General features: G+C 47.9%; 66 protein-coding genes and 2 pseudogenes (1 of these 68 cut by a window edge). 32 read left to right on the top strand and 36 right to left on the bottom strand.

All coding sequences use genetic code 11. The features are described from left to right. The 12 genes and pseudogenes from ACJHX3_RS02335 to essD all read right to left on the bottom strand — a co-directional run. A partial coding sequence (locus ACJHX3_RS02335; protein WP_410236113.1) for a phage terminase large subunit family protein occupies positions 1–1,463 on the bottom strand: 1,463 nt, incomplete at its 3' end. Positions 1,464–1,471: 8 nt separating this feature from the next. Continuing rightward, positions 1,472–1,999, bottom strand: a complete 528-nt coding sequence (locus ACJHX3_RS02330; RefSeq protein WP_001389340.1) for a DUF1441 family protein — start codon at positions 1,997–1,999, stop codon at positions 1,472–1,474. A 562-nt stretch (positions 2,000–2,561) separates the two neighbouring features. After that, on the bottom strand, positions 2,562–2,768 hold the full coding sequence (locus ACJHX3_RS02325) for a hypothetical protein (RefSeq protein ID WP_000548593.1): 207 nt from the start codon (positions 2,766–2,768) through the stop codon (positions 2,562–2,564). Positions 2,769–3,063: 295 nt separating this feature from the next. Beyond that, positions 3,064–3,237: a GnsA/GnsB family addiction module toxin gene (locus tag ACJHX3_RS02320; protein WP_001019207.1), complete on the bottom strand. Its 174-nt coding sequence runs from the start codon at positions 3,235–3,237 to the stop codon at positions 3,064–3,066. A gap of 172 nt (positions 3,238–3,409) precedes the next feature. Next, a complete protein-coding gene (gene ynfN, locus ACJHX3_RS02315) occupies positions 3,410–3,640 on the bottom strand; it encodes a protein YnfN (RefSeq protein WP_000720960.1) in 231 nt (76 codons plus the stop codon). A gap of 31 nt (positions 3,641–3,671) precedes the next feature. Further along, positions 3,672–3,710: pseudogene (locus ACJHX3_RS02310) on the bottom strand (hypothetical protein). A 2-nt stretch (positions 3,711–3,712) separates the two neighbouring features. Next, positions 3,713–3,901, bottom strand: a complete 189-nt coding sequence (locus ACJHX3_RS02305; protein ID WP_071526745.1) for a cold-shock protein — start codon at positions 3,899–3,901, stop codon at positions 3,713–3,715. A gap of 10 nt (positions 3,902–3,911) precedes the next feature. After that, positions 3,912–4,124, bottom strand: coding sequence for a cold shock protein CspI (cspI, locus tag ACJHX3_RS02300; RefSeq protein WP_000066495.1), 213 nt, complete (start codon positions 4,122–4,124; stop codon positions 3,912–3,914). Positions 4,125–4,487: 363 nt separating this feature from the next. Next, positions 4,488–4,985 (bottom strand): DUF2514 domain-containing protein, encoded by a 498-nt coding sequence (locus ACJHX3_RS02295; protein WP_001071776.1) that lies wholly within the window; start codon positions 4,983–4,985, stop codon positions 4,488–4,490. Then, positions 4,982–5,515: a lysozyme gene (locus tag ACJHX3_RS02290; RefSeq protein ID WP_089568278.1), complete on the bottom strand. Its 534-nt coding sequence runs from the start codon at positions 5,513–5,515 to the stop codon at positions 4,982–4,984. The genes ACJHX3_RS02295 and ACJHX3_RS02290 overlap by 4 nt, the downstream gene beginning before the upstream one ends. Beyond that, entirely contained in the window at positions 5,512–5,823 is a 312-nt protein-coding gene (locus ACJHX3_RS02285) for a DUF1327 domain-containing protein (RefSeq protein ID WP_000189918.1), read from the bottom strand. Before ACJHX3_RS02285 ends, ACJHX3_RS02290 begins: the two co-directional genes overlap by 4 nt. Before the next feature lie 4 nt (positions 5,824–5,827). Continuing rightward, positions 5,828–6,043, bottom strand: coding sequence for a phage lysis protein EssD (gene essD / locus ACJHX3_RS02280; RefSeq protein ID WP_000839590.1), 216 nt, complete (start codon positions 6,041–6,043; stop codon positions 5,828–5,830). 219 nt (positions 6,044–6,262) lie between these two features. Between essD and ynfU the strand changes: the two genes are divergently transcribed. After that, the gene (ynfU, locus tag ACJHX3_RS02275) at positions 6,263–6,433 is read left to right on the top strand and encodes a putative zinc-binding protein YnfU (RefSeq protein WP_001405948.1); all 171 of its coding nucleotides are present in this window, start codon (positions 6,263–6,265) and stop codon (positions 6,431–6,433) included. Between the two features lie 363 nt (positions 6,434–6,796). Here the strand turns inward: ynfU and cspB are convergent, their stop codons facing one another. Further along, entirely contained in the window at positions 6,797–7,012 is a 216-nt protein-coding gene (cspB, locus tag ACJHX3_RS02270; protein ID WP_000066484.1) for a cold shock-like protein CspB, read from the bottom strand. Between the two features lie 300 nt (positions 7,013–7,312). Between cspB and cspF the strand changes: the two genes are divergently transcribed. Together cspF and ACJHX3_RS02260 are read left to right on the top strand one after the other, a co-directional pair. Continuing rightward, positions 7,313–7,525: a cold shock-like protein CspF gene (cspF, locus tag ACJHX3_RS02265; protein WP_000087756.1), complete on the top strand. Its 213-nt coding sequence runs from the start codon at positions 7,313–7,315 to the stop codon at positions 7,523–7,525. A gap of 54 nt (positions 7,526–7,579) precedes the next feature. Continuing rightward, positions 7,580–7,669, top strand: a complete 90-nt coding sequence (locus ACJHX3_RS02260; protein WP_120795389.1) for a hypothetical protein — start codon at positions 7,580–7,582, stop codon at positions 7,667–7,669. 277 nt (positions 7,670–7,946) lie between these two features. Here the strand turns inward: ACJHX3_RS02260 and ACJHX3_RS02255 are convergent, their stop codons facing one another. The 5 genes from ACJHX3_RS02255 to hokD all read right to left on the bottom strand — a co-directional run bounded on the left by ACJHX3_RS02255 (position 7,947) and on the right by hokD (position 10,732). Continuing rightward, positions 7,947–8,699 (bottom strand): antitermination protein, encoded by a 753-nt coding sequence (locus ACJHX3_RS02255; protein WP_001047131.1) that lies wholly within the window; start codon positions 8,697–8,699, stop codon positions 7,947–7,949. A gap of 13 nt (positions 8,700–8,712) precedes the next feature. Next, positions 8,713–9,762: a DUF968 domain-containing protein gene (locus ACJHX3_RS02250; RefSeq protein WP_094321957.1), complete on the bottom strand. Its 1,050-nt coding sequence runs from the start codon at positions 9,760–9,762 to the stop codon at positions 8,713–8,715. 1 nt (position 9,763) lies between these two features. Beyond that, positions 9,764–10,042 (bottom strand): hypothetical protein, encoded by a 279-nt coding sequence (locus ACJHX3_RS02245; protein WP_001309521.1) that lies wholly within the window; start codon positions 10,040–10,042, stop codon positions 9,764–9,766. A gap of 66 nt (positions 10,043–10,108) precedes the next feature. Then, positions 10,109–10,360 (bottom strand): protein Rem, encoded by a 252-nt coding sequence (gene rem / locus ACJHX3_RS02240; protein ID WP_000980999.1) that lies wholly within the window; start codon positions 10,358–10,360, stop codon positions 10,109–10,111. Between the two features lie 216 nt (positions 10,361–10,576). Then, on the bottom strand, positions 10,577–10,732 hold the full coding sequence (hokD, locus tag ACJHX3_RS02235; RefSeq protein WP_000813254.1) for a type I toxin-antitoxin system toxin HokD: 156 nt from the start codon (positions 10,730–10,732) through the stop codon (positions 10,577–10,579). An 801-nt stretch (positions 10,733–11,533) separates the two neighbouring features. On the opposite strand from hokD, the gene ACJHX3_RS02230 reads away from it, so the two are divergent. Next, on the top strand, positions 11,534–12,868 hold the full coding sequence (locus ACJHX3_RS02230; protein WP_001774471.1) for an FRG domain-containing protein: 1,335 nt from the start codon (positions 11,534–11,536) through the stop codon (positions 12,866–12,868). Positions 12,869–13,105: 237 nt separating this feature from the next. On the opposite strand, the gene ACJHX3_RS02225 is transcribed toward ACJHX3_RS02230, so the two are convergent. Genes ACJHX3_RS02225 through dicC form a run of 4 tightly spaced genes read right to left on the bottom strand, consistent with a single transcriptional unit; the run spans position 13,106 to position 15,250 of the window. Further along, positions 13,106–13,528, bottom strand: a complete 423-nt coding sequence (locus ACJHX3_RS02225) for a DUF977 family protein (protein WP_001774502.1) — start codon at positions 13,526–13,528, stop codon at positions 13,106–13,108. Positions 13,529–13,568: 40 nt separating this feature from the next. Next, positions 13,569–14,534, bottom strand: coding sequence for a hypothetical protein (locus ACJHX3_RS02220; protein WP_000054501.1), 966 nt, complete (start codon positions 14,532–14,534; stop codon positions 13,569–13,571). Continuing rightward, entirely contained in the window at positions 14,515–15,036 is a 522-nt protein-coding gene (locus ACJHX3_RS02215; protein WP_000705346.1) for a toxin YdaT family protein, read from the bottom strand. The genes ACJHX3_RS02220 and ACJHX3_RS02215 overlap by 20 nt, the downstream gene beginning before the upstream one ends. Beyond that, complete coding sequence (dicC, locus tag ACJHX3_RS02210) at positions 15,020–15,250, bottom strand: dicB transcriptional regulator DicC (RefSeq protein WP_000920568.1); 231 nt, start codon at positions 15,248–15,250, stop codon at positions 15,020–15,022. Before dicC ends, ACJHX3_RS02215 begins: the two co-directional genes overlap by 17 nt. A gap of 83 nt (positions 15,251–15,333) precedes the next feature. Between dicC and dicA the strand changes: the two genes are divergently transcribed. The 8 genes and pseudogenes from dicA to ACJHX3_RS02170 all read left to right on the top strand — a co-directional run bounded on the left by dicA (position 15,334) and on the right by ACJHX3_RS02170 (position 21,706). Further along, positions 15,334–15,741, top strand: a complete 408-nt coding sequence (dicA, locus tag ACJHX3_RS02205) for a DNA-binding transcriptional dual regulator DicA (RefSeq protein ID WP_000448563.1) — start codon at positions 15,334–15,336, stop codon at positions 15,739–15,741. Positions 15,742–15,907: 166 nt separating this feature from the next. Then, entirely contained in the window at positions 15,908–16,063 is a 156-nt protein-coding gene (locus tag ACJHX3_RS02200; RefSeq protein WP_000379575.1) for a DUF1391 family protein, read from the top strand. A gap of 1 nt (position 16,064) precedes the next feature. After that, a pseudogene (ydfB, locus tag ACJHX3_RS02195) lies at positions 16,065–16,166 on the top strand (protein YdfB); the annotation flags it as partial. A gap of 960 nt (positions 16,167–17,126) precedes the next feature. Further along, positions 17,127–17,315, top strand: coding sequence for a cell division inhibition protein DicB (gene dicB, locus ACJHX3_RS02190; protein WP_000854559.1), 189 nt, complete (start codon positions 17,127–17,129; stop codon positions 17,313–17,315). Next, positions 17,312–17,503, top strand: a complete 192-nt coding sequence (gene ydfD / locus ACJHX3_RS02185; RefSeq protein ID WP_001296931.1) for a lysis protein YdfD — start codon at positions 17,312–17,314, stop codon at positions 17,501–17,503. The genes dicB and ydfD overlap by 4 nt, the downstream gene beginning before the upstream one ends. Positions 17,504–17,595: 92 nt before the next feature. Further along, a complete protein-coding gene (locus tag ACJHX3_RS02180; protein ID WP_001774503.1) occupies positions 17,596–20,067 on the top strand; it encodes an exonuclease in 2,472 nt (823 codons plus the stop codon). Positions 20,068–20,139: 72 nt separating this feature from the next. Continuing rightward, positions 20,140–20,391, top strand: coding sequence for an excisionase family protein (locus tag ACJHX3_RS02175; protein WP_000005552.1), 252 nt, complete (start codon positions 20,140–20,142; stop codon positions 20,389–20,391). Positions 20,392–20,425: 34 nt separating this feature from the next. Further along, entirely contained in the window at positions 20,426–21,706 is a 1,281-nt protein-coding gene (locus ACJHX3_RS02170; RefSeq protein WP_001774504.1) for a tyrosine-type recombinase/integrase, read from the top strand. A 187-nt stretch (positions 21,707–21,893) separates the two neighbouring features. On the opposite strand, the gene ACJHX3_RS02165 is transcribed toward ACJHX3_RS02170, so the two are convergent. The 3 genes from ACJHX3_RS02165 to ACJHX3_RS02155 form a co-directional block, all read right to left on the bottom strand. Beyond that, positions 21,894–22,913 carry a Zn-dependent oxidoreductase gene (locus ACJHX3_RS02165; RefSeq protein WP_000836037.1) on the bottom strand — a complete coding sequence of 340 codons (1,020 nt, stop codon included), beginning with the start codon at positions 22,911–22,913 and terminating at the stop codon, positions 21,894–21,896. 11 nt (positions 22,914–22,924) lie between these two features. Next, positions 22,925–24,139, bottom strand: a complete 1,215-nt coding sequence (rspA, locus tag ACJHX3_RS02160) for a starvation-sensing protein RspA (protein ID WP_001469153.1) — start codon at positions 24,137–24,139, stop codon at positions 22,925–22,927. 205 nt (positions 24,140–24,344) lie between these two features. Then, positions 24,345–24,671, bottom strand: coding sequence for a YnfA family protein (locus tag ACJHX3_RS02155; RefSeq protein WP_000598292.1), 327 nt, complete (start codon positions 24,669–24,671; stop codon positions 24,345–24,347). A gap of 134 nt (positions 24,672–24,805) precedes the next feature. Here ACJHX3_RS02155 and ACJHX3_RS02150 point away from each other — a divergent pair, with 134 nt between their 5' ends. Together ACJHX3_RS02150 and speG are read left to right on the top strand one after the other, a co-directional pair. After that, a complete protein-coding gene (locus ACJHX3_RS02150) occupies positions 24,806–25,147 on the top strand; it encodes a DUF1283 family protein (RefSeq protein ID WP_000705205.1) in 342 nt (113 codons plus the stop codon). A 34-nt stretch (positions 25,148–25,181) separates the two neighbouring features. Next, the gene (gene speG, locus ACJHX3_RS02145) at positions 25,182–25,742 is read left to right on the top strand and encodes a spermidine N1-acetyltransferase (RefSeq protein ID WP_001138584.1); all 561 of its coding nucleotides are present in this window, start codon (positions 25,182–25,184) and stop codon (positions 25,740–25,742) included. Between the two features lie 2 nt (positions 25,743–25,744). Here speG and ACJHX3_RS02140 read toward each other — a convergent pair whose 3' ends face one another. Next, positions 25,745–26,455 carry a YnfC family lipoprotein gene (locus ACJHX3_RS02140; RefSeq protein ID WP_001445899.1) on the bottom strand — a complete coding sequence of 237 codons (711 nt, stop codon included), beginning with the start codon at positions 26,453–26,455 and terminating at the stop codon, positions 25,745–25,747. A gap of 107 nt (positions 26,456–26,562) precedes the next feature. On the opposite strand from ACJHX3_RS02140, the gene ACJHX3_RS02135 reads away from it, so the two are divergent. The 7 genes from ACJHX3_RS02135 (at position 26,563) to clcB (ending at position 35,569) form a co-directional block, all read left to right on the top strand. Continuing rightward, on the top strand, positions 26,563–26,868 hold the full coding sequence (locus ACJHX3_RS02135; protein WP_001295396.1) for a DUF1161 domain-containing protein: 306 nt from the start codon (positions 26,563–26,565) through the stop codon (positions 26,866–26,868). A 198-nt stretch (positions 26,869–27,066) separates the two neighbouring features. Continuing rightward, complete coding sequence (ynfE, locus tag ACJHX3_RS02130; RefSeq protein WP_000041647.1) at positions 27,067–29,493, top strand: selenate/tellurate reductase subunit YnfE; 2,427 nt, start codon at positions 27,067–27,069, stop codon at positions 29,491–29,493. A 60-nt stretch (positions 29,494–29,553) separates the two neighbouring features. Then, the gene (ynfF, locus tag ACJHX3_RS02125) at positions 29,554–31,977 is read left to right on the top strand and encodes a selenate/tellurate reductase subunit YnfF (protein WP_072146673.1); all 2,424 of its coding nucleotides are present in this window, start codon (positions 29,554–29,556) and stop codon (positions 31,975–31,977) included. Between the two features lie 10 nt (positions 31,978–31,987). Next, positions 31,988–32,605, top strand: a complete 618-nt coding sequence (ynfG, locus tag ACJHX3_RS02120; RefSeq protein ID WP_000213028.1) for a DMSO reductase like molybdoenzyme iron-sulfur subunit YnfG — start codon at positions 31,988–31,990, stop codon at positions 32,603–32,605. A gap of 1 nt (position 32,606) precedes the next feature. Continuing rightward, entirely contained in the window at positions 32,607–33,461 is an 855-nt protein-coding gene (gene ynfH / locus ACJHX3_RS02115; RefSeq protein WP_000526478.1) for a selenate reductase membrane anchor subunit YnfH, read from the top strand. A 42-nt stretch (positions 33,462–33,503) separates the two neighbouring features. Then, the gene (gene dmsD / locus ACJHX3_RS02110; RefSeq protein WP_000148702.1) at positions 33,504–34,118 is read left to right on the top strand and encodes a Tat proofreading chaperone DmsD; all 615 of its coding nucleotides are present in this window, start codon (positions 33,504–33,506) and stop codon (positions 34,116–34,118) included. A gap of 158 nt (positions 34,119–34,276) precedes the next feature. Continuing rightward, positions 34,277–35,569: a voltage-gated ClC-type chloride channel ClcB gene (gene clcB / locus ACJHX3_RS02105; protein ID WP_094321774.1), complete on the top strand. Its 1,293-nt coding sequence runs from the start codon at positions 34,277–34,279 to the stop codon at positions 35,567–35,569. On the opposite strand, the gene bioD is transcribed toward clcB, so the two are convergent. The 3 genes from bioD to ACJHX3_RS02090 form a co-directional block, all read right to left on the bottom strand. Then, positions 35,522–36,217 (bottom strand): dethiobiotin synthase, encoded by a 696-nt coding sequence (gene bioD, locus ACJHX3_RS02100; RefSeq protein WP_000919231.1) that lies wholly within the window; start codon positions 36,215–36,217, stop codon positions 35,522–35,524. The two genes, clcB and bioD, sit on opposite strands and share 48 nt — an antisense overlap. Positions 36,218–36,341: 124 nt before the next feature. Continuing rightward, a complete protein-coding gene (gene mlc, locus ACJHX3_RS02095; RefSeq protein ID WP_000225276.1) occupies positions 36,342–37,562 on the bottom strand; it encodes a sugar metabolism global transcriptional regulator Mlc in 1,221 nt (406 codons plus the stop codon). Positions 37,563–37,696: 134 nt separating this feature from the next. Beyond that, positions 37,697–38,590, bottom strand: coding sequence for a LysR family transcriptional regulator (locus tag ACJHX3_RS02090; protein ID WP_024043745.1), 894 nt, complete (start codon positions 38,588–38,590; stop codon positions 37,697–37,699). A 106-nt stretch (positions 38,591–38,696) separates the two neighbouring features. On the opposite strand from ACJHX3_RS02090, the gene ACJHX3_RS02085 reads away from it, so the two are divergent. Further along, a complete protein-coding gene (locus ACJHX3_RS02085) occupies positions 38,697–39,950 on the top strand; it encodes an MFS transporter (RefSeq protein ID WP_000091839.1) in 1,254 nt (417 codons plus the stop codon). A gap of 49 nt (positions 39,951–39,999) precedes the next feature. Here the strand turns inward: ACJHX3_RS02085 and ACJHX3_RS02080 are convergent, their stop codons facing one another. Next, complete coding sequence (locus ACJHX3_RS02080) at positions 40,000–40,104, bottom strand: KPN_01571 family protein (RefSeq protein WP_001351109.1); 105 nt, start codon at positions 40,102–40,104, stop codon at positions 40,000–40,002. 270 nt (positions 40,105–40,374) lie between these two features. Here ACJHX3_RS02080 and asr point away from each other — a divergent pair, with 270 nt between their 5' ends. The 3 genes from asr (at position 40,375) to ACJHX3_RS02065 (ending at position 41,780) form a co-directional block, all read left to right on the top strand. Continuing rightward, entirely contained in the window at positions 40,375–40,683 is a 309-nt protein-coding gene (asr, locus tag ACJHX3_RS02075; RefSeq protein WP_001362115.1) for an acid resistance repetitive basic protein Asr, read from the top strand. A 92-nt stretch (positions 40,684–40,775) separates the two neighbouring features. Continuing rightward, positions 40,776–40,859 (top strand): hypothetical protein, encoded by an 84-nt coding sequence (locus ACJHX3_RS02070; RefSeq protein WP_000233090.1) that lies wholly within the window; start codon positions 40,776–40,778, stop codon positions 40,857–40,859. Positions 40,860–40,958: 99 nt separating this feature from the next. Beyond that, positions 40,959–41,780 (top strand): trypsin-like serine peptidase, encoded by an 822-nt coding sequence (locus ACJHX3_RS02065; protein WP_024043746.1) that lies wholly within the window; start codon positions 40,959–40,961, stop codon positions 41,778–41,780. Positions 41,781–41,818: 38 nt separating this feature from the next. On the opposite strand, the gene mdtI is transcribed toward ACJHX3_RS02065, so the two are convergent. Together mdtI and mdtJ are read right to left on the bottom strand one after the other, a co-directional pair. After that, positions 41,819–42,148, bottom strand: coding sequence for a multidrug/spermidine efflux SMR transporter subunit MdtI (gene mdtI / locus ACJHX3_RS02060; RefSeq protein ID WP_000046661.1), 330 nt, complete (start codon positions 42,146–42,148; stop codon positions 41,819–41,821). Continuing rightward, positions 42,135–42,500 carry a multidrug/spermidine efflux SMR transporter subunit MdtJ gene (mdtJ, locus tag ACJHX3_RS02055; protein WP_000276149.1) on the bottom strand — a complete coding sequence of 122 codons (366 nt, stop codon included), beginning with the start codon at positions 42,498–42,500 and terminating at the stop codon, positions 42,135–42,137. The genes mdtI and mdtJ overlap by 14 nt, the downstream gene beginning before the upstream one ends. Before the next feature lie 411 nt (positions 42,501–42,911). Here mdtJ and tqsA point away from each other — a divergent pair, with 411 nt between their 5' ends. Beyond that, positions 42,912–43,946, top strand: coding sequence for an AI-2 transporter TqsA (gene tqsA / locus ACJHX3_RS02050; RefSeq protein WP_001118241.1), 1,035 nt, complete (start codon positions 42,912–42,914; stop codon positions 43,944–43,946). Between the two features lie 24 nt (positions 43,947–43,970). On the opposite strand, the gene pntB is transcribed toward tqsA, so the two are convergent. Then, positions 43,971–45,359, bottom strand: a complete 1,389-nt coding sequence (pntB, locus tag ACJHX3_RS02045) for a Re/Si-specific NAD(P)(+) transhydrogenase subunit beta (RefSeq protein WP_000014036.1) — start codon at positions 45,357–45,359, stop codon at positions 43,971–43,973. A 10-nt stretch (positions 45,360–45,369) separates the two neighbouring features. After that, on the bottom strand, positions 45,370–46,902 hold the full coding sequence (gene pntA / locus ACJHX3_RS02040; protein WP_001295398.1) for a Re/Si-specific NAD(P)(+) transhydrogenase subunit alpha: 1,533 nt from the start codon (positions 46,900–46,902) through the stop codon (positions 45,370–45,372). A 523-nt stretch (positions 46,903–47,425) separates the two neighbouring features. Here pntA and ydgH point away from each other — a divergent pair. The 3 genes from ydgH to folM all read left to right on the top strand — a co-directional run bounded on the left by ydgH (position 47,426) and on the right by folM (position 50,697). Further along, on the top strand, positions 47,426–48,370 hold the full coding sequence (gene ydgH / locus ACJHX3_RS02035; protein ID WP_000769322.1) for a DUF1471 family protein YdgH: 945 nt from the start codon (positions 47,426–47,428) through the stop codon (positions 48,368–48,370). 185 nt (positions 48,371–48,555) lie between these two features. Continuing rightward, positions 48,556–49,938, top strand: coding sequence for an amino acid permease (locus ACJHX3_RS02030; protein WP_000412370.1), 1,383 nt, complete (start codon positions 48,556–48,558; stop codon positions 49,936–49,938). 36 nt (positions 49,939–49,974) lie between these two features. Beyond that, a complete protein-coding gene (gene folM / locus ACJHX3_RS02025; RefSeq protein ID WP_000513672.1) occupies positions 49,975–50,697 on the top strand; it encodes a dihydromonapterin reductase in 723 nt (240 codons plus the stop codon). Here folM and ACJHX3_RS02020 read toward each other — a convergent pair. After that, positions 50,694–51,029 carry a GlpM family protein gene (locus ACJHX3_RS02020; protein ID WP_000524861.1) on the bottom strand — a complete coding sequence of 112 codons (336 nt, stop codon included), beginning with the start codon at positions 51,027–51,029 and terminating at the stop codon, positions 50,694–50,696. The genes folM and ACJHX3_RS02020 overlap by 4 nt on opposite strands. Before the next feature lie 128 nt (positions 51,030–51,157). Here ACJHX3_RS02020 and rstA point away from each other — a divergent pair, with 128 nt between their 5' ends. From rstA to tus, 3 genes are all read left to right on the top strand, one after another. Then, on the top strand, positions 51,158–51,877 hold the full coding sequence (gene rstA / locus ACJHX3_RS02015) for a two-component system response regulator RstA (protein WP_001092504.1): 720 nt from the start codon (positions 51,158–51,160) through the stop codon (positions 51,875–51,877). A 3-nt stretch (positions 51,878–51,880) separates the two neighbouring features. Further along, a complete protein-coding gene (rstB, locus tag ACJHX3_RS02010) occupies positions 51,881–53,182 on the top strand; it encodes a two-component system sensor histidine kinase RstB (RefSeq protein ID WP_000732519.1) in 1,302 nt (433 codons plus the stop codon). 75 nt (positions 53,183–53,257) lie between these two features. Next, positions 53,258–54,187 carry a DNA replication terminus site-binding protein gene (gene tus, locus ACJHX3_RS02005; protein WP_001469165.1) on the top strand — a complete coding sequence of 310 codons (930 nt, stop codon included), beginning with the start codon at positions 53,258–53,260 and terminating at the stop codon, positions 54,185–54,187. Here tus and fumC read toward each other — a convergent pair. Beyond that, on the bottom strand, positions 54,184–54,498 hold the 3' end of the coding sequence (fumC, locus tag ACJHX3_RS02000; RefSeq protein ID WP_001099085.1) for a class II fumarate hydratase. It continues 1,089 nt past the right edge of the window; the window shows 315 of its 1,404 coding nt (coding positions 1,090–1,404); its start codon lies off the right edge, out of view — the gene reads right to left on this strand; it ends in the stop codon at positions 54,184–54,186. The two genes, tus and fumC, sit on opposite strands and share 4 nt — an antisense overlap.

Genomic DNA, 54,498 nt, shown 5'->3' with positions numbered 1-54,498 from the left:
TGTTGAGAAGGATCGGAGGCCAGCGGCCAGCTTTTATGAAAAACATCCGTCAGCAGGACATCCCAGTCTTCCGGATAGCTGGCCGGATCAATTCGCTGGCTCTCCCCGTCGTAGTCACTGCGCAATGACTGCGTGATATTGTAACGATCAATAATCCAGCGTTCGCCACGACTGCCATAGCCAGTTACCTGAACCACAAAACGTCGATGACGTCCCGCCTGCACATCCACTGTCGCCACAAGGAAATTAACGCCATCCGGCACACTGCAGGAAGGAACTGGCTCTGCCCGCTGCTCAAGCAGTTCACTTTTTCGTTGCTCCATGCTGGCACGAGGAAGATAAGGCAATCCCCAGTCGGTGTTGATAACCGCCCTGAGTGTTTCTTCGCTTCCTGTCGCTTCATACTCCTGTTCTGCAGTCAGTAATTTGTAAACCAGTTGCGCCCAGGTCTGATACGCAGCAGCTGGCCCTTCCATCCAGAAACTGGCGATACGGGAGCGGCGCGGTTCACCGGAAACGTTGCCGTTACGATCAATGACCTGACCTTCACGCAACCAGACTCCTGCACTATTGAGCTCACGCTTTTTCTCCGCAGTGATAATGCCGCTGCAGTGCGGGCAAAGTAGATACGCCGCCTCACTGGCTTTAAAGGGATCCGGTTCATTACGGTAGCCGGTCATGGCATCCATAGCTGGCTGAAAATATTCACCGCAGTGCGGACATGGCCAGTACCAGCGGCGGCGGTCACCACGATTGTAAAGGGAAAGAATACCAGTCGTCGGTGGCGCTTCATGAGGCGACTTACGTCGCCATTTGCTGTCGCAGATGTCACGTCCCGGCGAGCTCTCCACCAGAGTCATCCCGGCGGACATAAATGTGGTGGTACGTTTTGAGGCCAGGGAGAAACCATCACCCTCGCTGTCGATATTCTCCGGAAAACGGTCGTAATCGGTTAAGGCGACAAACCGGTAATCCGACGACGACATAATGTTGACCGAGGGCCAACCAATTTTAAGGAACGAGCCATCCCTGAACGTCTTATCATGGACATTATTGTCGTTACGACGTGGACTCATTCTTTTCTTTACCGCCGCACTGCTTCTGAACGTTCTGTCGAGGCGCTTTTTAGAATGCTCGCGGGCCTTATCTTCGGTCATCTGCACAACGAGCATGTCCGAAGGATCGCAAACGATGGTATAGACAATCCATCCATCGATCAGACCAATGGTCTTCCCTGTTCGCGCAGGACCAACAAAAATCACCGCATCGTATTCACGCGATGCCAGGCAGTTCATGGGCTCAATGATGTAGGGTGTCAGTTCAGGATCCCATGGCACCGAGTTACCAGCCCCCTTGGGAACACGCATGAATTTTTTAACAGCCTCCGAAATCGGCATGCGACGTGGTGGGGAAAATCCTGCCGATATGTCCCTTCCCAAATTTCGGGCTGATGAAAAACCCATTATTCCTCCTAGAGACTCTCTCCTTCCTCATCAGGAATTAATTCAGCAGCACAAGCCTCGTAGGATTTTTCCTGAAGAGTGTATCGCAGGTCATCAATGGCCTGCTGTACAACGCCGACGGCCTGAGGAGTCAGAGCGCAATCGCGTTCAAGAACATCCGGAATTGTCTCCAGAACCTGGACGACAGCCTTTCTCATGGACGAATAGACGATGACTACTTCATCAACTGGGATGAGTTTTCGCTGCTCCTTTTCCAGCTTGATCCTTTCATTTTCAGACTGGTACCAGTCCTTTCTCTCTTTCGGCTCCATACGGGATGGATCATGAACAGAGTCTGCTGCCTCATGCTTCACACTAAACAGGGCGGGCCCGACATGCTGCAGGGCGTAAACGGGGTTCCCCCTGACAGTCGCAGCCACAGGAGTGTTGGCCGCGAGGAGCCGTTTTTTTACTGTGTCCCGGTGAAGCCCAAAGGCCTCGGCGATTTTAAAAACACTCCAGTAATAAGCATCACCGATCCCGCTCACATTTGACATAAGCAACTCCATCTGGCAGGTGAAAATCAGGTTTATTTATATATTTCAATTAATTGCAAACTGGTCTAATGACAGGAAGAAAAAAATATTGTACAGGTGAAAAGGGAAATAACTTTTAATTATCAATAAATTACCAAACATGCTGCCGCCGCCATGGAAATGCAAAAACTAGCCTTTTTCCGCGACGCTCCCGCCCCGTGGCAGGGACCCCCACTGGGAGGACCCGACAGCCTGACAACCGTGACGAGCATCTGAAACAGAGCGTTACATAATGGCATGGGGATAATTCAGAAGGACATCACAGCATGCCCACACAAATTAGTGTGAGTGTCCTGTTTCTTACTACGCGCAGGACTGACGAGCATGAGGGGAAAATACGCGAACCGAAATGCCTTATCTTCAGAAATGCAGCCGGCATCCGAACTGGACGATATTGTAAATTCACCTAAATACGAGGCATTGCTGTAGTTGAATTGCAGTACTGTATTAGCCTTACAGTGACAGAATACGATATTGACTCTGTCACTTGTGAAATGGTCAGAATGGTTAGCAGTTATGGTGATCAGTCAACCACCAGGGAATAATCCTTCGTATTCTTATCGTGCTTTACTAACGCGGCCTCAATTGCCCTGAATGCTTCCAGAGATACTTGATGTTCTATACATGCAATTACAACATCCGGGTAACCCATCGAAATGGTGCTATTAAGCATAGTTTTTACACGAACCTGCTCCTGGGAGGGGGCATCAGTGTATTGATCTTTATGCATTTTGTCGCTCCATTCGTTTGCTCTTCACTTGCGGCTAAAAATATAACGTCAAATCACTCAGCATGAAAGAGTGAAAGTTTCAGCGCGTTTCCCTTACATAATCTGTCGTTTGTATTCTCTTCAGGCATACCGGAAAGACTAGGTATTGTCACACAACCAATACCATCGACAATCGAGATTTATATCTATTCGGTAATGTTTAAATATAACAAAACCCCGTAAAAACGAGGTTTATGGGTAATTTGTATTGTTGAATAGCATCTGATGAGAAATTGATGCTAATACTATAAACATGCTAGATTAAATCAATCTTGATATCATAGCTTTCAAGACCAGTCATTTTTTCCCGTGCAGTAAACTGGATACTGGTAACTTCTTTCCCGGTCTTTTTCTTAAGCTCAATGATTTTTTTTGTTATATATTCAGAAATATCTGCTTCTGTTTTTGTTTTTAACTCTTCAATGTTCATCATTTCCTCTTTTAGTCTGTTATGACTGTCCTGGTACACAGTAGTGTCAATTATATGGAGCAAACGTATAAAAGATAAGATGAAACATCGCAATAATCAACATACGACGGTCTAAATTTCACACAAACAGATAAAGATGATTATCATTTATTATCAATGCATTAGAATCAAATCAATTCAAGAGTCTCATTGCTGCTTCCAGAATTTCTTCTGAAGTTACATGTCGATCCGCTGCTACATAAATGACTTTATGATCTCCGGTCAGAGATGGAAACCCTGCAGCCATTACAGTGAGGTGTGTTGTTTCGCCATTTGGATATTCACGCATGATGGTGTTAACTCCGGTCATCACTGGCACTACCATTGCTGGTTCAGAGTTAAAAAAAACTATTATTTTTTTCATAATGTTACCGTAATATGTGAGTATCCATCGACTAGACACTAAGCAAAAAAGCTCCCGAAGGAGCCTTCATTTTCACTTTCTTAAATCTAACGACAGATGGCTAACATTTAAGTATTGTGAAATATTATCAAATGTAATCATCATTGATTTACAAAAGATACATTTTGCCCCGAAAGGATTTCTGTCAGAAACATCAAAAGATGATGTTCTATACTGAGAACCATGGCAACACGGGCATCTAAAGTGAATATGGTTTGTAATATTTTCTACCTCAAAGTGCCACTACATGAACAGCTGCAGGGCCTTTAGGTCCGTTCTCAATACCAAATTCGACTTCCTGATTCTCAGTTAACGTTTTGAAATCGTTGCTCTGAATAGCTGAGAAATGCACAAACACATCTTTGCTACCATCTTTCGGCGTGATGAAACCAAAACCTTTTTCAGGGTTAAACCATTTCACTAAACCAGTCATTTTGTTAGACATCATTATTACCTTTTGAAGAAGTTAGCCCTTGGGCAGAATGGTCCGAAAAAAAATATCAGAGAGAAAAACCAACAAGGAAATCTCAAGAGGTACAAATAATAAAATTATAACAATGACTGCTTCAGATAATTTTGTAACAAACCAGAACACCATTAACGCATGATTAACCAACCATAGCAAGGATTACTTTTGTAAAGAAAAACACACGAATGAAACAATAGCTTTATTTATTAATAAAACGTGTCATTCTGTCTAATGACCTTTTATCTTACCCTTAAGATTTCAAGGATTTTGACTCATGGAAGAGTCCTTTTTATTTAAATTTCACATTCAGCGCTAAAAATAATCCGATTTAATATTAATCTACATCTGATATTTTTTATCTCTTAAAGATTCATAAATCCGTTGACAAGTCACTCCTGCGATGTAGCGTTTGTCAGCAATTTCAGCATAAAGCTGAGCTTCTGCTGCAATATCTCCGAGCATGTTGGTGAGCATTCCTTCGGCGGCTTTGGTTGTTTTGCCTCTGACGGCAGCGGCAAGATTTGCGGTATGCTGCGCTGCGTCAAGGCGTATGGCATATTTTGTTGCTTCGGCACGCAGCTGGTTAACACTATCAGACAGATCAGCAGCCCTGGCAGAAATTTCAGCGGCTTTCTGTTGTGCATCTTTAACAGCCTCATCACGGGATATACTTCGCCCCTGTTCAATTATTCGAGCAGCAAATTGGACATTTACCTCTTGAGATAATTCGGCAGCATCACGCTCCGCCCATTTTTTTTGCCATCCTCTGTCGCTCCAGACATTACCTACGACAAATCCTACCAACACGAGCAAAATCACCGTGAATATCTGATTCACTGTTCTATCCCCCAGCAGGTTAATGCACTCTCCTGGTCACGACGAATAACCTGACCGTAACAATTATTTGAACGAATGCGGCAATCACGTCCACCGTCCTTTATCCACCAGCGAATCGCCTCGCATGCGCCTTTACGATCACCGGCATTAAGCCGCTTATAAAACGTCGACGGAAAACACTTACCAGGGCCAATGTTATAGGGACAGAATGACGCGATACCGGCTTTCTGTGGCTCGGTCAGTGGAACTTTTATATTGCGCTCCACCCATGCCAGCGCCTTATCACGCTCAATGGCGTTGACCTGGTCGCATTTTTCCTTCGACAGTTTCATATTGGGAAAAACGTTTTTTCCATCCACCACTGTGGCACCCCGACAGATGGTCCATATGCCAGAACCATCGCGGTATGCTATTGTGTGGTTACCTTCTTTTTCGTCCAGAAACTGGTCAAGTATCTGAGGAGCAGATGCGCCAGCACCAATCAGCGCCAGAACGGCAGCCGACAGGCCGTATCTGATTTTTGTGTTCATAGATATTTATGATGAGGACGCTCGTGCTTATTGGCAGGATTTTCAATCTTAAAGGAGTACTGATGCTGCAGATAAGACTCAACTTTTTCTGACAATTTTTCTGCTACTTCCAGGAAGACTTGCCGGACGCTCATTCTGGCTGCTGCCTCATAAAACTCCAGCGCAGCTCCTTCAACACGGTCCATGGCGACATCCAGGCCAAAAATTTCACCGTCAAAGCGTTCTTTGTCCTGTAAGGCTACAGTTACCGTAACTTTATTCTCAAAATTACGGACTCCTTTCACAACCAGTTCATAGTCTTGAGTCATTGGATTACTCTCCTCTCGCAGCCTTACGCCTGTCTTCTTTAATCTTGAAATAAAGATTTGTCAGATACGTCAGCAGGCCAAAAACCAGGCTACCCAGCACACCGATTGCAGCCCACTGTGACGGAGTTACTTTATCGAGTAACTGCAATGCCCAGAAACCAGCATTACCCGCCGATGTGCCATAGGCAACACCTGTTGTTAACTTATCCATTGATTTCATATCCTCACCCCGATGTACACGGATGGTGCAATATGTTTGAAAAGATCGGAGTCTACGGGGTAGTTTTGACAGCACACGCTGTTCTCAACGGCGCTAAAGAAACATACACATTAAAAATGTGAGTAATTATTTTGAAAGAAAGTCATATATAAAATAATAATACGAGAAATGTTTTCATATTTAGTGTACTGTATACGGCCATTTATACAGGAAAAGCCTATGTCAGAACGTAAAGACTCAAAATCACGCCGTAATTATCTCGTTAAATGTTCCTGCCCAAACTGCACCCAAGAGTCAGAACACAGTTTTTCAAGAGTACAAAAAGGTGCCCTTTTGATCTGCCCTCATTGCAACAAAGTATTCCAGACAAATCTTAAAGCTGTAGCCTGATTGATTTTATTAGTAACAAGTATTTTTTATATTTTAATAATATATTTAAAGCAGATAATAAAAAACCCGCCTGAGCGGGTTTGAGATTGTGGTGCTTTTTGTGGGAGTCATCCACTTACGCACTTTGTTTTGCCATGCCAGCAGTTAGCTTCTGCTGTAAAACTATTCATGCAGCAAACCTGCACTTCACCACAATGGTTAGCATACTTTTCCTGATTAAGATTTTGCCAAATATGCTGGCCATTGTTTCATGTATTGGACCTCCTTAAATTTTATTAAAGAAATCCAATATTCACTACTCTGTCCGTATCTCTACTCAGGCATCAGCCTTCTTCGTTATCGTATACAGACGAGCGATGAATTTTAATCAGTAATGATGACATTTGCTGCTGCAGGACCTTTAGCACCACTCTCTATAGAGAAGGTAACCTTTTGACCTTCAAATAAGGTTCGATAATTATCATTCTGAATCGCAGAAAAATGCACAAACACATCTTTACTACCATCAACAGGAGAAATAAAGCCGAAACCTTTATCAGCGTTAAACCATTTTACTAAACCAGTCATTTTATTTGACATTCTACATTCCTTAACTTGAGCCTTTCGGCATAAATGGTTTGCATAACAGAAACGACTTCGTACTTAATTGGAGAGACTCAAAGAAGGAATAAGTGAATAACACCTGAAATGAGAACTGCTTTAGTAAACTACTTCGTATATCGTCTGTTCTTCAAACCGACGCAATCATTAACGCATAGTTGAACATATGAAGCAATGTTTATTTTAGACATCCAGCCATCTTCAACCCCATCAAAAAACTATAGCTTTCTTCAGGAACGTGTGTATAGTGCGCCAAGTTATCAGTATTAAGGAATTTTTTTGTCCCGTAAAATGACAGGAATTGTCAAAACCTTTGACGGCAAAAGCGGCAAGGGTCTTATCACCCCATCCGATGGTCGTATCGATGTCCAGCTTCATGTTTCAGCGCTCAATCTCCGCGATGCAGAAGAAATTACCACCGGATTACGCGTGGAATTTTGCCGGATAAATGGTCTGCGTGGCCCTTCAGCTGCCAATGTTTACCTTTCATGAGCTATATTAAAGCTTTAATTTCAGGCCCCATCGGATCACACATGGAGAGTTTTTATGAATAACCCCGTCTGTCTTGATGACTGGTTGATTGGCTTTAAAAGCTTATGCTGTACTTTGGCCGTAATAGCTCTGCTAATAATATAATAAGCAGACTCATTGTGTTTAGGGACATTGTACTGGAAGAAAACATTTTAAACATCAGGCAAATAACCAAGTCACCAGCTAAATAATAAGTTAACAGACATGAGTCCCGGGATGAGATTCAACATTACCATTGCCCCATTTAAAGCACAAAACCCGCTCATCAGCGGGTTTTCTACTTTTTCTTAACGTCGGGTATACAAAGCCCATCATTGAAAAAATTTTATCCATATTTTTTGAAAAATGCAAACATCATGTCGCCATCTTCAGCAAAAATCATTTATCTCGTCACCTTCCTCAATTGCGCTTCCGCGTATGCTTCTTCCTGCCAGCACTTTGTTACCAGTTTACCAATGACGTCCGCATACCCCTTATACCACTGATAATCGGTCAGGTCTGGTACCAGCTTCTGGACATGACGTCGTGCCAGCGTGGTCGGTAAACGACTAAACCGGTTTCCATTACAACGCCCACAAATCTTATATACCGGTACGCCATGAAACCGGGTTCTTTTTTCATCCAGAACAATCCCTTTACCCTTACACCCTCTGCACGCTGTGCTGACTTCGCCCTTACCATGGCAATGCTGACATAGTTCCTTCACCCATTCTTCCTTGATTACAGATTCCCCGCGTCTGTAGTGTTTCACCACTTCGCGCAATACATTATAAAATCCCGTACCTGAACAATGCTCACAGCGAGCCTTACTTGCCGCAGACCTGGAGTAATCAGCAAAGGCAAAATTCACGAGGTAAGGAATAATCTGTAACCGGATTTCTTCACTCAATTTGTTCAATGTCGGGTTATCCAGTGCCATCGCGTAATTTAGCAGGCCTTCAATCGCAAACTGAGCGTCCTGAACACCAACTTTTGCCAGAAATAAGGCCAACCCAAGTGGTGCTTTCGACTGCACCATCCCCTGCGCTGCCATTACATCCGTAATTGTTAAACAACCGGTGCCTGTCGCTGGAGCGTCATCGCTCAATTTTGGAGATTTTGGGGAGTAATATTTTGGTAAGGCTTCAAGGTTCATGCTCGTTCTCCACTTACGCCAGTACGCCAATTGCCAGCGCGCGATCGATAAAACGAAATATCAGCTCCAGTTGGGAGCCATACTTCTCTTCAAATGCCACTGTATCCGTATGCAGCTCGTTGTGATGCTTTCTGCACAAAGGCAACACAAAGAGATCATGTGCTTTTGTTCCCATTCCGCCCTGCCCGTGACCAATCAGATGATGCGGATCGTCGGCTGGCATACCGCAGCAAGCACACGGCTGTGTCTTAACCCAACGAGTGTATTTCTCCTTAACCCAGCGGCGACGTTTAGGCAGCTTCATGAAAGATTCCGGAGACTCTGGATCAACGTTGATGCTTACCACCGTCTTTTCCTGTGATGGGTTTTGTTGCTGGTGGGCGTAAGGCAACGGTGCAAGATTTTTTGTGCGTTGTTTCAATATGCTGGTGGCGGTCTGCTCTCCCGGTACGATGTCGCTTTCGCGGTACACCGAGCAGATTTTTTCCGCTGGTAATCCCAGCGAACGACGCGATACAGCCTCAGGTAGTGCATCCACCACCTGATTGCAGACCGCCCACCAGGATAATTCAGCCAAAGATAATTCCCGCTCCTGCGTACCGCTTATTGCGTGACGGATGACGTCAATCACCCATGCTGTCAGATTTTGTTGAGCAAGCAGCTCCAGTGATTCCGATGTCTGGTCACGCAGTTGGTTGTCGCAGTGCCAGCACAACACCATTGCGCCGGTACCATAACGGTGAATGACTGTTTCAGTGTGATGGTAATCGCCATTAGGCCACTGGCAGGATGTAACATGACGTAATAGCCAGTCAGACAATGCGCCAACGCCGCCAGCAGCACGAATCACCCGTTCGTTACTAAAAAACGGTAGCAATGTTTTGTCTTCCGCCAGCGGCTGGCGAACGGCAGGAACGACTCCGGATAGCAGATTACGCATGCTTTTTGGTTCCGGTTCCACCAGCACTCGAGGATTATGAAATATCTGTATGGATTCACGGCCCGGCTTAAGGACCACCAGCCCAAGCTCAGGCACCAGAACAGGTCTAAGTAATACCCGCACGTTACCTCCAGATCCGTTGCTGGAAAGTGCGGGACGCACGTGGTGGGCGTTCGGAATAAGGCAGCCTGACAGAGATTATCCAGTGCCGATAGTCGAGACTGAGAGCTTTCTTAACCTCGAACCCGCGCCTGCGGTAAGAATGAATCAGCCATTCGGCCTGTTCTGCAGTGCATGGAGGGTGCTGGAACCATTCAGACTTGAATGCGTGAGAATACCGCCCGTGCGTGCAGGCAAGAACGGGCGAATTATCAGAATTGTAATATTTTACGTTGCGTGCCATCGGTTTTCTCCGGTGGCACGGTGTTACTCAGCGGGAGTTCAGCCCCGCGCAAGATTGTAGATGAGTTTATTCTTCTGCAAAAGCTGAAAAGCCTGCTTTTATTCCGATCTCTTTCAGTGCCTGTAATGAAGTGACAAACTCACCTTCGCGCAAGATAAATCCGTCTGTCACTCGACCATCCACAAAATTAATTAACGCAGCCCCATTCTTTCGCAAACACATAATGCGGTAATGACTAACAAGATTTCCATTTTCAACGCACACAGCATAGAGGCCATCTTCACAAAAAATTTTACGCAGTTCTTCGATGTTCATCATCAGAATCCTTCCGGATAATTAGCTCTCCCCTTTAAGGGACCATCCCTCTTATCCCTGCGCGCTACTTAAGTATTTTTGATTCTATTCCGGCACCGTCCAGAACTTCAAACGCGTTGAAAATAAAAACAAAAACCCGCCGAAGCGGGTTAAGTGCGGGTGCGTTGAGGATGCCTGCCACATCAGAGGTGGCGAGGGATTTCTCCCTCGCCGGGTCTCTTACTCCTCAGGTTCGTAAGCTGTGAAGACAGCGACCTCCGTCTGGCCGGTTCGGATTCGTACCTCGCAGAGGTCTTTCCTCGTTACCAGTGCCGTCACTATGACGGTTAAACAGATGACGATCAGGGCGATTAACATCGCCTTTTGCTGCTTCATAGCCTGCTTCTCCTTGCCTTTCGGCACGTAAGAGGCTAACCTACATATGTCTAGCATGAAATTGGCCTCAGATTAATGTTAAGCGTCTTGCAGGACGCGTAATGTTAACTGGGGCTTTTCTCTATCTGCCGTTGGTGTTCATGCCTGAGGCAGATAGCCTCAAGCACCCGCAGCAATTCTACTTAACTCCCGTCACCTCGCCAATATAAAATCAATCAGAAAGGCGATCCGTAAGAACAACAGCAAGACAATAAATTGCCATTACAGCCGCAATAGCTAGCGCACATTTGAGAACCAGCACGACAACCTCCTGTATTGGACGTACACCAGTTCTGATAAATATGAGGCTGTCTCATCATTGATTCAATATAACTATTGGGTATAGTTTCTGTGATTTTGTTTTGTAGAAATGGAACACAACAACCAGTTACCACCAGCACTTCTTTAAATACGCCAAGTCCGACGCAAGCTAACCTTCTAGTCCGCTTTGAGTGAGAAGCAGACATTTACTTAACCGGATAGCAAGAGACTTCATACTACAGCTCATACATCATGGTTGATCCCGGAGTTTTCAGCAATGGAAATTGCCCACATGATCGTACCGTAACCACATTAGAAGCAGGTTCACTTTGTGAATTTTGATTGTGTCACCCTATCAGTTTTGAATTTTTATAAAAAATATTCGCAAATTTGTGAATTATGAGAGGCATACGAGCATGGACAACCAATGTTACTTTCATACACAATGAAGCAACATGATAAAAATACACTGACTTTAGTAAGTAAATTTAGGAGATTGCGATGTTTAGCTTAATCATGGCCGGAGAACCGGACGTTTTTGACCGCTGGCCGTGTATGGACCCTGAGCTTAAAGAAGGCAAGGAAAGCTTCTCGATGTCCCGCATGCTGGAAGGCACCCCAAGCAATATTTACAGAAAATTAACACCAATAAGACCCGATACCTTAAGAGTACTCGCCAAGCTACCGGTGTTGTTCATGACCGAAATTTATACAAAAGATGATGAATATGATACAAACAAGTACATCAGGATCAGGCTTGGGGAAATAAGAAATTTACGTAAAGATGGTGGCGATATTTTATTTTCTTTCAAGATTAATCATGATTTTGGAGAAATAACGAATCCCCAAACGACATTATATAAAGAAACCCTAGGACTAGGATCTTTCGGGTTAAGTCGTACACATTGGGCAGTAAAAAATAAGGATTTGAATATTGTTCTGGAATTACTTGGTTTAAACAAAAAAAATAGCCATCTGAAAGGTACAATCAAATTAAAAAAACAAACATACCCAGTAGTCGAGAATATTATAGATTATCTTAATTTCATTAAGAAAAACTTTCGTGATGGTCTCATTACCTTCTATCGTGGACACTCTAAAAGCTCATATGAGCTTGTCCCCTCTCTTTACAGAAAAAATCAAAACGGGACGTACAGGCATCTTGCTTCAGAATCTGATTTAGTACGTGAAATACTCAGCGCAAGACCAAATGAATTTAAGGAGGATAAATTTACGATTGATAAACTTGTCCGCATGCAGCATTATGGCTTGCCTACAAGACTCTTAGACATTACATCTAACCCACTGATAGCATTATATTTTGCTTGCTGTTCGAACCCCGATGAAAACGGACAGGTGATTGCGTTTTCAACAAACAGAAAGAAAATTAAATATTTCGACTCAGACACAGTGAGCTGTATAGCAAACTTATCACTTTTATCTTACGAAGAGTTGGAAAAATTGTCTTCCATTGATGCCAGAAAAGGTAGTATGGAGTTACCTGAACTCACTGATAAACTTGCAGACCTTATACAGAATGAAAAATCATATTTCAGAAACAGAATAATCCCTGATGACTTAAAGAAAGTTGTTTTCCTTAAGGCAAAAATAAATAATGAACGCATACAATCTCAGGCAGGAGCTTTTCTTCTGTTCGGACTTGATCCCATTTTACCGGAAACAGATGCTGAGTTTCCTCTTAACAGAGTGGAGATAGCGAACAAAAATAAAATTCTGGAAGAGCTGGCACAGCTTAATATATCCGAAAGCACTGTATATCCCAGCATGGAGAAAACGGCAGCAGAAATTACAAAAAAGTTTTTATCGGTATCATAAAGGGATAAACTAAAGGAAACGAAAACTAAGACTGCGCAGTCTTCAGGTGGAAGTACTCATCGGGAACGGTTTCAGGGGCAAAAACTGGAAGCTCCAATGGCCTTGAGCTGCTCCCTATAAATTAACATATCTCAATGTTATCAATGTCTGCTTTTGGCACAAAGCGGACAACCACGCTAGCTCTACCCTGTGCCACAAAATGTCAATTTGCATCTGAACTAATGCACTTTAATCTCGTCACTTCAATAAATACCGGACATCCCCCTGATAAAACGACAATATGCGCTGCATAACTTCGCTTTTACGACACTCAGTACAAATCATATTATGACGCCTGTCGTAACGACGTATTTCTCCGTCAGGTAATGACCAGATAAGGTCCGGATCAACCGCAGATGGTTCCTTCAGCTTTACCCTTGAGAGCTTTTTACGGGCATTTTGCCAGTCCTTACGCGCCTGTTCAGACGGGAATAACCCGTAACCAGAGTTGTATACATCGCCGCTGGCAACCAGCTCTCTTGCGAGAACGCTCATCAGATATCTTGTCGCACCTGTCTTGACTTCCAGTTGCCGTAACGTCTCACGCCCACTCCGGCGTACGAGTTCAACAACCTGCCCTTTAATTTTTTCCCGCTCTTCTTGTGTAAAAACTTTTGCCACAAGCCCTCCTGAAAATTACCTCATGACCAGAAATTAACACTTACCCCCTGAAGCCCGGCGGAATTTCGGTATCCGGCTCAGAAATATGATTCACACAACGCTGTACAGACGAACGCCCCAGGCGGATAACCAGTTCATCCCATTTTTCGCGAAGCTTTGACGGACTCATGATATTTTTTACCCAGAATGGATCCCGCTGCACCCGACCAAACATTTCACAAATTTGTCTGTGAGTTCTGCCATCCAGCATCCGCATTGTGCGCACGTCGTTGGCCCATGCGGTCCAGTTGGGTTCTTTCGGTCGCGAAATCTCGCCATCATCGCTGGCGGCCTGCTCGTAAAGACTCACGATTCGCCCCCAGATCCACTGCGCACACGCCAAATCTTCCTGGCTGCCCCACTGGCGTTTTTTCGCACTGAACACAACCGCGTCAGGGTGTCGGGTTAAAAAATCCTGTTCAACCGTCTGCGGGTCCGGTTGCGAAGCTTCCGGACGAGAAGTCTTTTTATTCTCTGTAGTAATCTCTGTTGTATTCTCTGTAAGATCATCAGGCCATTTTGACCCGATGACATTGAGTCGTTTTGAACCAATGGAGCGTTTCATTTTGACCTCTTCCATCGTGTCATTTTGACCTGATGGAGCGGCGCATTTTAAACCGATGGATTCGCTCAATTTGCCACCATCTAAAAGCTCGCTCCCGTAGTTGATCGTGTAGAAATTGGTCATATCGCGCTTTGATTTATTGAGCTTTTCACAACGCAAAAGCCCCAGCGTTTTCAGACTTGCAAACGCGCGCTTTAACGTTGACTCTGACCAGAATGGGAACTGTTCCAGCCATTGTTCCGTTGTGTTATAAATCCAGCGAACACCATCACATTCCATGCCGGAGTTGGTATCTCTCAACCAGTAGTGCAGTTGTTGCAAAACAATGGCTTCGTTTAAGCCAATTTTCATTGCCAGCTGCGTGTTTATAACCAGTGGGCGTTCAGCAAAAAGAAGACTCATAATTCCATCCAGCTTTTTGTTGGTATTGCTGTCGATACGCAAGCTTGAAAGCAATTGCTTTTTCTATAAGTTCGTCAGTTTCACGATCTACAACGGCAGGATCTGCAAAAAGCAGTCCGGATTCCACCACATCGCCATATTCTTTATTTAACCCGGCGATCATGTACGTAATACTTTTTCCATCACTGATCTCACGATACAACCTGAAATCACTAATCCGGATAGCCTCCATAATCGCAGGCACTAGCGCCCTGAACTTTTCACGCTTATCCCTGGTGTCGATAGCCTTCCAGCGTTCGAATATCTTCACTCGATTAACGCCAAGCGCTCGCTGATCAACCGCGCCACCTTCATCTGTGACACGCTGAACATCGATGTTCGGGCGCTCTTTCAAAGCCCAGAATGCTTCAGTGATTAATATCGTCGCCTGCTCCTGTGTCATTCCTGGTCGACATATCCAGGCATCCAGAGCCTCACGAGCCTGTTCAGGAGTGATTTTCATTGTTCAACCGCCCCGCCCGCTTCGTCTTACGATATTCATCATAAACTTTGGGATCATACTGAAGCTCCCCGCCAGATGCCTCCTGTAGACGCATCGCGCGACCTTCGGGAACTAAATCCCCTTTCCAGCTATAAAGCGAAGCCAAACGAATACCTGCTGCTTGTGCAAGTTTTGTTTTTGAACCGAAATACAAAAGAGCGTCAGTTTTAAGCATTTAAAACACCTTTATTGTTAGTTATGACTAACAAAATAGATGTTAACAAAAACATAGTCAATACGATTTAGCATTAGCTAACTATGGAAACAAAAAATTTAACTATCGGCGAACGCATTAGGTATCGTCGGAAAAACCTCAAACACACCCAAAGGTCTCTTGCTAAAGCCCTGAAAATCTCCCATGTGTCTGTATCACAATGGGAACGGGATGATAGTGAACCTACAGGGAAGAACCTTTTTGCCCTCAGCAAAGTATTGCAATGCTCACCAACATGGATTCTATTTGGCGATGAAGACAAGCAACCAACACCACCTGTTGAGAAGCCAGTTGCCTTATCCCCCAAAGAACTAGAGCTCCTTGAGCTGTTTAATGCACTGCCAGAATCAGAACAGGATACCCAGCTCGCCGAAATGCGAGCTCGAGTAAAAAACTTCAATAAACTCTTTGAAGAATTACTAAAAGCCCGTCAGCGGACAAATAAAAGATAACATCATCAATGAGTTATCTTTTACCACATCAATCATGTTAGTCATAACATACAAAATCACTTGACCTATATGTTAGCCATGGCTAATCTTATTTGCATCAACACACCGCACGGTGTTCTCAGCAAACAGTTCCGCTACCCCAGCGTTAAGGGGAAATGAGGTCAGCATGGATACTATCGATCTTGGCAACAACGAATCTCTGGTGTACGGCGTGTTCCCCAACCAGGACGGCACGTTCACCGCGATGACGTATACCAAAAGCAAAACGTTTAAAACCGAAAATGGTGCCCGTCGCTGGCTGGAAAGAAACTCAGGTGAGTGATATGGATTTCGACACAATCATGGAAAAGGCTTACGAAGAATACTTCGAAGGCCTTGCCGAAGGCGAAGAAGCTCTCAGCTTCAGTGAGTTTAAACAGGCACTCAGAATAAGAATGTGCTCTCACAATGACGCGGAGCACAAATATGAGAAGCAAAATCAGACCGCAGAAAATTTTGTTCTGGAACCCGGAGAAACGCTTTTCAAAATTCCCGTTACGTGCCCCATTTGCGGTTTTACATCAGAAGAACTTGACGACTCCTGTAACAATCAGGAAACAACCAAGTATGTCGAAGATGATACCGAGTGCGCACGAAGAACGATTATATCCACGAGTCCAAACTCCAGGACCAATAAATCTCACTTTGAGAGGGTGATTAATCCACTCCCCCAAACCAATAAAAAAGATGCCGGAGGACAAAAAACCCAATGGAACAACGGGATATCTGTCAAAAAAAGACGTTCCATTAAAGACAAACAACGCAGCGCCAACAACTGTAAGCGCTTTATACCAGTAATCAATTTTCATGTTCTTAAGCGGATTTATTGGTGGTTGCGACATTGCTTAATGAATCCTTAAAACTGTGGTGATTTTAAGGATACCACCTCGCCTGACGTGGTTAAAAGCAGGCACACAACACGAAAGCGCACGGCGAAGTTCGTCTCACTGTACGGTGTCGTTAAATTTAATTCGACCGTGCGCTTCCGGTTGTGGCAACCCGCGAAATGGCGCGGCGGTAAGTATGGCGGGGTTATTCCTTCCCCGTTGAGGACACCGAGTTGTCAGGTTGACCATACGCTTAAGTGACAACCCCGCTGCAACGCCCTCTGTTATCAATTTTCTGGTGACGTTTGGCGGTATCAGTTTTACTCCGTGACTGCTCTGCCGCCGTTTTTAAAGTGAATTTTGTGATGCGGTGAATGCGGCTAAGCGCACGCGGAACAGTTAAAACCAAAAACAGTGTTATGGGTGGATTCTCTGTATCCGGCGTTAATTGTTAACTGGTTAACGTCACCTGGAGGCACCAGGCACTGCATCACAAAATTCATTGTTGAGGACGCGATAATGAAAACGTTATTACCAAACGTTAATACGTCTGAAGGTTGTTTTGAAATTGGTGTCACTATCAGTAACCCTGTATTTACTGAAGATGCCATTAACAAGAGAAAACAAGAACGGGAGCTATTAAATAAAATATGCATTGTTTCAATGCTGGCTCGTTTACGTCTGATGCCAAAAGGATGTGCACAATGAATTCAGCATTTGCGCTTGTTCTGACAGTTTTTCTTGTTTCCGGAGAGCCAGTTGATATTGCAGTCAGTGTTCACAGGACAATGCAGGAGTGTATGACTGCAGCAACCGAACAGAAAATTCCCGGTAACTGTTACCCGGTCGATAAAGTTATTCACCAGGATAATAACGAAATCCCGGCAGGTCTTTAAAACAGTTCCGTAATAAACATCCGATTTCATTCTTATATGCCAGCAATGGCAGGGATTTGTTCACCCTTAAATCTGTAATGAGGTAAAACAAAATGAGTAAAGTCTTTATTTGCGCCGCCATTCCGGACGAACAGGCAATAAAGGAAGAAGGTGCCGTCGCTGTAGCCACTGCCATTGAAGCCGGTGATGAACGTCGCGCCCGCGCAAAATTTCACTGGCAATTCCTGGAACATTATCCGGCTGCTCAGGACTGCGCTTATAAATTTCTTGTTTGCGAGGATAAACCCGGTATACCCCGCCCTGCCCTCGATTCCTGGGATGCTGAATATATGCAGGAAAACCGCTGGGATGAGGCGTCTGCTTCCTTTGTCCCGGTCGAGACTGAATCCGATCCGATGAACGTCACTTTTGACAACCTAGCCCCTGAAGTACAGAACGCTGTCATGGTTAAGTTCGACACATGTGAAAACATCACTGTTGATATGGTGATTAGCGCACAGGAATTGTTGCAGGAAGACATGGCAACATTCGACGGCCATATCGTTGAAGCGTTGATGAAAATGCCAGAAGTTAACGCTATGTATCCGGAGCTTAAGCTGCATGCCATCGGGTGGGTTAAGCATAAATGTAAGCCTGGTGCCAAATGGCCCGAAATTCAGGCAGAGATGCGCATCTGGAAAAAACGTCGCGAAGGTGAACGCAAGGAAGCCGGAAAATACACGTCTGTTGTTGATCTCGCCCGCGCCAGAGCCAATCAACAGCACACTGAAAATTCAACAGGAAAAATCAACCCGGTCATTGCTGCCATTCATCGCGAATACAAGCAGACATGGAAAACACTGGATGACGAACTGGCCTACGCTCTCTGGCCTGGTGATGTGGATGCCGGAAACATTGACGGCAGCATCCATCGCTGGGCAAAAAATGAAGTTATCGACAACGACCGCGAAGACTGGAAGCGTATCTCGGCATCAATGCGCAAACAGCCTGATGCCCTTCGCTACGACCGCCAGACTATTTTTGGCCTTGTCCGTGAACGTCCGATCGACATTCACAAAGACCCTGTGGCACTGAACAAATACATTACTGAATACCTGACTACAAAGGGCGTGTTTGAAGATGAAGGAACAAATCAGAGCGCAACTGATACTCTCTCGTCGCCAGTACCAGAAACTGATGCAGTGGAAACGGCAATTCCAGACAACGAAAAAACCGAATGCAAAGTGGAAGTCGAACCATCTGTAGAACGTGAGGGGCCGTTCTACTTCCTCTTCACCGACAAGGATGGCGAAAAATACGGTCGCGCAAATAAACTTTCTGGTCTGGATAAGGCGCTGTCTGCTGGGGCTACTGAAATCACGAAAGAAGAATATTTCGCCCGCAAAAACGGTACATACTCAGGTTCACAACAAAATACTGGTGCATCTGACACGACCGCACAACCAGGGTCAGTAAAAGTTACCGCTGACGAAGTAAACAAAATTATGCAGGCAGCCAATATCAGCCAGCCTGACGCCGATGAACTGCTTGCAGTATCACGTGGTGAATTTGTTGAAGGGATTAGCGACCCGAATGATCCGAAATGGATTAAGGGGATCCAGACCCGCGATTCTGTGAACCAGAACCAGCAAGAAACGGAACAGAACGACCAGAAAGCGGAACAAAACAGCCCAAATACGCAACAAAACGAGCCAGAAACGAAACAACCTGAACCAGTAGTGCAACAGGAACCGGAAAAGATCTGCACCGCCTGCGGTCAGAGCGGTGGCGGCAACTGCCCTGATTGTGGTGCGGTGATGGGTGACGCAACATACCAGGAAATATTCGATGGAGAGAATCAGCCTGAAGTTCAGGAAAATGATCCGGAGGAAATGGAAGGCACTGCGCATCAGCACAAGGAGAACACTGGCGGCAATCAGCATCATGCCAGCGATAGTGAAACTGGCGAGGCGTCAGATCCCTTAATTAAGGCAAACGGTCATCATAATCTCACATCCACCAGCAGAGCGGGGATTCATCTGATGATCGACCTTGAAACCATGGGAAAAAATCCCGATGCCCCGATTATCTCAATAGGTGCAATATTTTTCGATCCGCAAACCGGAGATATGGGACCGGAATTTAGTAAGACTATCGATCTGGAAACTGCTGGCGGAGTCATTGATCGGGACACCATTAAATGGTGGCTTAAACAATCACGCGAAGCGCAATCTGCCATTATGACCGATGAAATCCCGTTAGATGATGCACTGTTACAATTGCGGGAATTTATCGACGAAAACTCCGGTGAATTTTTTGTTCATGTCTGGGGAAATGGAGCCAACTTCGACAACACGATTTTGCGCCGTTCATACGAACGGCAGGGGATCCCCTGCCCGTGGCGTTACTACAACGATCGCGATGTACGCACAATCGTTGAGCTGGGGAAAGCCATAGACTTCGATGCCAGAACGGCTATTCCATTCGAAGGTGAGCGCCATAATGCACTTGATGACGCCCGTTACCAGGCAAAATACGTTTCAGCTATCTGGCAAAAACTGATCCCGAGTCAGGCTGATTCTTAATGTTCAACTGTCGCCGGTTGTGACTGGTATTCTGCAACCGGCGCTCGTCTGATGTAAGAGATAAAGAAATCGATGAGCGAAGTAATCATGATTGTCTCTCCCGGCAAATGGGTATCCGAAGAGCAGTTAATTGCGCTGAAAGGAATAAAAAAAGGTACGTTAAAAAAGGCCCGGGAAAAATCGTTTATGGAAGGAAGGGAATATAAGCATGTCGCTCATGACGGTATGCCATGGGATAACAGTCCATGCTTTTACAACCTGGAAGAAATTGATCGCTGGATTGAGCGCCAGGCATCAGCAAGACCAAGACGTCATCTTACTTGACTAAAAGCCACACTAACTAATGAGAGAAGTTGAAATGAAATATCCGACAGGCGTGGAAAACCATGGAGGGAAATTACGTATCTGGTTTGTTTATAAAGGCGTAAGAGTCAGGGAAAATCTGGGGGTTCCTGACACAGCAAAAAACAGGCGCGTTGCAGGTGAACTACGCTCCTCTGTTTGTTACGCAATAAAAACTGGTGTTTTCGACTATGCAAAACAGTTTCCCTCCTCACGCAATCTGGAAAAATTTGGTGAGGCCCGACAAGATTTAACCATAAAAGAACTGGCTGAAAAATTTTTGGCACTGAAAGAAACTGAAGTCGCCAAAACATCACTCAACACATACCGTGCCGTCATCAAAAATATCCTGAGCATAATCGGTGAAAAAAATCTTGCCTCATCGATTAATAAAGAAAAATTACTGGAGGTTCGTAAAGAGCTACTGACTGGATACCAGATCCCCAAAAGTAACTATATTGTTACACAACCAGGGAGATCGGCTGTAACTGTAAATAATTACATGACAAATCTTAACGCCGTGTTCCAGTTTGGTGTTGATAACGGTTACCTGGCAGATAATCCGTTTAAGGGGATCTCGCCATTAAAGGAATCAAGAACCATTCCGGATCCTCTTTCGCGGGAGGAATTCATCCGTCTTATCGATGCGTGCAGAAATCAGCAAGCAAAAAATTTATGGTGTGTTTCTGTTTATACTGGCGTTCGCCCTGGTGAGCTGTGTGCACTTGGATGGGAGGACATAGATCTGAAAAATGGAACAATGATGATCAGGAGAAATTTAGCAAAAGACCGTTTCACGGTACCAAAAACACAGGCGGGAACCAATCGGGTCATTCATCTTATTAAGCCAGCAATCGACGCTCTCCGGAGTCAGATGACATTAACGAGACTGAGCAAAGAGCATATCATTGATGTTCACCTCAGAGAGTATGGCAGAACAGAAAAACAAAAATGCACCTTTGTTTTTCAACCTGAAGTGTCAGCGAGAGTAAAAAATTATGGTGACCATTTTACCGTTGACTCAATAAGGCAGATGTGGGACGCAGCGATAAAACGTGCCGGACTCCGCCATCGAAAATCATATCAGTCGAGACATACTTATGCCTGCTGGTCGCTGACAGCTGGTGCTAACCCGGCATTTATAGCAAACCAGATGGGCCATGCAGATGCGCAAATGGTATTTCAGGTATACGGAAAATGGATGTCTGACAACAATAATGCACAGGTAGCTTTGTTAAATACACAGTTAAGCGAGTTTGCCCCAACCATGCCCCATAACGAAGCAATGAAAAATTAATTTAATATTTATCAAATAGTTAACACGCATGACTCTTGAAATCCATAAATTCAAGCGCAGTGCCCAGCCATCCCGATACTGCTGCTTTCACCAAATCCTTAGTGCTTCTTTCGTGTTTTTCTATTGTCATAATGGTTATCTCTAAAAAAGAGGTAAGATGCGTACTACTTACTCGCCGTTATTGGTATTATTCAGAAAAAGTGAGTAAGACTTTGCAGCAATGCTTTTGATCCTGTTCAAATAAACTAATGGCATCAGCAACATGCTGGAAATCAAACGTATGGGTAATTAATTTTTCTGGTTTAATTAACCCTTTACTTAACCAGTCGATAACGACCGGGAATTTATTTGCATTTAAGCGTGAAGAGAAAATAGAGAGTTCTTTTCCGGTAATTCCTTGCTGAATCACTTCAGACGGTTCACTGGAGAAGCCCATCAATACAATACGTGCCGCTGGAGAAGCCAGCGTTACGGCCTCTTTCAGGATAGAAGGATGACAAGCCGCATCGATAATTAATGTCGGCTTTATGCCTTTTTCAGCGAAAATCTCGCCAAGCGGTGTCTGGCTGTTATTAATCGCCCAGTCAGCCCCGCTCTCTTTCGCTTTTTCCAGTCGTTCATCAATGCGATCGGCAACAATCACATTTTTAACGTTATAGACGCCTTTTAATACCTGAACGATCGTCAGGCCGATTGGACCGGCACCGTAAACCAGAACGGTATCATTTTCAGTCGGTTGACCATGACCGGTTACGTTAGCCGCAATGGTAAAAGGTTCGATCATCACCGCATATTGATCGGCCACTGCTTCAGGAATTTTCCACGCATTTTTTGCCGGAACCACGGCATATTCACTGAAACCACCGTCAGCGTGCACACCTAATACAGCCAGTGTCGTACAAACGTTCGGCTTACCTATAGAGCACGGATAGCAATGCCCACAGCTGACCACCGGATCGACAGCAACGCGTTCACCGACTCTGGCGCTTTCCACGCCTTCACCCACTGCATCAATGACGCCAAAGAATTCATGTCCAATGACGCGCGGATATTTCGCAAAAGGATTATGCCCACGATAAATATGGCTATCTGAACCACAAATCCCGGCAAGTTTCACTTTTACTCGTACTTCACCCGCTGACGGGGTGGGTATTTCACGTTCGATAATTGCCAGTTGATTCGGTTTTTCAATTAAAATGCTTTTCATTATCTTACTCCTTACCAGTTCCACAGCGTGCCATCTTCCAGACGTGCGACTGGCAGATAAGCAGGTTCATAGGGATATTTCGCCGCCAGCTTTTCATCGAATTCGATGCCAAGACCCGGTTTGTCTCCCGGATGCATATAGCCGTTATCGAAAGTCCAGTTGTGCGGGAAGACTTCGAGCATTTGTTCGGAATAACCCATGTATTCCTGGACACCGAAATTGGGGACCCACAGATCAAAGTGCAGCGCCGCAGCCATGCAGACTGGTGACAAATCGGAAGGACCGTGTGAGCCAGTACGTACCTGATACAGCGAAGCAAAATCGGCAATCCGGCGCATACCGGTAATGCCACCCGCGTGGGTCAGCGTAGTGCGGATATAATCGATAAGTTGCTCTTCAATCAGTTGCTTGCAGTCCCAGATGCTGTTGAAGACTTCACCCACCGCGATGGGTGTGACGGTATGTTGGCGAATGAGACGGAAGCATTCCTGGTTTTCCGCAGGCGTCGGGTCTTCCATCCAGAACATGCGATAATCTTCAATGCTTTTACCAAAGCGCGCCGCTTCAATAGGCGTTAAGCGATGGTGCATGTCATGCAGCAAATGTTCATTAAAACCAAACTTGTTACGTACCGCGTCAAACAATTTCGGCATGAAATCAAGGTATTTCTCCGTCGACCACAGCTGCTCTTCCGGCCACTGTCCTTTGGTTGCGGGTTCATAAGCCAGACCTTTACCTTTCGACATGCCGTAGGTGGTTTTCATACCAGGGATTCCGCACTGCACGCGGATGGCTTTGAATCCCAGCTCCTGATGACGGGCATAATCATCCAGAGCTTCATCAATACTGTGACCGGTGGTATGGCAATAAACCATCACCCCTTCACGAGACGCGCCGCCGAGTAACTGGTAAAGCGGCATGTTGGCAGCTTTGGCTTTAATATCCCACAGCGCCATATCAACCGCTGAAATGGCCGACATCGTCACCGGGCCGCGACGCCAGTAAGCTCCTTTATAGAAAAACTGCCAGATATCTTCGATACGGTGTGCATCGCGACCAATAAGCTGCGGACAAAGGTGATCCTGCAAATAAGAGGCCACGGAAAGCTCACGTCCATTGAGGGTGGCATCCCCAAGGCCCGTAATACCGTCCTCAGTGGTGATTTTTAATGTGACGAAATTACGCCCCGGACAGGTAACAAAAACTTCAGCCTTTACGATATTCATGTTCGATTCCTTGCATCGCTTGTCGTGATGCATGAAATCTACGCAACTGAGCTACTACCATACAAGAATGAAGATCAAAAAAAGCCGGAGTGATCACAAAAAAAGGCGTATATTTGCGCTGTGAATGGTTGACAAAAGATGAAATAGAATACCTTTTGTCAGCTGACACTTCCTCGTATCTTATTGATAAAATGGATTTATGTTCCTACGTGCGCCCCCATCCCGCAACAATGATCAACATGCCGCAAAGCGCAATCAACGCCCCCGTCCAGTCATAAAGAGTCAGTTTCACGCCATCCACAACGCGCAGCCACATCAACGCCGTGCAGACATAAACGCCACCATAAGCCGCGTAAACACGCCCACTCGCCGCAGGATGCAACGTTAACAACCAGACAAACAGCGCCAGTGAAATCCCCGCCGGAAGCAACAGCCAGATACTGGCGTTTCGTTTTAACCACAACCAGGGCAGAAAGCATCCAATAATTTCACACAGCGCAGTAGCAAAAAATAGTAACGTTGTTTTAATCATCTTTGTCACTTATTGACATCATGTATAGTTATAGGGCGACATAATATCATCAATATAAACACCCTCCTGGTACGTTTTGCGTTCGCTGTGGATGGTGTAGAATCACCTTTAATCATTCATACAGGGAATGAATTATGAAAATTACTCTCAGCAAACGAATTGGCCTGCTCGCTTTTCTGCTGCCTTGCGCAATGGCATTGAGCACAACTGTTCATGCCGAAACTAACAAACTGGTGATTGAGTCTGGCGACAGTGCGCAAAGCCGCCAGCACGCCGCTATGGAAAAAGAGCAATGGAATGACACGCGCAATCTGCGCCAGAAAGTGAATAAACGCACTGAAAAAGAGTGGGATAAAGCCGACGCCGCTTTTGATAACCGCGATAAATGTGAGCAAAGCGCCAACATCAATGCCTACTGGGAGCCAAATACTTTGCGCTGCCTGGACCGTCGAACTGGCCGCGTTATTACCCCCTAACCTGTTATTGATTTAAGGAATGTAAGGACACGTTATGCCAAGCGCCCACAGTGTTAAGCTACGCCCGCTGGAGCGTGAAGATTTACGCTATGTACATCAACTCGACAATAACGCCAGTGTGATGCGTTACTGGTTTGAGGAACCCTACGAAGCCTTTGTTGAACTCTCTGATCTGTACGATAAGCATATTCACGATCAGAGCGAACGGCGCTTTGTGGTGGAATGTGACGGCGAAAAAGCCGGTCTGGTGGAGCTGGTGGAAATTAACCATGTTCATCGCCGCGCAGAATTTCAGATAATTATCTCCCCGGAATATCAGGGGAAAGGTCTGGCAACGCGTGCCGCAAAATTAGCAATGGACTATGGCTTCACCGTTCTTAATCTCTATAAGCTGTATCTGATCGTCGATAAAGAGAATGAAAAAGCGATTCACATTTACCGCAAGCTTGGCTTTACGGTTGAAGGTGAATTGATGCATGAGTTCTTTATTAATGGTCAATATCGGAATGCCATTCGCATGTGCATATTCCAGCATCAGTATCTGGCAGAGCACAAAACACCGGGTCAGACTCTCCTGAAGCCGACCGCACAATAGCATTAATAATAATCGATAGTATTTTTGATGGTGTAAACCCGTTCGACGGCGGGTTTTACTCCTTCATCAACAATGATTAGCTGACAGTCCACCGGATTGGCGTGACTGTCATATTCACAGCTCTGTTTTACATTACCAACCCGTTGATTATTCAGTAAAGTAACCGCTGTGTAATCTAATTTTTTGATCGGATCCGTTGATGGCGTGGCGCTGACAGATAATGTTTTGTCGTTACTTTTCGTGGTTTTACCCAGCGGATACCCCTGGTCATCATAGCGATATTCCATCTGCATCTGTTTGCTGCTGGCTTTAATCACAAAGCCATTATCATCGGTTTCCCAACTCACCCCAGCAGAAGGTAATTCTGCTAGCTGGCATTTTCCCTGCAAACGAACTCTTTTCTCCAGTGTCTGGGCATCACGGTAATAATTGGCGTCCAGTACCAGGGCAACCACGGTATTATTTTCCAGATCCAGTAATTCGAGTGAATCAAAACAGCCTTCTTCCGACAAAGTCCCCGAAACACGTTTCGTCACTTCACCTTGCTCATCCATTAATGTCTGAGTGAAATCTTTTACCGGACCACGCAGCGGATCAAAATCGAATTCATTAGAGAAACTGGCCATCTCAGGGGTAAATGAAAGTGTTACCTCTGTGCGGTCACATCCTGTGAGGAATATCGCGAGTAAGCATGGCAGTAATTTGTATTTCACAACAGTCACCAGAGAGTAGAGATGATTCTCAATCATAGTAGCAAATACAGTACTTTACACGTTAAATGCTATGCTTAAAGAAGTTATCTTCGCGTAAGGAGCTTATGATGAAACTCTCAACCTGCTGTGCCGCGCTTCTGCTCGCCCTCGCCTCACCCGCGGTACTCGCCGCGCCGGGATCCTGTGAGCGCATACAGAGCGATATATCACAGCGCATTATCAATAATGGCGTACCCGAAAGCAGCTTCACGTTAAGTATTGTACCCAATGACCAGGTTGATCAGCCTGATTCCCAGGTCGTCGGGCATTGCGCTAATGATACGCATAAAATTCTCTACACCCGCACCACCAGCGGTAACGTCTCTGCTCCCGCGCAGTCTACCCAGGATGGCGCGCCTGCCGAACCGCAGTAACACATTATCGACTGCACGCCGGATACGACACATCCGGCGATTTGAACATACAACATAATCCCACCTTATTACTCATACCCTTCTATTGATATGGATTAATAATTCTTAACCCAAAATAGGTAGACTGCCTCTATTGTTAGCGCGCTAAATATTAAATATATAAACTTTTATATAACGATAAAGAACAGGGAGTGAGTTATGTCCAAAAATGAACAAATGGTGGGCATCAGCCGCAGAACACTCGTTAAATCTACCGCGATAGGTTCTCTGGCGCTGGCTGCAGGCGGTTTTTCTTTACCGTTCACCCTGCGCAGTGCAGCGGCAGCGGTACAACAGGCCAGCGAGAAAGTGGTCTGGGGTGCCTGTTCCGTCAACTGTGGTAGCCGCTGTGCACTTCGTCTGCATGTTAAAGATAATGAAGTGACCTGGGTGGAAACTGACAACACCGGCAACGACGAGTATGGCAATCATCAAGTACGTGCCTGTTTGCGCGGTCGCTCCATCCGTCGGCGTATTAATCATCCCGATCGCTTGAATTACCCAATGAAACGCGTGGGCAAACGCGGCGAAGGCAAATTCGAACGGATTAGCTGGGATGAAGCCCTGGATACTATCGCCAGTAGCCTGAAAAAAACCGTCGAACAATATGGCAATGAGGCTGTATATATTCAGTACTCTTCGGGGATTGTTGGCGGCAATATGACCCGCTCTTCACCATCAGCCTCGGCGGTCAAACGCCTGATGAACTGCTACGGCGGTTCACTCAATCAGTATGGCTCCTACAGTACCGCGCAAATTTCCTGTGCCATGCCCTACACCTACGGCAGTAATGATGGCAACAGCACCACGGATATTGAAAACAGCAAGCTGGTCGTGATGTTTGGTAACAACCCGGCAGAAACCCGCATGAGCGGTGGTGGCATCACTTATCTTCTTGAAAAAGCGCGCGAGAAATCGAACGCCAAAATGATTGTTATCGATCCGCGATATACCGATACGGCTGCCGGTCGTGAAGACGAATGGCTTCCTATTCGCCCGGGCACCGATGCCGCGCTGGTTGCGGGGATTGCCTGGGTATTGATTAACGAAAATCTCGTTGATCAACCTTTTCTCGATAAATACTGCGTCGGCTATGACGAAAAAACCTTACCCGCAGATGCACCAAAAAATGGTCACTATAAAGCCTATATTCTTGGTGAAGGTGATGATAAAACAGCGAAAACGCCGCAGTGGGCTTCGCAAATTACCGGTATCCCGGTGGACCGTATCATCAAACTGGCGCGTGAAATTGGCACAGCAAAACCCGCTTATATCTGCCAGGGCTGGGGACCGCAACGCCAGGCAAACGGCGAGCTGACTGCACGCGCTATTGCGATGTTGCCTATTCTGACGGGCAATGTCGGCATCAGCGGCGGGAATAGTGGCGCGCGTGAATCGACCTATACCATTACCATAGAACGCCTACCGGTGCTTGATAATCCGGTCAAAACGTCAATCTCCTGCTTCAGCTGGACGGATGCTATCGATCATGGTCCGCAAATGACGGCAATCCGCGACGGTGTCCGGGGCAAAGATAAACTGGATGTACCCATTAAGTTCATCTGGAACTATGCGGGAAATACCCTGGTTAATCAGCATTCTGACATCAACAAAACGCATGAAATTCTGCAAGACGAATCGAAATGCGAAATGATTGTGGTCATCGAAAACTTTATGACCTCATCGGCAAAATATGCCGACATTCTGCTGCCAGACCTGATGACCGTTGAGCAGGAAGATATTATTCCTAACGACTACGCAGGTAACATGGGATATCTCATTTTCCTTCAGCCAGTCACCAGCGAAAAATTCGAACGCAAACCGATTTACTGGATCCTGAGTGAAGTCGCGAAACGTCTTGGACCTGACGTCTATCAAAAGTTCACAGAAGGTCGCACGCAGGAACAATGGTTACAACATCTGTACGCCAAAATGCTTGCCAAAGATCCGGCGTTACCGTCTTACGACGAACTGAAAAAAATGGGTATCTATAAGCGTAAAGATCCCAATGGTCATTTTGTCGCCTACAAAGCATTTCGTGACGACCCCGAGGCAAATCCACTTAAAACGCCTTCCGGTAAGATTGAAATTTACTCCAGCAAGCTGGCGGAAATTGCCCGTACCTGGGAACTGGAAAAAGATGAAGTGATAAGCCCACTGCCGGTTTATGCCTCAACCTTTGAAGGCTGGGACTCCCCTGAACGTAGTACCTTCCCACTGCAACTGTTTGGTTTCCATTACAAATCCCGTACTCACTCGACCTACGGCAACATTGATGTCCTGAAGGCAGCCTGCCGTCAGGAAGTGTGGATCAACCCTATAGACGCACAGAAACGTGGGATTGCCAACGGCGATATGGTGCGGGTGTATAACCATCGTGGCGAAGTTCGGCTACCAGCCAAAGTGACACCACGCATTCTCCCTGGGGTTAGCGCTATGGGCCAGGGAGCCTGGCACGAGGCCAATATGTCTGGCGATAAAATCGACCACGGCGGCTGTGTGAATACGCTAACCACTCTGCGCCCTTCACCACTGGCGAAGGGAAACCCACAGCACACTAATCTGGTCGAGATCGAAAAAATATAACCCACTACGACCATAAATTTTGACATGACATTTTGTTTGAAAAGCAATAAGTGAGTAATGATGAAAATCCATACCACAGAGGCGCTCATGAAGGCTGAAATCAGCCGTAGAAGTCTGATGAAAACCTCCGCACTTGGCAGTCTCGCGCTGGCAAGCAGTGCTTTCACTCTGCCATTTTCCCAAATGGTCCGAGCGGCAGAGGCACCGGTAGAAGAGAAAGCGGTCTGGAGTTCCTGCACCGTTAACTGCGGGAGCCGCTGTCTGTTACGTTTGCATGTGAAAGATGACACCGTGTACTGGGTGGAGTCTGATACGACAGGTGACGACGTTTACGGTAATCATCAGGTTCGGGCATGTTTACGCGGGCGCTCTATCCGCCGACGGATGAATCATCCTGACAGGTTGAAATATCCCATGAAGCGCGTCGGCAAGCGCGGTGAAGGTAAATTTGAACGGATAAGTTGGGACGAAGCCCTGGATACCATCAGTGATAATCTTCGGCGGATCCTAAAAGATTACGGCAATGAGGCTGTACATGTTCTCTATGGAACAGGCGTAGATGGCGGAAACATCACCAACTCAAACGTCCCGTACCGTCTGATGAACTCTTGCGGTGGTTTTCTCAGTCGCTATGGCAGCTACAGTACCGCACAGATCAGTGCCGCAATGAGTTATATGTTCGGTGCCAATGATGGCAACAGCCCGGATGATATCGCCAATACGAAGCTGGTCGTTATGTTCGGAAATAACCCGGCAGAAACGCGGATGAGCGGCGGTGGTGTCACTTACTACGTCGAGCAAGCCCGCGAACGTTCAAATGCACGCATGATCGTCATCGATCCACGTTATAACGACACAGCTGCCGGACGTGAAGATGAATGGCTGCCCATTCGCCCTGGCACTGATGGCGCACTGGCCTGTGCGATTGCTTGGGTACTGATTACTGAAAACATGGTCGATCAGCCATTTCTCGACAAATATTGTGTTGGTTACGATGAAAAAACGCTGCCCGCCAACGCACCACGTAACGCGCATTATAAAGCCTATATTCTGGGCGAAGGGCCTGACGGCATAGCTAAAACGCCGGAATGGGCAGCAAAAATCACCAGCATCCCGGCAGAAAAAATTATCCAGTTGGCACGAGAGATCGGTTCAGCAAAACCTGCTTATATTTGTCAGGGTTGGGGGCCACAACGACACTCCAACGGCGAGCAAACGTCCCGCGCTATTGCCATGCTTTCCGTTCTCACCGGTAACGTCGGCATAAACGGTGGCAACTCAGGTGTACGCGAAGGTAGCTGGGATCTGGGGGTAGAATGGTTCCCGATGCTCGAGAATCCTGTTAAAACGCAGATTTCCGTCTTTACATGGACAGATGCCATCGACCATGGTGCGGAAATGACCGCGACCCGTGATGGTGTTCGTGGAAAAGAAAAACTGGATGTCCCCATCAAGTTTTTATGGTGCTACGCCAGTAACACATTAATCAATCAACATGGCGACATCAATCACACCCATGAGGTGCTTCAGGATGACAGCAAGTGCGAGATGATTGTTGGCATTGACCACTTCATGACGGCCTCGGCTAAGTATTGCGATATCCTGTTGCCCGACCTGATGCCAACAGAGCAAGAAGACCTTATCTCTCATGAATCTGCAGGGAATATGGGCTATGTGATCCTCGCCCAACCCGCAACCTCAGCAAAATTTGAACGCAAACCCATCTACTGGATGCTGAGTGAAGTCGCCAAACGCTTAGGACCGGACGTTTATCAAACCTTTACTGAAGGTCGCAGTCAGCATGAATGGATCAAATATCTCCATGCGAAAACGAAGGAACGTAACCCTGAGATGCCCGACTACGAGGAGATGAAAACGACCGGGATCTTTAAGAAAAAATGCCCGGAAGAACACTACGTCGCTTTCCGCGCATTCCGTGAAGATCCACAGGCAAACCCGTTGAAAACACCTTCGGGGAAAATCGAAATTTATTCTGAACGACTGGCGACGATTGCGGATACCTGGGAATTGAAAAAAGATGAAATTATTCATCCCCTTCCTGCGTATACCCCAGGTTTTGATGGCTGGGACGATCCCCTGCGGAAAACCTATCCACTGCAGTTAACGGGCTTCCACTACAAAGCACGTACCCACTCCAGCTACGGCAATATTGATGTGTTACAGCAGGCCTGCCCACAAGAGGTGTGGATCAACCCCATTGATGCTCAGGCACGCGGTATCCGTCATGGCGATACCGTGCGGGTATTTAACAATAATGGAGAAATGCTGATTGCCGCAAAAGTGACTCCGCGTATTCTACCTGGCGTTACCGCCATCGGGCAAGGTGCGTGGCTTAAAGCGGATATGTTTGGTGACCGGGTCGATCACGGCGGCAGTATCAATATTCTGACCTCTCACCGCCCTTCACCGCTGGCAAAGGGAAACCCGTCGCACAGCAATCTTGTCCAGATCGAAAAGGTTTAAGGAGTAGCCCATGACCACACAATATGGATTTTTTATCGATTCCAGCCGCTGTACTGGCTGTAAAACCTGCGAACTGGCGTGCAAAGATTTTAAAGATCTTGGCCCGGAAGTCAGTTTCCGCCGTATTTATGAATATGCTGGCGGCGACTGGCAGGAAGATAATGGCGTCTGGCACCAGAACGTGTTCGCTTATTATCTCTCCATCTCCTGTAACCATTGCGATGACCCCGCATGTACAAAAGTCTGCCCCAGCGGCGCAATGCATAAGCGTGAAGATGGCTTTGTGGTGGTTGATGAAGATGTTTGTATCGGCTGCCGCTACTGCCACATGGCTTGTCCGTACGGCGCGCCACAGTACAATGCTGAAAAAGGGCACATGACGAAGTGCGATGGTTGTTATTCGCGCGTCGCCGAGGGGAAACAACCCATATGTGTCGAATCCTGCCCGCTGCGTGCACTTGAGTTCGGTCCAATTGAAGAGCTGCGCCAGAAGCACGGCACTCTGGCTGCCGTCGCGCCACTGCCGCGCGCGCATTTCACAAAACCCAATATCGTTATCAAACCTAACGCCAACAGCCGCCCGACCGGCGATACCACTGGTTATCTGGCTAATCCGGAGGAAGTGTAAAATGGGAAATGGATGGCATGAATGGCCACTGGTTATCTTTACCGTATTGGGTCAATGCGTAGTAGGCGCGCTGATTGTTAGCGGAATTGGCTGGTTCGCCGCCAAAAATGACGCAGACCGTCAGCACATTGTTCGTGGCATGTTTTTCCTCTGGCTGTTGATGGGCATCGGGTTTATTGCCTCTGTCATGCACCTGGGATCCCCACTGCGGGCGTTTAACTCGCTGAATCGAATCGGAGCTTCTGGTCTGAGTAACGAGATTGCTGCCGGTTCCATATTTTTTGCCGTTGGCGGATTATGGTGGCTGGTGGCAGTCATCGGTAAAATGCCGCAAGCGTTGGGGAAACTCTGGTTACTTGTCAGCATGGCGCTCGGCGTCATTTTCGTCTGGATGATGACCTGCGTGTATCAAATCGACACAGTGCCAACCTGGTATAACGGTTACACTACGCTGGCTTTCTTCCTGACAGTATTGTTGAGCGGTCCAATACTTGCTGCCACAATTCTGCGGGCAGCCCGCGTTACATTTAATACCACACCCTTTGCCATCATTAGCGTTCTGGCGCTGATCGCTTGTGCCGGGGTGATTGTGCTGCAAGGTTTGTCTCTGGCGTCTATTCACTCATCCGTACAACAAGCCAGCGAGCTGGTACCAGATTACGCCTCCTTACAGGTCTGGCGTGTGGTATTGTTATGCGCAGGTCTAGGATGCTGGCTTTGTCCGCTCATTCGTCGCCGTGAACCTCACGTTGCCGGACTTGTTCTGGGGCTAATCCTCATACTTGGCGGTGAGATGATCGGGCGTGTGCTCTTTTATGGCCTGCACATGACGGTAGGAATGGCTATTGCAGGTTAACAAATTGGTGCGGGGCAACCCGCACATTTCAGGATGTTAGGAATGACCCATTTTTCACAGCAAGATAATTTTTCTGTTGCGGCGCGCGTGTTGGGCGCGCTGTTTTATTACGCTCCGGAGAGTGCGGAAGCCGCACCTCTGGTTGCGGTACTCACCAGTGACGGCTGGGAAACTCAGTGGCCTCTACCAGAAGCGTCATTAGCGCCGCTGGTGACGGCTTTTCAGGCACAGAGTGAAGAGACTCGCGCCCAGGCCTGGCAGCGTTTGTTTGTCGGCCCGTGGGCTCTGCCGTCTCCGCCGTGGGGGTCGGTCTGGCTGGATCGCGAATCTGTGCTGTTTGGCGATTCAACATTGGCACTTCGTCAATGGATGCGCGAGAAAGGCATTCAGTTCGAAATGCAGCAAAACGAACCGGAAGATCATTTTGGTTCACTGCTGTTGATGGCTGCGTGGTTGGCGGAGAATGGTCGCCAGACAGAATGCGAAGAATTGCTGGCATGGCACCTTTTTCCGTGGTCAACACGTTTTCTTGACGTTTTTATCGAAAAAGCAGAACACCCTTTCTACCGTGCACTGGGTGAACTGGCTCGCTTAACGCTGGCGCAATGGCAATCACAACTGTTAATTCCTGTCGCGGTTAAACCACTCTTTCGATAGGATCACCGTAATATTGCCGGATGGTGACGATTACGCGCAATTCGGCAATAATAGGTTACAGTGTCACGTTTTTTTGTCTCTTAAAGCACGCACTGCTTTTGCGGCTGGCCTCTTTTGCCGCAAAATAGTCGCCCGTGTTTCATTGCCCATTTCTGCTCATGCATCATCTACACATCTATCCGGATCTGCGCACTATGTTCCGCCGTCTGCTTATCGCAACAGTCGTCGGTATTCTTGCGGCCTTTGCCGTTGCCGGGTTTCGTCATGCGATGCTGCTACTGGAGTGGCTGTTCCTCAATAATGACTCGGGCAGTCTGGTCAATGCAGCTACAAATCTTTCCCCGTGGCGACGGCTGCTAACTCCGGCGCTCGGCGGACTGGCGGCGGGTTTGTTGCTGATGGGCTGGCAGAAATTTACCCAGCAACGCCCTCATGCGCCGACCGATTACATGGAAGCGTTGCAAACCGATGGGCAGTTTGATTACGCAGCAAGCCTGGTTAAATCCCTTGCCTCTCTGCTGGTAGTAACCAGCGGCAGTGCAATTGGTCGCGAAGGTGCGATGATTCTTTTAGCTGCCCTTGCCGCCTCCTGTTTTGCCAAACGTTTTACGCCTCGCCAGGAGTGGAAATTATGGATCGCCTGTGGAGCTGCGGCGGGAATGGCTGCGGCCTATCGCGCCCCGCTTGCTGGCAGTTTATTTATAGCCGAAGTGCTGTTTGGCACTATGATGTTGGCCTCTCTCGGCCCGGTGATTATTTCCGCTGTCGTGGCGTTGCTGGTTAGCAATCTTATTAATCATAGCGACGCGTTACTCTACAGCGTACAACTCTCAGTGACGGTTCAGGCTCGTGACTATGCGCTGATTATCAGTACAGGTGTGCTGGCAGGTCTGTGCGGACCACTGTTGTTAACGTTAATGAACGCCTGTCATCGTGGATTTGTAAGTCTCAAACTTGCGCCGCCCTGGCAACTGGCACTGGGCGGGTTGATCGTGGGTCTGCTTTCCCTGTTCACACCTGCAGTGTGGGGCAACGGCTATAGCACCGTACAATCCTTTTTAACCGCCCCGCCACTGTTAATGATCATTGCCGGGATCTTCCTCTGTAAACTGTTTGCCGTGCTGGCGAGTAGTGGTTCTGGCGCGCCCGGTGGTGTCTTTACACCGACGCTATTTATCGGTCTTGCCATTGGCATGTTGTATGGTCGTAGCCTGGGATTATGGTTCCCTGATGGCGAAGAAATGACGCTTTTACTCGGATTGACCGGGATGGCGACACTGTTGGCGGCAACCACGCACGCGCCGATTATGTCGACGTTGATGATATGTGAAATGACCGGGGAATATCAGCTACTCCCCGGTTTATTGATTGCCTGCGTAATTGCGTCGGTAATTTCGCGGACGTTACACCGTGACTCTATCTACCGCCAGCACACTGCGAAGCATAGCTAAGCGGATGTATTGCCCCAGTTCACGCTGTTCGGCGCGCGGCAGATAAGGCAGTTCACCAATGAGCGGTGCCGGAAGTTTTTTACCCAGCACATCAATGATTTCCGCATAATGCGCCAGTCCTGGATTGATTCGGTTAGCCACCCAGCCAATGAGCGGCAGCCCGTCGTTGGCAATCGCCTGAGCTGTTAGTAGTGCATGGTTAATGCAACCTTCCTGAATACCGACAACCATCAATACCGGCAGTTGTTCCTGCACCACCCATTCAGAGAGTGGACGCAAATCATTCATCAGACTGCGCCAGCCGCCAGTCCCTTCTACCACGACATGATCGACTTTTTCGGTCAGGTTTGCCAGGCCGTTTGAAATGAGGGTGTAATTGATTGGGCAACTGTGCGCCACGCTACTTTCTTCTTCGCTTAACGCGATAGGATTAACTGCTTCATAAGGCAGTTCGATGGTTGAAACACTCTGCAACACCAGGGCATCTTTATTACGCAGCCCTTCGGGTGTCTCTTTGCTCCCCTTCGCTACGGGTTTATATCCCGCAACCGTTTTTCCCTGGGAGGCTAACGCTTGTAGCAATGCGCGGGAAACCACCGTTTTCCCTACAGAAGTGTCTGTACCGGTAATAAAGAAACGCTTCAGCATCACTAACTCCACCGTTATGCTTCACAAATATAAACCAGGAAAATAATTAACCTTGAAAGTCTAAGTTATGCTTTCCTGGCCCAAATTGAGATAGCGCAAATTTTGGTAGAACAGTTAAAAAATGTTAACCCTGCAACAGACGAATCAACAAAGAACCGTTATACATCGCGTCTTTTACCAGCGCAGCGCCTGCCATCGTGCCCTGGTTAGAAAACTGAGTACTCTCAACGCTAATGTGCTGACTATACGCAGGAAGGGCCTGCTGACGGATGCTGTCCGAGATGACCGGGAAGAGGATATCTGCCGCTTTACTTAACGGTGAGCCAATCAGTATTTTTTGTGGGTTAAATAAATTCACCATGATGGCAAGAATGCGCCCTACATGCGCGCCCACCCCGGTAATGATGTCTTTTGCCAGTAGATCGCCGCGCAATGCCGCCTGACACAATGAGTCCACGGTTAACGGTTGTCCATGTAACATCGAGCTCATGGATTGATTGAGACGCAGCTGTGCCAGCTCAAGAATACTGTCCACACTGGCGATGGTTTCGAGGCAACCGTGATTCCCGCAATAACAGCGTTTCCCATACGGGTCGACCTGTGTGTGGCCTATTTCCACGAGGCTACTGCTGCCTGCGTGTAGCAGATGACCATCGGTAATGACGCCAGCCCCCACGTTGTGATCGATAACCACCTGAATCACATCGCGCGCCCCGCGTGAGGCACCAAACAAGGCCTCAGCCATCGTCCATGCGCTGATATCATGCTGAATATAAACCGGTACGCCGGTATGCTGCTCCAGCGCCTCGCCGAGCGGCATCTCTTTTACATCCTCGTAGAACGGCATGCGATGTACAATACCATTTTCCGTATCAATAATTCCCGGCAAGGTTATGGCAATCGAAGTCAGACGCTCAAGTTTTTTCTGGTGGCGGATAAAAAACTGATCGATATGGGAAATGATACGATCCAGCAATGGCGAGTCATCTTTTAACGCCAGCTCCTGCGACTCCTCCACCACCAGTTTGCTGCTCAGATCGCGCAAAGCAAGGAAAATCTCCCCGCGACTAATGCGCAGAGAAAGATAGTGCCAGGCTTCAGTTTCAACCACCAGCCCCACCGCCGGACGGCCACGGTTCCCCGCTTCTTTGATTTCCAGCTCTTGCACCAGGTGTGCTTCGAGCATCTCACGGACAATTTTAGTGATACTGGCAGGAGCCAGCTGCGCCAGACGGGAAAGATCGATACGCGAGACTGGACCAAGCTGATCAATCAGGCGATAAACCGCGCCCGCGTTGGTCTGCTTTATTTGATCAATGTGCCCAGGCTGGTTTTCAGCAACCACCGCATACTCCCTATATTTTCGCGCTCCGAAATAATCTGTAGGCTATGGTGAAGCACTTCAATACGTGTCGTCAAATTTTTACTTAGGCATGTGATTAACAGCACATTTTTCGGGCTTTTTCGCTGAAATTTCCCTCACCTGAGAGCATTCAGCAGATGAATACGAAAGTTACGCACAGCCGGACTTTGTTCATGATGTTTCGGCCAGACCAACCACATTTCAGAAACCGCATCCTCTTCAGCAATCGGCACCCAGCGCATTTCGTTGAGCTGAACTCGTTTAAATGACGCAGGCAAAATTGAAACACCCAGACCGGCAGAAACCAGACCGATGATGGTCATAGCCTCACCCACCTCCTGAGTGATGACAGGCGTCAAATGGTAACGTCGCATCAGTCCGAGAATATCGTCATACAGCCCTGTCCCTACGTGCGGATCAAAAAAGACAAAGGGTTCTTTCGCCAGTTCAGCCAGCGTTACACTCAGGTTATTTGCCAGGGGATGATCGTGCGGGATCATCGCCATAAGCGGTTCATGGACGATGACTGCGTGTTCAAGCGTCTCCGGTAACGCTGTGTTACGCAGCAATCCCATATCCAGCGTTCCTTCAATGAGCGGAGCGATTTGCTCGCGAGTGTTCATTTCGCGGGTTTGTAAATGGACATCGGGATAATCACGGCGAAACAGCGATAACGTATCGGACACCGCCCGAATAAAAGGAGCGGACGAAGTAAAACCAATGCGCAACTCCCCCGCTTCGCCCTGATGCAGCCTTTCAGCGCGAGCGGCAGCGTCATCCACCATAGACAGGATTTGCCGACTATCTGCAAGAAACTGTTTTCCTGCTGCCGTCAGCAATACACTGCGATTGGTTCGTGCCAGCAGTCGGGCACCAATTTGTTGCTCCAGCGCCTGAATCTGCTGACTTAGCGGCGGTTGCGAAATATTCAGGCGGGCAGCGGCGCGCCCGAAATGCAGCTCTTCCGCAACAGCAACAAAGTAACGCAGATGACGAAGTTCAATATTCATATTTAAAACATCTTATTTGAGATTATTAATATATTAGACAGAACAATTCGATTTTCCTACCCTATGTATAAGCCTGATCCACAGGCATATTTAGCAAGGATTTCAAGTGAGCCGTACTACAACTGTTGATGGCGCTCCGGCAAGCGACACTGACAAGCAAAGCATTTCTCAGCCAAATCAATTTATTAAACGCGGTACGCCGCAATTTATGCGCGTCACCCTGGCGCTGTTCTCTGCCGGACTGGCAACATTTGCACTTCTCTATTGTGTGCAGCCTATCCTTCCGGTGCTTTCGCAGGAGTTTGGCTTAACGCCCGCGAACAGTAGTATTTCACTGTCCATTTCCACGGCGATGTTGGCTATTGGTTTGCTGTTTACTGGCCCCCTATCCGATGCCATTGGTCGCAAACCAGTGATGGTCACGGCGCTACTGTTGGCCTCCATTTGTACGTTACTTTCGACAATGATGACCAGCTGGCACGGCATTTTAATTATGCGCGCCTTGATTGGACTTTCGTTAAGTGGCGTGGCAGCTGTTGGCATGACTTATCTTAGCGAGGAAATCCACCCCAGCTTCGTGGCCTTTTCGATGGGGTTGTATATCAGCGGCAACTCAATTGGCGGCATGAGCGGACGCTTAATTAGCGGTGTCTTCACGGACTTTTTCAACTGGCGAATTGCTCTGGCGGCAATCGGTTGTTTCGCGCTGGCCTCGGCGTTGATGTTCTGGAAAATCCTCCCTGAATCACGCCATTTTCGCCCGACTTCGCTGCGCCCTAAGACGTTATTTATCAACTTTCGTCTGCACTGGCGTGACCGGGGATTACCGTTATTGTTCGCAGAAGGCTTTTTGCTGATGGGGTCGTTCGTCACGCTGTTTAATTACATCGGCTATAGGTTGATGCTTTCCCCCTGGCATGTCAGTCAGGCCGTGGTTGGCTTATTATCGCTGGCTTATTTGACCGGTACATGGAGCTCACCCAAAGCCGGAACCATGACCACCCGCTATGGACGCGGTCCGGTGATGTTGTTTTCGACGGGGGTTATGCTGTTTGGTTTACTGATGACCTTATTCAGCTCGCTGTGGCTGATCTTTGCCGGAATGTTACTCTTCTCAGCCGGATTCTTCGCAGCCCACTCCGTTGCCAGCAGCTGGATCGGCCCCCGCGCAAAACGCGCTAAAGGCCAGGCCTCCTCGCTGTATCTGTTCAGTTACTATCTGGGGTCGAGTATTGCCGGGACGCTGGGTGGTGTTTTCTGGCATAACTATGGCTGGAACGGCGTCGGCGCATTTATTGCTCTGATGCTGGTCATTGCTCTGCTGGTCGGGACGCGTTTGCATCATCGTCTGCACGCCTGAAAAAATAAGTCCGGACTGCGGTAAATACCCGTCCGGACTTATTGCCTGCTCAAACCAACGTTAATAGCCATCCTAAAATAGACGAAGCGCCAGCCAATTCCCGCAGCGCATCTAGCGTCATCAGGATTATAAGTACCCAAATAAACGGATTCATTTTGCTGTGTGTCATTTATTACTGATGCGCAGTTATTCTACCGCTTTGTAAGTAGTAAAATAGTTAACCCGATCAAGACTACTATTATTGGTAGCTAAATTTTCCTTAAGTCACAATACGTTATTATCAATGCTGTAATTTATTCAGCGTTTGTACATATCGTTACACGCTGAAACCAACCACTCACGGAAGTCTGCCATTCCCAGGGATATAGTTATTTCAACGGCCCCGCAGTGGGGTTAAATGAAAAAACAAATTGAGGGTATGACAATGAAAAAAGTATTAGCTCTGGTTGTTGCCGCTGCTATGGGTCTGTCTTCTGCTGCCTTTGCTGCAGAGACTGCGACCACACCTGCTCCGACTGCGACGACCACCAAAGCAGCGCCTGCGAAAACCACACATCATAAAAAACAGCATAAAGCAGCACCTGCCCAGAAAGCGCAGGCGGCTAAAAAGCATCATAAAAATGCGAAAGCTGAACAGAAAGCTCCTGAACAAAAAGCGCAGGCAGCGAAGAAACACGCCAAGAAACACAGCCATCAGCAACCGGCAAAACCTGCTGCACAACCCGCAGCGTAAGTTTTCAACAGTAACGCTGGCGCGCCCCCTCGCGCCTGAAAATTACGGTGCTAAGCAGGTAACGTTTAGCACCGCCTTTAGCGGAGGGTAGTATGGTGGGCCGTTATCGCTTTGAGTTCATTCTTATCATCCTTATTTTATGCGCACTTATTGCCGCCCGTTTTTATCTTTCCTGATCGTAGTTATCTGATTTTACTCCCACTTTCATCCCGTCCCGTCTATAGTATTTATGAGGGTTTGCTTTTAATAATCATAATTACCCACCAGAGTGTGATATGCGTACAACCATTGCTGTAGTGTTGGGTGCAATTAGTTTGACGTCTGCTTTTGTGTTTGCAGATAAACCAGACGTTGCCAAATCGGCAAACGATGAGGTCAGCACCCTGTTTTTTGGTCATGATGATCGTGTGCCAGTGAATGACACGACCCAATCACCGTGGGATGCGGTTGGGCAACTGGAAACGGCCAGCGGCAATTTATGTACGGCGACGCTGATTGCACCCAATCTGGCATTAACGGCAGGACACTGTTTATTGACGCCACCAAAGGGTAAAGCCGATAAAGTGGTGGCGCTGCGTTTTGTGTCAAATAAAGGTCTTTGGCGCTATGAGATCCACGACATAGAAGGCCGCGTTGATCCGACACTGGGAAAGCGGTTAAAAGCAGATGGGGATGGTTGGATTGTTCCTCCCGCAGCTGCGCCGTGGGACTTCGGTTTGATTGTGCTACGTAATCCCCCTTCTGGCATTACACCGTTGCCGTTATTTGAGGGAGATAAAGCCGCGCTTACCGCCGCATTAAAATCGGCTGGCCGTAAAGTGACTCAGGCAGGATACCCTGAAGATCATCTCGATACGTTGTACAGTCATCAAAACTGTGAAGTGACTGGCTGGGCGCAAACGTCGGTGATGTCACATCAGTGCGATACCTTGCCGGGTGACAGCGGTTCGCCTCTGATGTTGCATACCAATGACGGCTGGCAATTAATTGGGGTGCAAAGTTCGGCTCCTGCCGCGAAAGATCGCTGGCGCGCCGATAACCGGGCCATTTCTGTTACCGGTTTTCGCGACAGGCTGGATCAACTGTCGCAAAAATAATGTTCAAACGCTGCCCGACAGTGCGGGCAGCGTGTTCATCAGGCAAGTTTCACCATGATCATTCCAGCCAACAGCAAGACCAGGCCAATCCAGCCTTTACGATTTAACCGTTGACCAAACAAGATCCAACCTGCGGCTAACGTGGCGGCAATACCAAACCCGCCCCACAATGCATAAGCGACAGACAAGTCGATCCCTTTAACGGCCTGAGAAAGCGCACTAAAGGCAGCCAGCACCGCCGCCAGGGAGAGCAAGCCAAATATTTTGCGACGAAAGCCGTCAGAAAATTTCAAAAAAACGTTAGCAACGATTTCCAGCACGATTGCCAATGCCAGCCAGGCGGCGTGAACCCATTCAAACTGCGCCATGGTTCACCTCCAGTTCAGGTTTACGCGCTTTACGGGTACCTGATTTGATCAATACAATCCCGGCCACCAGGGTGGTTAACCCGGCAATTTTCATCAGCGATAAACTTTCGTCGAATAACAAAACGCTAAACAAGGTAATAAATAAAATACCGATACCTTCCCACAGCGCATAAGCCACGCCTAAGGCGATTTTTTTAACGGCGAAAGAGAGAAATATATACGACAGAGAAATCATCACCAGCATTAAAATAAAGCCGCCATTTCCCTCACTGACGCTCGCCCATTTCATTGACAGCGTACCGGTAATTTCCGTAGCAATAGCCAGGCCTAATAAAATCCAATAAATATACATTGTCCTTCTCCTGCAAGAGAATTATTTTAATTTTCGCTTATTTCAGCGAAACCAAAGTAAAGTGGTCAAGCCCCGCGCATAGCGCAAGCTTAGGCAGAAGAAAGGACTAAAGCGCGTTGCGCCAGTGCTGCTCACCTACGAGCAAGATAGTGGATGAGGTACGAAGATGGGTAAATGTAGAAAATAACGTCCTGAACAAATTGTCCATAATATTACAATTATCCGCAGTGTTGCTTCTCGTCATCGCGGATGATAATTGTCCTCGGTAGTTGAACACGCCTGATTTGTATCATAGCTTAAGAATTAACTCAAAATATTTTCACTTCTTTACCTGAGCAGTTTGATTTTCGTTATGATGACGGAGCGAAAAAGACATTATTATTAGCAAAGGAAGAAAAAACGGGGACAAGCATGGCAAAGCCGATCATCACGCTCAATGGCCTAAAAATCGTCATTATGTTGGGAATGCTGGTCATTATTCTCTGCGGTATCCGTTTTGCCGCCGAGATCATCGTGCCGTTTATTCTCGCATTATTTATTGCTGTTATTCTTAACCCGCTGGTGCAACACATGGTCCGCTGGCGAGTGCCGCGTGTACTGGCGGTGTCGATTTTGATGACCATCATCGTGATGGCGATGGTGTTGCTGTTAGCTTATCTGGGTTCCGCACTCAACGAGTTGACGCGGACGTTACCGCAATATCGCAACTCTATTATGACGCCGCTGCAAGCGCTTGAACCGTTGTTGCAACGCGTAGGGATTGACGTCTCAGTTGACCAACTGGCGCATTACATTGATCCGAACGCGGCGATGACGTTGCTCACCAACTTATTGACGCAGTTATCTAATGCCATGTCATCAATATTTTTATTGCTGCTGACGGTGCTGTTTATGCTGCTCGAAGTGCCACAATTGCCCGGAAAATTTCAGCAAATGATGGCGCGTCCGGTTGAAGGGATGGCGGCGATTCAGCGTGCGATTGACAGTGTGTCTCATTATCTGGTGCTGAAAACAGCCATCAGCATCATCACCGGCCTGGTCGCCTGGGCGATGCTCGCCGCACTCGATGTTCGCTTCGCTTTTGTCTGGGGATTGCTGGCCTTTGCGCTTAATTACATCCCGAATATTGGTTCAGTTCTCGCGGCAATCCCCCCTATCGCTCAGGTACTGGTGTTTAATGGCTTCTACGAAGCGTTGCTGGTGCTGGCGGGATATCTGCTGATTAATCTGGTCTTCGGCAATATTCTGGAGCCGCGCATCATGGGGCGTGGGCTGGGGCTTTCCACATTGGTGGTATTTCTGTCGTTGATTTTTTGGGGATGGTTGTTAGGACCGGTGGGTATGCTGCTTTCCGTGCCGTTGACAATTATTGTCAAAATTGCGCTTGAACAAACAGCGGGAGGTCAAAGCATCGCCGTTCTGTTAAGCGATCTCAATAAAGAGTGACGGCCTCCGCAGAGGCCGTCAGGGTTACAGAGCTTTCAGGATTGCATCCACGCTGGCTTTGGCGTCACCAAACAGCATGTGGGTGTTTTCCTTGAAGAACAGCGGGTTTTGCACACCAGCATAGCCAGTGTTCATCGAACGTTTAAAGACAATCACGTTCTGCGCTTTCCACACTTCCAGCACAGGCATACCAGCAATCGGACTCTTCGGATCATCCTGCGCCGCCGGGTTAACCGTATCGTTAGCACCAATCACCAGTACGGTATCGGTATCAGCAAAGTCATCGTTGATCTCGTCCATTTCCAGCACGATGTCATACGGTACTTTTGCTTCAGCCAGCAATACGTTCATATGTCCAGGCAAACGCCCCGCAACCGGGTGGATACCGAAACGCACGTTGATACCACGAGCGCGTAGTTTCTCGGTTATTTCAGCGACAGGATATTGCGCCTGCGCGACTGCCATGCCGTACCCCGGAGTAATGATCACTGAATGGGAGTTTTTCAGCAGTTCCGCTGTCTCTTCTGCGGTGATTTCGCGGTGCTCGCCCACTTCCTGATCATCACCAGTAGAAGAGCCGTCGGTGCCGAAACCACCCGCAATAACGCTGATAAAGGAACGGTTCATCGCCTTACACATAATATAAGAAAGGATAGCCCCCGAAGAACCGACCAGCGCACCGGTCACAATCAGCAGGTCGTTGCTGAGCATAAAGCCCGCAGCCGCAGCCGCCCAGCCGGAGTACGAGTTCAGCATCGACACCACCACTGGCATATCTGCACCACCGATGGAGGCGACTAAATGCCAGCCGAATACCAGCGCAATGGCGGTCATTATCAGCAATGCCAGCACTTGCAGGCCGACGCTGTCCGTGCGAACAAATACAATCAGCAGCAGGAAGGAAACGACCAGAGCCGCCAGGTTCATTTTGTGACGGTTTGGCAGCATCAACGGTTTAGACGAAATCTTGCCACACAGTTTGCCGAACGCCACCACCGAACCCGTGAACGTTACCGCCCCGATGAAGATACCGAGGAACACTTCCGTCAGGTGAATATTGACCAGAATCGGTGCCATTCCCGCGTCATGATGCAGATAGCTGTTAAAGCCAACCAGCACTGCCGCCAGACCCACGAAGCTATGCAGGATCGCCACCAGTTCTGGCATTTCGGTCATTTCAACTTTCTTCGCCAGACGGATACCAATTGCCCCACCAATGACCATCGCCAGCAAGATCCAGCCAACATTACCCGTATCCGGTCCAAAAATGGTTGCGATTAACGCAATCGCCATCCCGGCGATACCGAAGTTGTTACCCTGGCGAGACGTTTCATGTTTCGAAAGCCCGGCCAGACTGAAGATAAACAGGATCGCGGCAACAATGTATGCAGCTGTAACTAATCCTCCAGACATATGTTACCCCTTAATTTTTGCGGAACATTTTCAGCATGCGCTGAGTCACGGTGAAGCCACCGAAAATATTAATGCTGGCTATAAGCACCGCGATAAAACTAAGGAAGCTAACCCAGCCGCCCTGGCCAATCTGCAACAGTGCTCCGACAACAATAATCCCTGAAATCGCGTTGGTGACCGACATCAACGGTGTATGCAGCGCGTGCGATACATTCCACACCACGTAATAACCGACAACACAGGCCAGCGCGAACACAGTGAAGTGCCCAAGAAACTCTTTCGGCGCAACGCTTGCCAACCAGCCGAAAAGAATGATTGCCAGCGCCATCAACGCGTATTTACGCCACGGTGAGCAGGCACATTTTTCCTCAGTTTTCACTTCCGGTGCCGCTTTTTGTGCCGCCTGCGGCTGAGCTGATACCTGAATCGGCGGTGCCGGCCAGGTAATTTCGCCCGCACGGATCACGGTCACGCCGCGAATCACCACATCATCAAAATCAACAGTGATATTGCCGTCTTTCTCTTTGCACAACAGTTTCAGCAGATTAACGAGGTTAGTACCGTAAAGCTGTGAGGATTGCGTCGGCAGACGGCCCGGAAGATCGGTGTAACCAATCACTTTGACACCATTTTCCGTAGTGAAGATTTCACCCGGCACGGTGTATTCACAGTTACCGCCGTTCTGGGCTGCCAGGTCGACAATCACACTGCCCGCCTTCATGGAGTCAACCATTTCACGGGTAATTAGCTTCGGCGCTGGTTTGCCTGGAATAAGCGCGGTGGTGACAATGATATCGACCTCTTTTGCCTGGGCGGCAAAGAGTTCCATTTCCGCTTTGATGAACGCGTCCGACATCACTTTGGCATAGCCATCGCCGCTGCCCGCTTCCTCTTTAAAATCCAGCTCGAGGAATTCCGCGCCCATACTTTGAACTTGTTCTTTCACTTCCGGGCGGGTGTCGAATGCACGCACAATCGCGCCGAGACTGTTTGCTGCGCCAATGGCGGCCAGACCTGCAACACCCGCACCAATCACCATCACTTTTGCAGGTGGCACTTTCCCGGCCGCAGTAATTTGCCCGGTAAAGAAGCGCCCAAATTCATGTGCCGCTTCAACAATGGCGCGATAACCGGCGATGTTCGCCATCGAGCTTAGTGCGTCCAGCGATTGTGCGCGTGAGATACGCGGCACAGAGTCCATCGCCATCACGGTCACGTTACGTTCCGCAAGTTTTTGCATTAATTCCGGATTCTGCGCAGGCCAGATAAAACTCACCAGCGTTGTCCCAGGATTCAGTAACGCAATTTCATCATCTAACGGCGCATTGACCTTCAGAATGATCTCTGACTGCCAGACGCTATTCCCTTCTACAATTTCAGCGCCCGCTTGCACAAACGCTTTATCGTCAAAACTTGCCAGTTGACCCGCGCCGCTCTCTACCGCGACGGTAAAACCCAGTTTCAGCAGCTGTTCCACTGTTTTTGGCGTTGCTGCAACACGGGTTTCATTGGTTAACCGTTCTCTTGGTATGCCAATTCGCATGATATTCCCTTCCATCGGTTTTATTGATGATGGTTTGCCTGTGTCAGGAGCCACACAAGCCGCTCATGTACGAGCTAAATGTTACTCCGTTAAAATAAATTAGTAACAAACGCCCTATAACGTACTGAAAATTATGCCTGTGATCTAGCGCCAAAAATCAGTATTTCGGCGTGAACTCGCAAAATATTAACGATTCAGCCGTGATAGTGGGATAAACACCTTAGAACGGCGGATAAAGACTGATAATTGTCTTCGGCGGTCGGGTAAAACGAGACATCGCCCCGGCACGAATCACTACTTAACATTAAATTAACTTATACAATTCAGTTGCTTCAGTAGTAATGATGCTGATACGGCTGTTTTTTAAGCATAGACGGTCATTTGAGCAGGATTAAAATTGGCTTAAGGAATGTGATATGAAAAATGACGCAGACAGTTACACCGTTTAAATGCAATAATCAGCCACGTTTCTCGTTAATAACAATACCAGTACCTGGTTTGCGCAAGGCGAAGGATTATTTTTATGAAGCTTAAGAACACCCTCCTGGCGTCGGCACTGCTTTCTGCTACGGCATTCTCCGTTAACGCAGCAACAGAACTGACACCGGAGCAAGCGGCAGCGGTTAAACCTTTTGACCGTGTAGTGGTTACCGGTCGTTTTAATGCTATTGGCGAAGCGGTGAAAGCCGTTTCTCGTCGCGCAGATAAAGAAGGTGCCGCCTCTTTTTATGTTGTCGACACTTCTGATTTTGGTAACAGCGGTAACTGGCGTGTGGTCGCTGACCTCTATAAAGCCGATGCTGAAAAAGCAGAAGAAACAAGTAATCGCGTAATTAACGGTGTTGTCGAACTGCCGAAAGATCAGGCCGTTCTGATTGAACCGTTTGACACGGTCACCGTCCAGGGCTTCTATCGTAGCCAGCCAGAAGTCAATGATGCCATCACCAAAGCGGCAAAAGCGAAAGGTGCCTACTCTTTCTACATCGTTCGTCAAATCGATGCCAACCAGGGCGGCAACCAGCGTATTACTGCATTCATCTATAAAAAAGATGCTAAGAAACGTATCGTCCAGAGCCCGGATGTGATCCCGGCAGATTCCGAAGCAGGACGTGCAGCTCTGGCTGCCGGTGGCGAAGCTGCGAAGAAAGTTGAGATCCCGGGTGTTGCGACTACCGCATCACCAAGTTCTGAAGTCGGTCGCTTCTTTGAAACCCAGTCATCAAAAGGCGGGCGTTACACCGTCACGCTCCCGGATGGCACTAAAGTCGAAGAACTGAACAAAGCGACCGCAGCGATGATGGTCCCGTTCGACAGCATCAAATTCTCTGGCAACTACGGCAACATGACTGAAGTCTCCTATCAGGTTGCGAAACGTGCCGCGAAGAAAGGTGCTAAGTATTACCACATCACCCGCCAGTGGCAGGAACGTGGTAATAACCTGACCGTCAGCGCAGATCTGTATAAATAACTATTCAGTTACTCCTATAAGGCGGCTTGATGCCGCCTTTCGCATTTTTAGTCACAAATTTCCCCGCGACCATTGCATGCAGACACATCTCTTCGTAAAATCCCGCGCTTCAGTGGCAAACTCCATTTTTATGCGTTTTGCCCTAATATTTATTCTTCTTATCACGTTTTAATCACTGGATATCGATGGAAAAGAAACTGGGACTGAGCGCACTCACCGCGCTGGTATTAAGCTCAATGCTGGGCGCGGGTGTTTTCAGTCTGCCGCAAAATATGGCGGCAGTTGCCAGCCCGGCAGCACTGCTCATCGGCTGGGGCATTACTGGCGCTGGCATTTTATTGCTGGCCTTTGCCATGCTGATCCTCACGCGCATTCGTCCCGAACTTGACGGCGGTATCTTTACCTATGCCCGCGAAGGGTTTGGCGAGCTAATCGGCTTTTGTTCCGCATGGGGATACTGGCTGTGCGCAGTCATCGCCAACGTCTCCTATCTGGTGATCGTTTTTTCCGCGTTAAGCTTTTTTACGGACACGCCGGAATTGCGCCTGTTTGGCGATGGTAATACCTGGCAATCGATCCTCGGTGCATCGGCTTTATTGTGGATTGTTCACTTTTTGATCCTGCGCGGAGTGCAAACCGCTGCCAGCATTAACCTGGTGGCGACACTGGCAAAATTGTTGCCGCTGGGTCTGTTTGTTGTGCTGGCGATGATGATGTTCAAACTGGATACCTTCAAGCTCGACTTCACCGGACTTGCACTTGGCGTACCCGTTTGGGAACAGGTGAAAAACACCATGCTGATCACCCTGTGGGTTTTCATTGGTGTGGAAGGTGCCGTGGTTGTTTCTGCGCGTGCGCGTAATAAACGTGATGTTGGCAAAGCGACACTGCTGGCGGTTCTCTCCGCTCTGGGCGTTTACTTGCTGGTAACGCTGCTTTCGCTGGGCGTGGTGGCACGTCCTGAACTGGCTGAAATTCGTAACCCGTCAATGGCCGGTCTGATGGTGGAAATGATGGGACCGTGGGGCGAAATCATCATCGCTGCCGGTTTGATCGTTTCCGTTTGCGGCGCGTACTTAAGCTGGACCATCATGGCGGCAGAAGTTCCGTTCCTGGCTGCCACTCATAAAGCATTCCCGCGCATTTTTGCGCGCCAGAACGCACAAGCTGCGCCATCCGCCTCACTGTGGTTGACCAACATCTGCGTGCAAATTTGTCTGGTACTCATCTGGCTGACCGGTTCCGATTACAACACGTTGCTGACCATCGCCTCAGAAATGATTCTGGTGCCCTATTTCCTGGTCGGCGCGTTCTTGCTGAAAATCGCAACCCGTCCACTGCATAAAGCGGTAGGTGTCGGTGCCTGCATTTATGGCTTATGGTTATTGTACGCCTCTGGTCCAATGCACTTGCTGTTATCCGTTGTTCTGTATGCGCCGGGGCTGCTGGTTTTCCTGTATGCGCGTAAAACGCATACACATGATAACGTACTGAACCGCCAGGAAATGGTGCTAATTGGCATGCTGTTAATTGCCTCAGTTCCGGCGACCTGGATGCTGGTGGGATAACGTTCATCCCATCGTTGGATAGCAAAGGAGATAACGATGGGTAAAGCCCAGCCCTTGCCAATATTAATTACTGGCGGAGGTCGTCGCATCGGCCTCGCACTCGCCTGGCATTTCATTAATCAAAAGCAACCGGTGATTGTCAGCTATCGGACGCACTATCCAGCCATTGATGGACTGATTAAGGCAGGTGCGCAGTGTATTCAGGCTGATTTTTCGACCAACGACGGTGTGATGGCGTTTGCCGATGAAGTACTAAAAAGCACCCATGGTCTGCGTGCTATTTTGCATAACGCCAGCGCGTGGATGGCGGAAAAACCGGGAGCGCCACTGACCGACGTACTGGCTTGCATGATGCAGATCCACGTTAATACCCCATACCTGCTCAACCATGCGCTGGAAAGATTACTGCGTGGGCACGGACACGCCGCCAGTGATATCATTCACTTTACCGATTATGTGGTGGAGCGCGGTAGCGACAAACATATTGCCTATGCTGCAAGCAAGGCGGCACTGGATAATATGACCCGCTCGTTTGCCCGCAAGCTGGCACCGGAAGTGAAAGTGAATTCTATTGCGCCATCGCTGATCCTGTTTAATGAGCATGATGATGCCGAATATCGACAACAGGCGCTGAATAAATCACTGATGAAAACCGCGCCTGGCGAGAAAGAAGTGATCGACCTGGTCGATTACTTACTTACCAGCTGCTTTGTCACCGGACGCAGTTTCCCTCTTGATGGCGGTCGTCATCTGCGTTAATGCAGCTTAATCCAGCATATAATCAACACCCATGCGCTTATCCCCCAGCATGCAACAGAACCAACAAAAGCGGCGGGCAAGCGCATCATTCCGGTGAAATACCACAGCGACGCCAGGTAAACAAAATAGGGAATAATCGACCACATGCTAAAAATGATGGTTGCGCGTAAGGCTTCAATGCCGCGTTCGCTGGCAACAATATAATGCGCGATGAGCGCAAAGGTCGGGAAAAGTGGAATCAGCCCGGCGATATAATAATTTTTCGTTTTTGCTAAAACACCAATCAACAGCACTACCAGCGCACCGAGCGCGGCTTTGATTACCAGCCCCATCTTTTTACCTTAACACCTCCATAACAAGTCATCAGTAGAATACCTGATGAAAGCTTGTTTAGAAACGATTGATAGTAAGTAAAAACAGCGCGGTGTATTGTGACGTTTTTATATCTACCGTGAATGTTATGAACACTATCGTATTTGTGGAAGATGATGCGGAAGTCGGTTCACTGATTGCCGCGTACCTGGCAAAACATGATATGCAGGTTACCGTAGAGCCGCGCGGCGACCAGGCCGAAGAAACCATTTTGCGAGAAAATCCGGATTTGGTGTTACTCGATATCATGCTACCAGGCAAGGACGGCATGACCATTTGTCGTGATTTACGCGCAAAGTGGTCCGGACCGATTGTTCTTCTAACCTCTCTCGATAGCGATATGAACCACATCCTGGCACTGGAAATGGGTGCTTGCGACTATATTCTCAAAACGACGCCCCCTGCTGTTTTGTTAGCGCGTTTACGTTTGCATTTGCGTCAGAATGAGCAAGCCACACTGAGCAAAGGTCTTCAGGAAACGTCTCTGACTCCCTACAAAGCCCTGCATTTCGGCACGTTGACCATCGATCCTATCAACCGCGTAGTCACCCTGGCTAACACTGAAATCTCGCTCTCGACAGCTGATTTCGAATTATTGTGGGAATTAGCTACCCATGCTGGGCAAATCATGGACCGCGATGCATTGCTGAAAAATTTACGTGGCGTCAGTTATGACGGACTGGATCGTAGCGTGGACGTGGCTATTTCGCGGTTAAGAAAAAAACTGCTCGATAACGCCGCAGAACCTTATCGCATTAAAACTGTGCGTAACAAAGGCTATCTTTTTGCGCCTCATGCATGGGAATAAGCGATGAAAAAACTGTTTATCCAGTTTTACCTGTTATTGTTTGTCTGCTTCCTTGTGATGTCTCTGCTGGTCGGGCTGGTGTACAAATTTACCGCCGAACGCGCGGGCAAACAGTCGCTGGATGATTTGATGAACAGTTCGCTGTATCTGATGCGTAGCGAATTGCGTGAGATCCCCCCACACGACTGGGGTAAGACGCTGAAAGAGATGGATTTAAATCTCTCTTTCGATCTGCGTGTCGAGCCACTGAGTAAATACCATCTGGATGATATTTCCATGCACCGGCTGCGTGGCGGCGAAATTGTCGCTCTGGACGATCAGTACACCTTTTTGCAACGTATCCCGCGCAGCCACTACGTGCTGGCAGTTGGTCCTGTTCCTTATCTTTATTACCTCCATCAGATGCGATTACTGGATATCGCCCTGATCGCTTTTATTGCCATTTCCCTCGCCTTTCCGGTGTTTATCTGGATGCGTCCGCACTGGCAGGATATGTTAAAACTGGAAGCAGCGGCGCAACGATTTGGCGATGGGCATCTCAGTGAGCGTATCCACTTTGATGAGGGTTCGAGCTTTGAACGACTTGGCGTCGCATTTAACCAGATGGCGGACAATATCAACGCCTTGATTGCCAGCAAAAAACAGCTTATCGACGGAATCGCTCACGAACTGCGAACGCCGTTAGTGCGCTTGCGTTATCGACTGGAGATGAGTGATAACCTGAGCGCCGCCGAATCCCAGGCATTGAATCGCGATATCAGTCAACTTGAAGCTTTAATTGAAGAGCTACTGACTTATGCCCGACTCGATCGCCCACAAAACGAGCTTCATCTTAGCGAACCAGACCTGCCGTTGTGGCTGTCAACGCATCTGGCAGACATTCAGGCAGTAACACCCGATAAAACGGTACGGATTAAAACGCTCGCGCAAGGCCATTATGCGGCGTTGGATATGCGCTTAATGGAGCGCGTGCTGGATAATTTGCTCAATAACGCCCTGCGCTACTGCCATTCAACGGTTGAAACCAGCCTGCTACTGTCGGGGAATAGAGCGACATTAATTGTTGAGGATGATGGCCCAGGGATTGCCCCAGAAAACCGCGAACATATCTTTGAACCTTTTGTTCGCCTCGATCCCAGCCGGGATCGCTCAACCGGCGGCTGCGGGCTGGGGTTGGCGATTGTCCACTCTATAGCACTGGCAATGGGCGGTACGGTTAATTGTGACACCAGCGAACTGGGTGGTGCCCGCTTCTCGTTTAGTTGGCCGTTATGGCATAACATCCCGCAATTTACCTCTGCCTGACACTACGCGCACGGTGGTCAAGTCACCACCATTGTGCTATAAAATAAGGATGTTGTAACTAAAGTGGTTAATATTATGGCGCGTTACGATCTCGTAGACCGACTCAACACTACTTTTCGCCAGATGGAACAAGAGCTGGCTGCATTTGCCGCTCATCTTGAGCAACACAAGCTATTGGTTGCCCGCGTGTTCTCTTTGCCGGAGGTAAAAAAAGAGGATGAGCATAATCCGCTTAATCGTATTGAGGTAAAACAACATCTCGGCAACGACGCGCAGTCGCTGGCGTTGCGTCATTTCCGCCATTTATTTATTCAACAACAGTCCGAAAATCGCAGCAGCAAGGCCGCTGTTCGTCTACCTGGCGTGTTGTGTTACCAGGTCGATAACCTTTCGCAAGCAGCGTTGGTCAGTCATATTCAGCGCATCAATCAACTCAAAACTACGTTCGAGCATATCGTCACGGTTGAGTCAGAACTCCCCACAGCGGCGCGTTTTGAATGGGTACATCGTCATTTGCCGGGGCTGATCACCCTTAATGCTTACCGAACGCTCACTGTTCTGCACGACCCCGCCACTTTACGTTTTGGCTGGGCCAATAAACATATCATTAAGAATTTGCATCGTGATGAAGTCCTGGCACAGCTGGAAAAAAGCCTGAAATCACCGCGCAGTGTCGCACCGTGGACGCGCGAGGAGTGGCAAAGAAAACTGGAGAGAGAGTATCAGGATATTGCTACCCTGCCACAGGACGCGAAGTTAAAAATCAAACGTCCGGTGAAGGTGCAGCCGATTGCCCGCGTCTGGTACAAAGGAGATCAAAAACAAGTACAATACGCTTGCCCTACACCGCTTATTGCGCTGATTAATCGGGATAATGGCGCGGGCGTGCCGGACGTTGGGGAGTTGTTAAATTACGATGCCGACAATGTGCAACACCGTTATAAACCACAGGCGCAGCCGCTTCGTTTGATCATTCCACGGCTGCACCTGTATGTTGCAGATTAACGCCCGGCTTTCATACTGCCGACCATCTGTTCTGGCCGTACCCAGCTGTCAAACTCGGCTTCGCTAAGATACCCCAGCGCAAGGGCCGCAGCTTTTAAGGTCAGCCCTTCTTTATGCGCTTTTTTGGCGATCTCGGCGGCTTTGTCATAACCAATGTGGGTGTTAAGCGCAGTCACCAGCATCAGCGATTCATTGAGTAATTGATTGATTCGCTCACGATTCGGTTCAATGCCCACTGCGCAGTGTTTGTTGAAACTTTCCATGCCATCTGCCAGCAAGCGCACCGATTGCAGGAAATTGTGGATCACCAT

The sequence above is a fragment of the Escherichia sp. WS1265 genome, assembly GCF_046487585.1.
In the GTDB taxonomy this organism is placed as follows: domain Bacteria; phylum Pseudomonadota; class Gammaproteobacteria; order Enterobacterales; family Enterobacteriaceae; genus Escherichia; species Escherichia coli.
The sequence above is the reverse complement of the archived record's forward strand: the minus strand, read 5'-3'. Positions and strand labels throughout refer to the sequence as shown.

Excerpts from the sequence above, each read along its gene's own strand:
- ACJHX3_RS02330 (WP_001389340.1), bottom strand. The coding sequence starts at position 1,999 with ATGTCAAATGTGAGCGGGATCGGTGATGCTTATTACTGGAGTGTTTTT.
- ACJHX3_RS02325 (WP_000548593.1), bottom strand. The coding sequence starts at position 2,768 with ATGCATAAAGATCAATACACTGATGCCCCCTCCCAGGAGCAGGTTCGT.
- ACJHX3_RS02320 (WP_001019207.1), bottom strand. The coding sequence starts at position 3,237 with ATGAACATTGAAGAGTTAAAAACAAAAACAGAAGCAGATATTTCTGAA.
- ynfN (WP_000720960.1), bottom strand. The coding sequence starts at position 3,640 with ATGAAAAAAATAATAGTTTTTTTTAACTCTGAACCAGCAATGGTAGTG.
- cspI (WP_000066495.1), bottom strand. The coding sequence starts at position 4,124 with ATGTCTAACAAAATGACTGGTTTAGTGAAATGGTTTAACCCTGAAAAA.
- ACJHX3_RS02290 (WP_089568278.1), bottom strand. The coding sequence starts at position 5,515 with ATGAACACAAAAATCAGATACGGCCTGTCGGCTGCCGTTCTGGCGCTG.
- ACJHX3_RS02285 (WP_000189918.1), bottom strand. The coding sequence starts at position 5,823 with ATGACTCAAGACTATGAACTGGTTGTGAAAGGAGTCCGTAATTTTGAG.
- essD (WP_000839590.1), bottom strand. The coding sequence starts at position 6,043 with ATGAAATCAATGGATAAGTTAACAACAGGTGTTGCCTATGGCACATCG.
- ynfU (WP_001405948.1), top strand. The coding sequence starts at position 6,263 with ATGTCAGAACGTAAAGACTCAAAATCACGCCGTAATTATCTCGTTAAA.
- cspB (WP_000066484.1), bottom strand. The coding sequence starts at position 7,012 with ATGTCAAATAAAATGACTGGTTTAGTAAAATGGTTTAACGCTGATAAA.
- ACJHX3_RS02260 (WP_120795389.1), top strand. The coding sequence starts at position 7,580 with ATGAATAACCCCGTCTGTCTTGATGACTGGTTGATTGGCTTTAAAAGC.
- ACJHX3_RS02255 (WP_001047131.1), bottom strand. The coding sequence starts at position 8,699 with ATGAACCTTGAAGCCTTACCAAAATATTACTCCCCAAAATCTCCAAAA.
- ACJHX3_RS02245 (WP_001309521.1), bottom strand. The coding sequence starts at position 10,042 with ATGGCACGCAACGTAAAATATTACAATTCTGATAATTCGCCCGTTCTT.
- rem (WP_000980999.1), bottom strand. The coding sequence starts at position 10,360 with ATGATGAACATCGAAGAACTGCGTAAAATTTTTTGTGAAGATGGCCTC.
- hokD (WP_000813254.1), bottom strand. The coding sequence starts at position 10,732 with ATGAAGCAGCAAAAGGCGATGTTAATCGCCCTGATCGTCATCTGTTTA.
- ACJHX3_RS02230 (WP_001774471.1), top strand. The coding sequence starts at position 11,534 with ATGTTTAGCTTAATCATGGCCGGAGAACCGGACGTTTTTGACCGCTGG.
- ACJHX3_RS02220 (WP_000054501.1), bottom strand. The coding sequence starts at position 14,534 with ATGAGTCTTCTTTTTGCTGAACGCCCACTGGTTATAAACACGCAGCTG.
- ACJHX3_RS02215 (WP_000705346.1), bottom strand. The coding sequence starts at position 15,036 with ATGAAAATCACTCCTGAACAGGCTCGTGAGGCTCTGGATGCCTGGATA.
- dicC (WP_000920568.1), bottom strand. The coding sequence starts at position 15,250 with ATGCTTAAAACTGACGCTCTTTTGTATTTCGGTTCAAAAACAAAACTT.
- dicA (WP_000448563.1), top strand. The coding sequence starts at position 15,334 with ATGGAAACAAAAAATTTAACTATCGGCGAACGCATTAGGTATCGTCGG.
- ACJHX3_RS02200 (WP_000379575.1), top strand. The coding sequence starts at position 15,908 with ATGGATACTATCGATCTTGGCAACAACGAATCTCTGGTGTACGGCGTG.
- dicB (WP_000854559.1), top strand. The coding sequence starts at position 17,127 with ATGAAAACGTTATTACCAAACGTTAATACGTCTGAAGGTTGTTTTGAA.
- ydfD (WP_001296931.1), top strand. The coding sequence starts at position 17,312 with ATGAATTCAGCATTTGCGCTTGTTCTGACAGTTTTTCTTGTTTCCGGA.
- ACJHX3_RS02180 (WP_001774503.1), top strand. The coding sequence starts at position 17,596 with ATGAGTAAAGTCTTTATTTGCGCCGCCATTCCGGACGAACAGGCAATA.
- ACJHX3_RS02175 (WP_000005552.1), top strand. The coding sequence starts at position 20,140 with ATGAGCGAAGTAATCATGATTGTCTCTCCCGGCAAATGGGTATCCGAA.
- ACJHX3_RS02170 (WP_001774504.1), top strand. The coding sequence starts at position 20,426 with ATGAAATATCCGACAGGCGTGGAAAACCATGGAGGGAAATTACGTATC.
- ACJHX3_RS02165 (WP_000836037.1), bottom strand. The coding sequence starts at position 22,913 with ATGAAAAGCATTTTAATTGAAAAACCGAATCAACTGGCAATTATCGAA.
- rspA (WP_001469153.1), bottom strand. The coding sequence starts at position 24,139 with ATGAATATCGTAAAGGCTGAAGTTTTTGTTACCTGTCCGGGGCGTAAT.
- ACJHX3_RS02155 (WP_000598292.1), bottom strand. The coding sequence starts at position 24,671 with ATGATTAAAACAACGTTACTATTTTTTGCTACTGCGCTGTGTGAAATT.
- ACJHX3_RS02150 (WP_000705205.1), top strand. The coding sequence starts at position 24,806 with ATGAAAATTACTCTCAGCAAACGAATTGGCCTGCTCGCTTTTCTGCTG.
- speG (WP_001138584.1), top strand. The coding sequence starts at position 25,182 with ATGCCAAGCGCCCACAGTGTTAAGCTACGCCCGCTGGAGCGTGAAGAT.
- ACJHX3_RS02135 (WP_001295396.1), top strand. The coding sequence starts at position 26,563 with ATGAAACTCTCAACCTGCTGTGCCGCGCTTCTGCTCGCCCTCGCCTCA.
- ynfE (WP_000041647.1), top strand. The coding sequence starts at position 27,067 with ATGTCCAAAAATGAACAAATGGTGGGCATCAGCCGCAGAACACTCGTT.
- ynfF (WP_072146673.1), top strand. The coding sequence starts at position 29,554 with ATGAAAATCCATACCACAGAGGCGCTCATGAAGGCTGAAATCAGCCGT.
- ynfG (WP_000213028.1), top strand. The coding sequence starts at position 31,988 with ATGACCACACAATATGGATTTTTTATCGATTCCAGCCGCTGTACTGGC.
- ynfH (WP_000526478.1), top strand. The coding sequence starts at position 32,607 with ATGGGAAATGGATGGCATGAATGGCCACTGGTTATCTTTACCGTATTG.
- dmsD (WP_000148702.1), top strand. The coding sequence starts at position 33,504 with ATGACCCATTTTTCACAGCAAGATAATTTTTCTGTTGCGGCGCGCGTG.
- clcB (WP_094321774.1), top strand. The coding sequence starts at position 34,277 with ATGCATCATCTACACATCTATCCGGATCTGCGCACTATGTTCCGCCGT.
- bioD (WP_000919231.1), bottom strand. The coding sequence starts at position 36,217 with ATGCTGAAGCGTTTCTTTATTACCGGTACAGACACTTCTGTAGGGAAA.
- ACJHX3_RS02090 (WP_024043745.1), bottom strand. The coding sequence starts at position 38,590 with ATGAATATTGAACTTCGTCATCTGCGTTACTTTGTTGCTGTTGCGGAA.
- ACJHX3_RS02080 (WP_001351109.1), bottom strand. The coding sequence starts at position 40,104 with ATGAATCCGTTTATTTGGGTACTTATAATCCTGATGACGCTAGATGCG.
- asr (WP_001362115.1), top strand. The coding sequence starts at position 40,375 with ATGAAAAAAGTATTAGCTCTGGTTGTTGCCGCTGCTATGGGTCTGTCT.
- ACJHX3_RS02070 (WP_000233090.1), top strand. The coding sequence starts at position 40,776 with ATGGTGGGCCGTTATCGCTTTGAGTTCATTCTTATCATCCTTATTTTA.
- ACJHX3_RS02065 (WP_024043746.1), top strand. The coding sequence starts at position 40,959 with ATGCGTACAACCATTGCTGTAGTGTTGGGTGCAATTAGTTTGACGTCT.
- mdtI (WP_000046661.1), bottom strand. The coding sequence starts at position 42,148 with ATGGCGCAGTTTGAATGGGTTCACGCCGCCTGGCTGGCATTGGCAATC.
- mdtJ (WP_000276149.1), bottom strand. The coding sequence starts at position 42,500 with ATGTATATTTATTGGATTTTATTAGGCCTGGCTATTGCTACGGAAATT.
- tqsA (WP_001118241.1), top strand. The coding sequence starts at position 42,912 with ATGGCAAAGCCGATCATCACGCTCAATGGCCTAAAAATCGTCATTATG.
- pntB (WP_000014036.1), bottom strand. The coding sequence starts at position 45,359 with ATGTCTGGAGGATTAGTTACAGCTGCATACATTGTTGCCGCGATCCTG.
- pntA (WP_001295398.1), bottom strand. The coding sequence starts at position 46,902 with ATGCGAATTGGCATACCAAGAGAACGGTTAACCAATGAAACCCGTGTT.
- ydgH (WP_000769322.1), top strand. The coding sequence starts at position 47,426 with ATGAAGCTTAAGAACACCCTCCTGGCGTCGGCACTGCTTTCTGCTACG.
- ACJHX3_RS02030 (WP_000412370.1), top strand. The coding sequence starts at position 48,556 with ATGGAAAAGAAACTGGGACTGAGCGCACTCACCGCGCTGGTATTAAGC.
- folM (WP_000513672.1), top strand. The coding sequence starts at position 49,975 with ATGGGTAAAGCCCAGCCCTTGCCAATATTAATTACTGGCGGAGGTCGT.
- ACJHX3_RS02020 (WP_000524861.1), bottom strand. The coding sequence starts at position 51,029 with ATGGGGCTGGTAATCAAAGCCGCGCTCGGTGCGCTGGTAGTGCTGTTG.
- rstA (WP_001092504.1), top strand. The coding sequence starts at position 51,158 with ATGAACACTATCGTATTTGTGGAAGATGATGCGGAAGTCGGTTCACTG.
- rstB (WP_000732519.1), top strand. The coding sequence starts at position 51,881 with ATGAAAAAACTGTTTATCCAGTTTTACCTGTTATTGTTTGTCTGCTTC.
- tus (WP_001469165.1), top strand. The coding sequence starts at position 53,258 with ATGGCGCGTTACGATCTCGTAGACCGACTCAACACTACTTTTCGCCAG.